The organism is Nostoc sp. CCY0012 (assembly GCF_963920855.1).
Lineage (GTDB): Bacteria > Cyanobacteriota > Cyanobacteriia > Cyanobacteriales > Nostocaceae > Cyanocohniella.
The window spans coordinates 1-57,671 of sequence record NZ_CAWUDM010000035.1 but is presented as its reverse complement, the minus strand read 5'-3'; the positions used below and the strand labels follow the sequence as shown (position 1 = coordinate 57,671).

The following is a 57,671-nucleotide window of genomic DNA, read 5'->3' as shown; positions in this document are numbered from 1 at the left end:
AGTGGAAGATACCCAGTTTACTAGAATACAAAAAAAGGCAGACATTTGGTCTGGCCTTAAGACTCTAGATACAACTTTTTGTTGCAAAGCTTAGTAGCGATTACGAGAACCGCCACCGCCGTATCCTCCACGGTTACCACCACCAGAGGAACCTCTGTCTTCTCTGGGTTTAGCTTTATTGACTTTTAAAGCGCGGCCCATCCACTCAGCACCATCAAGAGCTTCAATAGCTGCTGTTTCTTCAGCTTCTGCGCCCATTTCGACAAAGGCAAAGCCTCTCGGACGACCTGTTTCGCGGTCAGTAGGTAGCTGAACACGCTTTACAGAACCGTATTCTGCAAAAACGCCTCTAAGATCATCATCTGTAACTTCGTACGAGAGGTTACCTACATAAATTGACATCGAGTATCTCCAAAACCATCACTGTGTAGAGATTTAAATTTCGGAGAAAGTCTGTAAATACTAAAAGGGAAAAACCTGTCAATACTAAAAACAAACACTGTCACCGAATTAATTCTCAATCTCTAAGATGACATATAATTCAACGATTTGTACACAGTCAATAGTTAACAGATAGTTAACCCTTGCCAAAGCCTTATGGGACTAGGGGTTCAGCATCAGCACAATTTTGGCAAATTTAATGTTCATTGGTGCTTATTTGTGGTTCAATTCATAAAATTGACTTTTGCAAGGTGATGAAAAAACCCAGAGCATGGCTATTGACTGTGCTATTTACTGCTATGGTCTTGATCTCGCTGATTTTGGGTCATAGCCATCCCCTACAAGCTTCTTCGGTAGGCAAAGCATCGTTGACGATGATGACTTCGCCAGATTATCCCCCTTATGAGTTTTATGACACTCAGGGGGGTAAACGCGAGATTGTGGGCTTTGATATTGATATTGCTAATACTTTGGCTAGAGAACTGGGTTTCAGTCTCAAGATTATGGAGTCCGATTTTAATGGCTTAATTCCTGCACTCCAGTCAAATCGGGCGGATTTTGTCATGGCTGGGATGACTCCCACTCCAGAACGTAAAAAAAATATAGATTTCTCAATTATTTATTACGAAGCTAAAGACACAATCGTCGCTATCAAGGGTAGTAACCTCACACAGCCACAAGACCTTGCAGGTAAAAGGGTTGGGGTACAACTGGGAACTATCCAAGAGCAAAATGCTCAGAAAATTTCCGCTAAGGTGGCGGGTATTCAGCTCAAGCAACTCAATAGAGTACCGGAAGTAGTGCAGGAACTGAAAGCTGGGCGTATTGATGCGGCAATTGTTGAGGATACTGTAGCTCAAGGATTTGCCCAAGCTAATCCAGATTTAGAGTTTAATGTGATTCCTTCTGAAGAGGCAAGTGGCTCGGCGATCGCCTTTCCTCAAGGTTCTCCTTTGGTGGAACCTTTTAATCGCGTTTTACAACAAATGCAAGATAGTGGGGAACTAGAAAAGCTAGCAGCTAAGTGGTTTTCCCAAACTACTACTGATACTGCATCCTCGACTTCTCCCCCAGGTAGACTAAATCTAGATTTTCGGAGAATCCTCCCAGATATTCCTTTTATTCTTCAGGGTATCCCCCTAACTTTGTTATTCACCCTGTTGTCTGTATTTTTGGGGTTGATTTGGGGTACTGTACTGTCTTTATTAAAGATTACTGGTATCAAAGTACTTACCTGGATTGCTAATGCCTATACTTCGGTATTTCGTGGGACACCTCTGTTGTTACAGTTGGCATTGGTTTACTACGCCACACCCCAGCTCACAGGTTATGATATTTCGGCATTAGAAGCCGGAGTACTGACCTTTACCCTCAACTCTGGGGCTTATATGTCGGAAACTATCCGGGGGGGTATTCAAGCGGTAGATAAAGGTCAAACTGAAGCGGCTATGTCTATGGGTGTTTCCTACTGGTTGATGATGTGGGATGTCATTTTGCTTCAGGCTTTGAAAAATATTTTACCGGCATTGGTCAATGAAACCATTGGATTGCTCAAAGATTCGGCGTTGGTGTCAACCATTGGTGTTGTGGAAATATTACGCAGCGCCCAAATTGTCGGTGCTAATAGATATATTTACTTTGAACCTTTGCTGTTTGCTGGTTTGATTTATTACGTTCTGGTAATGGGAATGACCTTTGGTGCATCGAGTTTAGAAAGGAGATTGCGACGCAGTGAGTAATGCCATAATTCGCACGGAATCATTGTGTAAGTCGTTTGGACACCTTGATGTACTCAAAGATATTTCCACGGAGATTTACTCAGGGGAAGTAGTGGCTATTTTAGGGCCTTCTGGTTCTGGTAAGTCTACTTTTTTGCGCTGTATGAATTTGCTAGAACGCCCCACTAAAGGCAAAATTTACTTTCATACACAAGAAATTACTCATCCCAAAGTCAATATTGCTGATATCCGCCAGCGGCTGGGGATGGTATTTCAACACTTTAATTTGTTTCCCCACATGACGGTGCTGCAAAATGTCACCTATGCACCGATGAAGGTGAAAAAGGTAGATAAGCACCTAGCACAAACAAAAGGGTTGGAGTTATTAACGAAAGTGGGGCTACAAGAAAAAGCCCATGTTTACCCAGCCAAACTATCGGGAGGACAAAAACAGCGAGTAGCGATCGCCCGCGCGTTGGCCATGGAACCAGAGATGATATTATTTGATGAACCCACTTCGGCTTTAGATCCAGAAATGGTCAAGGATGTGCTGGACGTGATGAAAGCTTTAGCCCAAACGGGAATCACAATGGCAATTGTGACTCATGAAATGGGGTTTGCTAGAGAAGTTGCTAGTCGGATTATGTTCCTCGACCAAGGTAGGCTAGCTGAAGATAGTACTCCTGGTGAGTTTTTTACTCATCCTCGGTGCGATCGCGCCCAGCAATTCTTAGAAAAAATGTTGTAACTATGTTGACTTACAATGACGCACCATTTTCACACCATTGCAATTAAATTGTCACATTGACTAGATATGCTCTAATTATTAAGCAAACATTAGTTTGCTCCTCACATCATACCACTGCCCTGTTGCTGTTACACAGTAATGGGGCTTTTTCATTCTGAGTTAAAGATAAAAACTTAGGTTAGAGTTGAATCCATTGCGTAGTAATACTTTCAGAATTTTGTCAACATACCAAGTCACTATTTCTCTATCTTCAGGGGGAATTAATGTCCTGGTGATTAATACTAAATAAGTAGCTATTCCGATCACCTGACGAACTTAACATTAATCTCCTGTTGCGAAAAATGGCAGTAGGAGATTTTTTCCCTACAAAATTAACTCAAGTAATGTAATGTGGGCTTTTTTCACCAGAACCCGGATATTCTATGCAAAGCTCATTTTTTCTGTATTTTAAAAATCCAATTAGGATTGGCATCTCTGCCTGAGATATGAAATTTAATACAGACATATTGGTATTTGATACCCCAGGCAGTAAAATCTAAGTTTGTTCTTGGGCGACTTGTCCTATTTGCCCCATTAATTTCTCTTTATCACGTCTGCGTTTTTTGGCATAAAGCTGAATAGTCACTGCCATAAAAATAATTAAGGCAAAAATACCCCAGGCTGTAATATCTGTAGGTAAATTATTTTTAAATACAGCTAGTAAAACAATTACTACCAACATTACAGTTGGTGCTTCATTTAAGGCCCTTAGCTGTTGACCGCTCCAGCGACATTCATCCGCGGCTAATTGTTTCATCAGACGACTACAGTAATGATGATAACCAATTAATATCGCAACGAATAACAGTTTAACGTGTATCCAACTCTGTTTTAAGACTTCTGGTTCAGTACTTAATAAGCCTATAGCCATTGCCACCGTTACCAACATCCCTGGAGTAGTGATGATATTGTAGAGGCGCTTCTCCATAATTTGATACTGATTTTTTAGTATCGTTCTTGCTGGTTCTGGTTCTTGGTTAGCTTCCACATGATAAATAAACAAACGTACCAGGTAGAATAACCCCGCAAACCAAACTACAATTCCTACAATATGAAATGCTTTAAACCAGGAATAAGCCATGAACCCAAATCTCCATCAGTGTGGTTTTGATACCTTTTTAGTTGTAATAAAAAAGTTTACAAATGCCGTCTTAGATATGATTATAAACCCGGCACAAAACCATATTTTCTTAACCTTAACCATACTTAAAGTTAAAGAAATACAAATAATTTATCGGTGTTTCTCTGCTTTTATGTATGGCTTCTTGTTTATAATATCGATTTTTGCTAGATTTATATTCGCATTAGCTTGCTGTGCGGCGTACAAATGGCAACAGGTCTTCTAAAATCGTTTTGTGGTAGTGTTCTTGAGGATAATGCCCGACGTTATTAAGTTTTATTAATTCGGCATCAGGTACAGAATTGGCAAACTTTTCGGCTACATCTATGGGTAACCAAGGATCAATCATACCCCACTGAAGCAGAATTGGTTGTTGCCATTGTTGAAAGCCAGATTCAATTTCTGCCATTGCTGAGTCAAGTTGCAAATTGCGAATTGTTGCTAGAAGACTCCGCCCCGTAACTGAAGCTTTCAAAAACGGTTTGCGATAAACATCTAAATCTTTATCTTCAATGCGGTAGCGACTACCACCTTCGAGGGTTCGATCAACTAGTAAGGGGTCTTGAGTTATCATTTCACCTGCCAAGGGCAAACCCATTTGTTTAATTTTCCAAGGTAATTTGGCAGTGGTGGAAATCGGTGTATTTAAAATAGCGATGTTAGCAATTTGTTCGGGGTGACGCAAGGCATATTGTAAGCCTACAGAACCTAAAAATCCTTGGACAACTAAGGAAAAACGCTCTATTTCTAACGCGTTGATAAATTTTTCTAAGGCGGTAATAAATGTATCAGGTGTGTAGGCAAAATCGCGTTTTTCTGGTTTTCCCGAAAAGCCATAACCAATCCAATCAGGTGCGATCGCTCTTGTTCCTTGACTAGCTAATGCAGGCATAATATTACGCCAACTGTAACTCTGTGATACTAAACCGTGTAGTAATACTACAGGCAGTAAATCTGTTCTGCCAATAGGTTCAGACTCCCGATAAAACCATTCTAGAGAATCTACTGTGATTTTATGTTCTGTTAAAGACACGCTATTTTCCTATAAATTCTTCTTACCCAAGCTTTCAAAGCCAAAATTATCAAAAGCTATTTTTTATAATCATTAGAAATTATCATCTCACGAATTGCGTCTGCTGTTGCGGGTGCTAGTAAAACACCGTTGCGGTAGTGTCCGGTAGCTAACAGAACGTTACTAAAGCCTGGTAGTTTGTCAATGACTGGCGCCGGGCGATTTTCTGGACGGGGACGTAAACCCGACCAAGTGCGGATAATTGTAGCTGTGGCTAAATTTGGACAAAAGGCGATCGCTTGCTGCCAAACTTGATTTAATAATTCTTGGTTAGGTGGAATTTCATCGCTATTACCAGGGAACTCCACTGTTGCACCCACCCAGTAATTACCATTCCCCACAGGGACAATATGCACATCGTTACCAGTAAACACCGGCTGAAAGTCGGGATTGCCTAATGGTTGTTCTAAACGTACTTGTAAAGCTTGTCCCAGAACTGGACGAATATTAATTGTTTGATTTGTTAGTGATGTCGAACCCAATCCCGCAGACACAACAATCCAATCAGCAAAAATTTTGCCTGCTGTGGTTTCTATGTTATCTGGTTCAATTCCTAAAACATTCATCCCAAATTTAAACGTTACCCCGTTGTGTTGGGCTGCCTCAACTAAAGCCAACGTCAACGTAGTAGGATTCAGTTGTCGGTCTTGGGGAGAATAGACAGCACCCGTAATTTTGGTGTTATCGACTTGGGGACAAAAAGTTTTGAGTTTAGCTGTGTCCCAAATTTCTAATTTCCAGCCTTGGGAATGGCGAATAGCTGCCAAATTTTCCCACCCGTCCACATTTTCATCTTCCCCAAACAAACTGAGAATACCTTGACGGTTAAAAGGAATTTGACGATTGGTAATCGCCTCTAATTCGGGAATTAAGGTTTCGTAGCGTTGGATGCTGGTTTGTCGTCGTTGCCAAGCCCTGCCTTTGATTTTATGGCTAATGACACCCATTAAAACCCCCAGCGCTGCACCTGTAGAAGCTTGGGCGGGTGATTGACGGTCAATTACAGTAATTTTGAGGTTCTGGACTTGGCTAAGTTCATAGGCGATCGCAGCTCCTACGACACCACAACCGATAATGACTATATGCATTTGTTTTTAAGACTAGGGACTAGGGGTTATAGATTAGAGGCTAGGGAGAAATATGCTGTAAAACTCAGTTCCTATATCAAATACGATGATCAAGTTTATTCTCCCTCATTCCCCTCATCTATTTAAAATCCCCTGTCGCGGGGAAAAATTCCTGCTTCTCAAAGCCAAACATATTAGCTACCAATAAGTTGGGAAAAGTTTGAATTTTTTGGTTATGGGTTTGTACGGCTTGGTTGTAGCGCATCCGTTCCACAGCTAGGCGATTTTCTGTACCCGTTAACTCGTACTGAAGATTGGTAAATAATTGACTAGATTGCAATTGAGGATTAGCGGCTGCATATTTACTAAAACTATCAATTGCTTGATTGACTTGGGCTGTAGCCTCTGCTTTTTCTGTAGGAGTAGCGGCTTGTAAATAAGTTTGACGCGATCGCTCTAATAAAGCAACTAACTCTTGTTCTTGTGTGGCATATGCTTGGGTGACATTTACCAGATTGGGTATCAAGTTAGCACGTCGCTGGAGTTGGTTTTCTACTTGCGCCCAGGCTGCATCTACTCTGTTACCACTGCTTTGCATGGAGTTGTAAGTCCAGCCAGTCCAGACGGCGAATGCTGCAACTACACCTGCGCCAATCATCAAGACTTTTTGACGAAATTTGGCTGACTGTTGTTCAGCTGCTTGTTTTTCCTGTTCTCGTTGTTTAACATCTTGAATTGCTTGCTGAATAAACTCCACAGGGATATCAACTTCCTGCCCTGCGGCTATTAACTCAGCAGAGTAGTAACCTTGAGTCTGTTCGGTATAATAGCGGGAGGCTAACTCCAACACCTCTGGCGCTACTTCTTCGGGGATTCTTTCTTCTGGATTCTTCATCATCTTTACCAACTCCCTCCAGCACCACCGCCGCCACTACTACCACCACCATAATCACCACCACCACCATAACTACTACCACCATAACCACCACCACTGCTGGAAGAAGGAGGAGGTAAGCGGGGAATTATTTTCTCGGTTTCCTGGTAATAATTACAATGGTGGCATTTATGCTTCACCAGTTTTTTGCCCTCACGATATTGGGTGGCTCGTTTAATAATTTTATCAGTGCGAGTAACGGTATATTCTTTACAGTGAGGGCAGATGTCAAACTTATATAAAGTACTTTCCAGACCAATTAAATGAAATCCCCTACCAGTTGACTGCTTAGAACAAGTGAGACATTGCCACCCCTCAAATTTGACACTACCTAACTTTTGTGCTGTTTGTTCCTTGATTTTGAGATGTGGTGCAACGCTTTTGAAATTTATTTTTTTCATGCGTTTCTTACACTCAATACAGCAAAAAACATAATAACCTTGTTTTCTTCTTGTCCGATCTTCTGGATGTAACAGAATTTTCTGAAGTCGGGTAATCTTCGTGTTTAACCAGTACAACCACATCGCTAATACACATCCGAAGAATTGTATGCGACCATCAAGTTTGAATTCTGATAAATCCGATGATAGTAATCGATCAATATGAGATTGAATGATTCTAGTAAATAATCCTGGGGGCTGAGAATCAGAACCTAAAACCACTACTAATGCTTTGGTTCCCGCCAGTGTACCACCTGAAAAATCACCTTGTTTAAATCGCGGGATAATTTGGGTATCGATAATGTTACCGACTTTGGCATCAGGTAAAATCGCCTCAACACCGTAACCAGTTTCAATTTCAACCCGGCGATCGCCTACCGAAATTAAGAACAATACACCATTATCTTGTCCTTTTTTACCAATTCCCCAATAGTTAAATAATTCAGTAGCAAATTCCTTGGGAGAAGCGGCTGGGGCAGTTTGTGGTACTGTGACTACAGCAATTTCTGTGCCATTTTTTGCCTCTAAATCAGCAATCATCTGATTAATTTGGGCTTTGGTATCCGCGTTGAGAATATCTGCCATATCAGTTACCCAACCACCCGATGCTTGTCGAGTATTCGGCACTTCTTCCACTGTTAAGGCGAGGCTAGAAAACGGCGAAAGGACTATAGATGCTGAAAATATACCTAACAGAAAAATCCGTTTTGGTTTTAGGAAATTTAATTTCATATTTTCCTCTATCAGATATCAGTCGGAATTGACTCTTAATGAATTAATTCATGGGTTAGGAATTAAGGAAAATAGCATTTACCAACTCCCGCCGCTACCACCGCCGCCGCTACTACCACCGCCAAAACTGCCACCGCCACCACCGCTACTACCACCACCAAAGCTGCCACTACCACCACCAAAGCCGCCACTGGAAGGGGGTGGTGGCAAACGAGGAATGCTTTCTTTTCTTTCGTAATGATACGCACACAGATTGCATTGACTGATAATCAGTCGTTGTCCCTTACTATATCGCGTGGGTTGTTTGATAGTTTTTTTATTATGAGTAACAGTCAATTCTTGACAGTCAGGACAGTACCCAAATCGAGATGAATTGTTTGTTAAGGCAACCAGATGAAATCCCTTATCAGTTGGTTGCTGGTGGCAATGGAGACATTTCCAACCTTCAAAGTTGACACTACCTAAATTTTGTGCAGCATTTTCCGCTAAATTCAGATGCGGCCAAACCATGCTTGCATCTACTTTTTCCATTGGCTGTTGGCAATCAGCACACAAAAAACTGTAATTACCTTGTTTTATGCGTGTCTGTCCTTCTGGTTTCAGCCGAATTTTTCGAGGATGACTCAGAAAATAAACAGCCGTTCCAATTCCTATGGCAAATAATCCACCCCCAGCTACTATAGGTAATCCTCCCCATGAGTTCGGGTTATCCGCAGTGACTTCTGTTGTGGGTAGAGTACTAATCTGATCAGGATCAGCTGTTAAAACAACTACTAGCGCTTTCGTTCCCGCCAGTGTGCCACCTGCAAAATCCCCTTGTTTAAATCGCGGGATAATTTGGGTATCGATAATGTTACCGACTTTGGCATCAGGTAAAATCGCCTCAACACCGTAACCAGTTTCAATTTCAACCCGGCGATCGCCTACCGAAATTAAGAACAATACACCATTATCTTGTCCTTTTTTACCAATTCCCCAATAGTTAAATAATTCAGTAGCAAATTCCTTGGGAGAAGCGGCTGGGGCAGTTTGTGGTACTGTAACCACGGCCATTTCTGTCCCATTTTTCGCCTCTAAATCAGCAATCATCTGATTAATTTGGGCTTCTGCCTCATCGCTGAGAATACCTGCCATATCAGTCACCCAATCACCAGACCTCTGGCGGGGATTAGGCACTTCTTTAACCGTCAAAGCCAAGCTAGAAAGGGGCAAACTCAATATAGCTGAGGAAAATATACTGAGCCAAAAAATGCGTTTTGGTGGAAGTAAATTAAATTTCATTGCTTTTGCCTCTAACAGACAAACGTCTGTAAATCAAGCAGGAAATATTTTCTCTAGCTTCTAGTCCCTAGCCCCTAGCTTCTCTTTTCACAACTTATATAGAGGTAGAGAGAAAAACTACAAAAAAGCTTCCCTCTACCCATGTTAACCTGTGTCTAACTTGCCTCTGCTTCAGTACTTATACTTGGAAGCAGTTGGAAGAACTTGTTAATGTCTGTAACAGCAGCTTGGTAGTTACTCAAGGCAAGTTGAGTATTACCCTGACCAGCAGCTTGATCGATTTTAACCAGGTGATCCAGCAAATCTCGTGTAATTTGACGTGCTGTAGGTTGGTCTTTGGGCAGTAGGTTAGGAGCAACATAACTCATACTCAACCTAGCTTCTGCCATAGGCCCGTGGATAAAATTACTTACATCAATCCAATCCTTTTTGTAGATTAGGGTTTTCAGTTCGTCTGCGCGATCGCGCACAGTTTGAATTGCCGGAACGTATTCCTGAATTCTCTCCAGTTGAACTGCGGTGTAAGTTGGAGGTGCAACTGCGACGCTAGGGCCACCACAACTGATGAGGAATGTGGTTAATAATACTAGAATCAATGAAAAAATTGAGCGTTGACGCGCCATAAACTGAACTTAATGTGTTTTGAGTGTGCCAATGAATAGTGTCACTCTAGTAGTTTCAGTTTGGCGCTGTCAACTGCCTGAATAGCAATCTTACGGCATATGCAGCTGCTCTCATCCTGACTAATTTGATGGGACAAGCTGATGCTTTTTTATTGTCTAACTGTTTACCCAATATTTCCTTCTTACCGATTCGCCATATATCCTACTCGGGAGCAACGCGAAAAAGTGAGATCGGGGTTTGGTTCTCAATTACCCCCCTTATATTCTCAACAAATCTATGTTTTTTAGTTGCGATGCCTGCGGCGGGCGTAGCCATCGCATCCTGAAACAAGCTATATACGTCCCAGGTTTCAGTACCTCACAAAATCGCGTTGCTCCCTCCTACTCAGGATTCCTGCTTTTATGCCATAAATTCTCACGGGCCAACACAGTCTTCTGGAAGGTAAGGGTATTTACCACAGAAATACTAAATAAAGGCAATCTGATTTTAAGAGTAAGAATTGCTGCAACCCAAATTTGATGCTGCCAGTTATGCCTGTAGTCATATTCATATACAAAACGCTTTATCTGAACCGGATTGATATTTTTTGAACCTTTTAGGGAAAACTAAATCTGGAGACTATCAAGATTGAGTGGTAGTAACATGGCTCTAGCAAGTATTATCGACTATCAATTTAGTAAAAAAATTTGTAAGTGTTCAAAAACCATAATTGAGCAAATTTATTGAGAGACTGATTGGTTATCAGTGCTTATCAATCTACTGAAAAACCTTACTACATCTTATATAACTAAAAAAGTTAAAAATTGCATATTTGCTTAAACTTTATCATAAATAATTCTGGTCTAGAGAAATATAAAGAACAGAAAAAATATTTAATTTGACTATAGACAAAAAAGAATAAAAAAGCTTTTATATTTTATAAGTATCCCTAATTTATAATAATAGTTAAAAATTCCGTGTTAAAACTCTATAAAAAGTATATCTTTTCTACAAAATATTAATTTTTAAGAAACTATACCCAATATTTAACCATGATTCAATCTATCCATAACTGCACCATGAAAATGCATTTACCTAATAAATCAAAATTGGGAGCCTCTCAAGTAATAGCTATAACAGTTGTATTAACAATACTGTTGTTTATGCCTCAAATTTGGTTAAATTGGCAAGCTTATGGCAATTTCAATAATATTATCAACCATGAATTTCAGCTACAGATATTGAGTGATAAAATTACTTATTTTGATGAAGTCTTAACTATGTCTGCTCGCATGAATGCTGCCACAGGAAATTCAGATTGGGAAAAACGCTACCGTCAATTTGAACCTCAACTTGAGGCTGCTATTAAAGAATCTATTAAATTAGCTCCCGCAGCATATCAAAGCAAAGATACCAAAAAAATTGATGCAGCTAATCAAATACTAGTTGCATTAGAATACCAATCTTTTGATTTAGTTAAAAATAATCAAAGAGATGCAGCACAGATTTTATTATCTAGCCAAAATTATGAACTCCAAAAACAAATTTATGCTGATGGTGTTGCCAAAAGAAATCATAATATTTTACTTGCTTTACAAGATAAATTGAGTGAATACCGTCAAAGAGTGCTTTGGGCATTTTTAATATCTATCATAAGTTTAATCATTCTCATTCCCGCATGGTTTTTAGTATTAACTTTATTGCAAAAATATTTAACAGCGCAAAAAATATCTCAAATTGCTTTGGCAGAAGCTAATTCTACCTTGGAAAAACAAGTTGCCACAAGGACAGAAAGATTAAATCAAAAAAACATTCAATTACAACAAACCCTACAAGAATTGCAAAACGCTCAAGTCCAACTTATTCAAAGTGAAAAAATGTCTTCACTAGGGCAGTTAGTAGCTGGCATTGCTCATGAAATTAATAATCCAGTTAATTTTATTTATGGTAACTTAATGCATTTTAAAGAATATACTCAACAATTACTTAATTTAATTAATCTATATCAACAAGCAGGTTTTTATCATCCCAGAATAGCTAATTTTATGGATGAAATAGATTTTAACTTTGTTATAGATGATATCCCAAAACTTTTAGCTTCAATGGAAATTGGGGCTGAACGTATTCGTGAAATTGTGTTGACTTTACGCAATTTTTCACGTCTTGATGAGGCAGAAATGAAAGCTGTTAATATCCATGAAGGAATCAATAGCACATTATTAATTTTGCAGCATAACCTTAAAGGCAGTAATAATTATCAAGAAATACAAATTTTTAAAGATTATGGTAATTTGCCTTTAGTTGAATGTTATGCAGGCAAATTAAACCAAGTATTTATGAATATTTTAAGTAACGCTATAGATGCTTTACGTCAAAAAGAAATAGAATATTTAAAATCTGGAAATAAAAACTATAAAAACTTGATTACTATTCATACTAAAGTGAAAAATAAAGACTATGTAATTATTAGTATTAAAGATAATGCTTCAGGAATAACAGAAAAAGTAAAAAGTAGAATTTTTGACCCTTTTTTCACTACCAAACCAGTGGGCAAAGGTACTGGGCTAGGATTATCTATTAGTTACCAAATTATAGTAGATAAGCATAAAGGAATGATTCAGGTTAATTCAAATCTAGGTGAAGGTACTGAATTTGTAATTACTCTTCCCGTAAAAGCAAATCCTTTGAAGATTTAGAGATAGCCATATGAGATATATATGCACTAATTAGATACTTTATTATTTAGATTTGCCTAAAATTTGATAAAAAAAGATTACAATAATTTTTTAGTTAAAAGACAAAAATTATAAAAATTTCACGATAAACACTAGACAATATAGAAAACAAATAGTTATTACTAAATTAGTCATATTTTTAATAATCAAAAACATCCCCTGAAAATCAAAATGTATAAATAAATGACTTTTAATTTATCTGAAAGTTTTAAACCTCATATAGCTCATCTTCAGCTAAAAGATGTATATTCAGCAGTATTTGGTACACAAGAAACAAAAATACCTTTTTTTGTTTGGTTATTAGAAAATCCTGCAAGCCCTTTATCTTTACCTGGAAGAATTGGCCTTAGTCATCATGATTATATTCATATACTTTTGGGACGAGGAACTTCATTTCAAGATGAAGCTTTTGTAGTTGGATTTACTATGGGTAATGACTTAGAGATTAAAAAAATACATTTATGGACATACAAATTTTTTGCTAAATTTATTTATCCCCATCCTTATAAATTTAATGAAGTAGATTTACTTATTTTTGATTTAGGTTTTCAATATGGTAAAAAAATTAAATTTAAATGTATTAACAAGATTAATTTTGAACTTTACCAAAATGAATCTATAAATTATTTAAGAAACTTATTTGGTATCAATTTAGAAGAAATTCAGCTAATCCAACAATTTGAATCATGGTTATTGACTGAGTGTTCCCATAGCGATGTTTTTCGGGTAAATAAAAGTACATAACAAAGCACCATTTCATAATTTAGCGCAGTCACTGGATGTTTTCGGAAAAAATTAAGTATAATTACCCAAGATAATCCTACTCAATTCCAAAAGACTTAATCAGCAGTTGTGGGCAAGCATAATTGTGAGGAAAGCGTAATTTTAAATTTGCTAAATCTAAAAGGTCTTGATAAGCTGAAACACCAATAGGATAAGCTTTCTGGCGGTTTTTCTGTCGTCCAATGCCCCATAGATCGGCAAAATATAGGAGTGTTTTTCTGTGAATGCAGCTGAACAAGCAACAAACCTTGAACTCGCCAGCAAGATTGCTACGGTAGTGAATTTGTTTAAATTTGAGTTTCCCGATGCTAAATCGGATCTTAAACCCTGGAAGGATGACCCGGAAACCAGGGAGTTGGTAGATCCAGATTCTATAGATATCGGTTTTCACTTTCCTGGGATCAGCAAATCTTGGCGTAGTCGCAGTATTTTGATTCAAATCCGCTTTCATCAAGACCCCATCAGTCACTCACGTCGTGCTATTGGTTTAGAAGTCGCCGGATTTGACCATCGAGGTGAGGCGTGGCGACTATCTACAGTGGAAAACTGGAGTTTTGTAGGTATTTCTTCACCTGCGCCACAAGTGGGTGACAAACTCAAACAAGTTTGCCGACACATTTTAGAGGTGTTTAATCAACCAAATGATTAATCTTGGTTATCTACCTTAAGTTCATCAATGTTCCACAAAGTTCTACCTAAGACAGAAAACTTGACGGGAGTCATGCGATCGCGCACTGCCTGAAACGAGATAGGATTTACTAGGCAAAATATCGGCAACTGTTCGGTAACAATTTGCTGAAACCTGCTGTAAATTGCTTTGGGCTTGTTTTCATCGAGTTCTTTAATTTTCTGTCTTACAACTACCATCAACACAATAAGCTGATTGATATGTACTTGTACGCTTGCCGAACACATTATAGCGGTTGTCGCGGATTTGTTCATAAAAGCGATCGCCTACCCATTTCATCCCAGGTAATGCTCGATAGGCTTCTATGAATAGACCTCCCAATGGCAATAGCTGCCCAATTTCCTCAGCCGCATCACTTCCTTGCCAACGTCTTTGGGGTGCATCAGCATCAATTAAAATCATTCCTTGTTCGCAATCTTGAGATGTTATTCCCCACTGTGCCAGTGTTTGTTCATCTTGCATGGGGGCATAGCGAAAAATTTTTCCTTGATCTAAATTTTCTAGCAACTGGACTAAGGTGACGCAGAGATTACAATTCCCGTCATAGATAAAGTAGTAATTCATGTAAATAAGGGAGTAGGGAGTAGGGAGTAGGGAGTAGGGAGTAGGGAGTAGGGGGAAGAAGCAAGAGAGCAGGGTGACGTTCTTGCACTAGTATCAAAATCTTTTCCCCCATTACCCCTTATCCCCAGAGGGGGCCCCGAGTTCCCCACTCACCACTCCCCACTCCCTTCAATTTAACTGCGGGCAATACCTTCTTGACGGGCGGCTTGTTGTACAGCACCAGCGACGGCTGTGACAACGCGTTGATCAAAAACTGAAGGAATAATATGTTCTCGATTCAAGTCTGAAGGTTTGACTAAGGAAGCGATCGCATTGGCTGCTTCCAAATACATGGTAGTAGTAATTGTCTGGGCGCGACAATCTAATGCCCCACGAAACACCCCTGGAAAAGCCAGGACGTTATTAATTTGGTTGGGGTAGTCACTACGACCTGTGGCCATGACAGCGACAATCTTGCTGACTAATTCTGGCTGGATTTCGGGAATGGGATTAGCCATTGCGAACACAATGGGGTCTTTGGCCATTGACTGTACCATTTCTGGGGTTAAAACTCCCGGTGCGCTAACGCCGATAAACACATCTGCACCTTGCATTGCACCCCCCAAAGTCCCCTGGGCTTTTACGGCAAATTCCTGCTTTTCTGCGGTCAAATCGGTGCGACTGGTGGAGATAATGCCTTTGGAATCACACATCCAAATTTTTTCAGCCCCAGCCTTGCGAAGTAACCGGGCGATGGCCACTCCCGCAGCCCCTGCACCATTAATTACAATGCGGATTTCGGTGATGGATTTATGTACTAACTTTAAGGCGTTAAATAACGCTGCTAAGGTGACAATGGCTGTACCATGTTGGTCATCATGAAAAACTGGGATATCTAATTCCTGACGCAATCTTTTTTCAATTTCAAAGCAACGGGGAGCAGCAATATCCTCTAAATTTACACCACCAAACACCGGTGCGAGATTTTTGACTGTGCGGACAATTTCATCTGTATCTTGGGTATCCAGACAGATGGGAAAAGCATCTAAGCCGGCAAATTCTTTGAAGAGCATGGCTTTACCTTCCATCACTGGTAAAGCAGCAGACGGGCCGAGATTTCCCAAACCTAAAACGGCGCTACCATCAGTAACAATGGCTACAGTATTTTGTTTAATAGTTAAATTGTAAACTTCCTCTGGGTCTTGGGCGATGGCGGTACAAATGCGACCAACTCCCGGTGTGTAGGCCATTGCTAAATCAGATACACTCTTGAGGGGAATTCTGCTAGCAATGCTGATTTTGCCACCGCGATGCAAATTAAAAGTGCGATCGTAGACACTGAGGACTTTAATATCTGGTAATGCTTTGACTGCTTGGACAATTGTTTCTGCATGTTCAGTACTAGCAGCATCTACAGTGATATCGCGGGTAGATTCGTGGCGAGTTTGCTCGATTAAATCAATTTGACCGAGATTACCACCACTAGTTGCGATCGCCTGGGTAATTGATGCTAACATCCCCACACGATTGGGAATTTGTAAGCGCAGAGTCAAACTAAAACTAGAATTGGGAGTTAGCTGTGCCATTGTGATTTTTGATTTTAAGTTTTAGATTTTATATCGAATTTTTCTCAAATCGTGGCGATCGCCCAAGAAAAGTTGCAAAGGTTACCTCATTTCACCAAGAATCCCACAACTTAAAGCCGTGGGAATTACAAAATAGTTGCCAAATCAAGCATTATCTGACTTTAATAACTTAAATAAACTATAAAGTCTCCAAATAGCTTAACAGGTCTGCCATTTCTTGCTCACTGGGTTGAAATTTGGGCATTGGCGGGGTGTCGCCACTAATAACTTGACGAATCAGTTTGTATCGTGACTTGCGCTTAGATACATTTTGCAAACTGGGGCCTACAAGACCATCAGCTTCTAGTCCATGACAACCAGCACAGTTAATTTGAAAAATCGCATGTCCTTGAACTTGATCTCCTGTCAGGGTAAGAACACTTTTGACATAAGGATCAGATGCTCGAACCATTTGAACACCAAAAATGCCCAAAAGGACTGCTAGCAGTATCACCAGAGCCAACGAGGCGATCCACTGAATCAGGGTTTCTGGTTTGGTAATCTGGTTATCCAAAAGGTTTGCTGTCAATGTTGAGGTTTACTAAGAATTTTTTATTTCCTACACATAGCTTAAAAGTTCTTGATGGTGTCTGCAAGCACAATTTATAAATTTTTCCTAATCATTTGTTGCCTAAAAACACTGTAGGGCGAGGGATTCATCCGCAATTTGGTAAAATCAAAACTAGTAACGAATATTGAATAATTGCAAACAGGAGATTTAAAGTGGTTGAACCCCTGCTCTCAGGTATTGTTCTTGGTCTGATTGTTGTTACCCTTGCTGGGCTGTTTTACGCTGCTTATAAGCAATACAAGCGCCCTAACGAGTTGGGGGGTTAATAACTTAGTGGGGCGTCAAGCCCATGCTTAGGTAGAGGAAGATGAGGAGTTTCTGAAGAATTACTCGTCACTCATCTTCCTCATCCCCCAATTCCAGATGCCTTAGGGCTGTAATGCACTACCATTGCTTTTGACAGAGAATTAATATAAACTGGCGGCTATAGTTAAAGCAATGACATAAATTCTTCAATACTCAGTCCAACATCTCGAATAATAGCCCGTAGTGTACCTCTAGCTAATTCTGGGTGATCTGGAACAACAACTTGAGTAAACGGCTCATCTCTTCGCATAATAATGTGACTGCTTTCTCTACGTTTTTGATAGAAACCAATTTTTTCTAGCACCTTGATACAATCTTTTCCCGAAATACTGGGCAATTTACTCACACCACCACCAGGAATGTTTCAAACTTGTCTTCCGGCACAGATAAGCCATCTTCCTCTAAGGCAGTCACGTAGCCTACAATAGCCTCCTTAATGTTTGACAAAGCCTCTTCTTTCGTTTTTCCCTGGCTAATACATCCTTTCAAGCTTGGACACTCCACAACCCAATAATCATCTTCATCCCTATATAAAATTACTTGCCTTGTATACTGGCTCATATTTATGAAGCATATAGTTTTCTTTTATTATTATGCTGTACCTAGGATTCACTCGTCATAGTCACCATCACGATGATTAGCAACATCAAGCCAACCTTCAATAGCATCTTTTAAATTAGCTATGACCTCATCCATTGTTTCCCCTTCGGTAATACAACCAGGAAGTGCAGGTACTTCAGCCCAATAGCCACCTTCTTCAGCCGAATGAATGATTGCTTTGATTTTCACTTAATTATGCTCCTTTTTGGCATAGCAACTTCTTAGCTTGTTCTCATTTGTCGTACTTTCTGCATAATAGCCAAGCGAGATAGGGATATTGCTTCTGAAGTTCAATGTAATAATTGGCCAACTTCTTGGGGTCGTGTTCATACTCCTCAGAAATTGTGTGGCGAATTTTTCGTATTTGGCTAATTGCTTTATCTTTCTTCAGTTTTCTTCCCATCATCGATAATTCCATAGAAAGTCAGGGCGGTATTACCGTAAACCTTTTGACGGCAAATTGCCCAAGTGGGTATGACTGGCGGTGTCCAACCTTGGGGATTGTGTTCTACGGCTATTTCACCATGCACTGCTAACAAATTATGATGAGTGATCGCCTCTAACACTGGCTGATACAATTCACTAGCATAAGGTGGATCAAAGTAAATTCTGTCAAACTGCTGGCCTGATAGGTTTTTTAACTGCTGAATGACATCTCCCCGCCTGAGTTTCCATTGTTGTTCGTCATGCGCTACCTGCTGCCAGTTTTGTTGAATAATGGCACAGGCTCGACTAGATTTTTCTATTCCTACTACTAAGCTGGCTCCTCTACACAATGCTTCTGCACCCATTGAACCAGTACCAGTACACACATCTAGCCAGCGACAACCGACAATTCTTCCTTGCCAAATGTTGAACACTGCTTCTCTTACCCGCGCACTGGTGGGTCTAGTAGCTTGCCCTGGTAAAGTTTTTATCTGGCGATTCCCGTAAATTCTCAGTGTCATTGATTATTAGTCATTGGTCATTAGTCATTGGCCATTGGTCAACAGTCATTGGAAAAACCATGACAAAGGACAAATAACAAACGACAAAATTTCAAATTAAAAGTTGGATTATGCAGCGATTTTTTCGCGGACTTGGGCAACAAAATTAGACAGGATTTGCAATCCGATATTAGAGGATTTTTCCGGGTGGAATTGCACTGCTGTCAGGTTTTCTTTGGCTATGGCAGCTGTGATAGTTTGAGTACCGTGGGTAACAGTTGCTGCACGAACTTGAGGATCAGTTGGGTCAACATAATAAGAATGCACAAAATATACCCAAGGATTAGCTGGCAAATGCTCCCATAAAAGACTTTTTGGTTGCGTCATTTCTAGTTGATTCCATCCCATGTGGGGAATAGTAATGCCTGGTTCTGGACGAAAGCGGCGCACTTTTCCGGGGATAATTCCCAGTCCTGGTTGAGTTCCTTCGGCACTGGATTCAAATAAAATTTGCAATCCCAAACAGATACCTAAGAATGGTTTACCAGAGGCGATGATATCTTTAATGGGTTGTTCTAAATCACGCGATCGCAAATGTTGGACTGCGGGATCAAATGCCCCTACTCCTGGCAATACTACTGCATCTGCCAGCGCTAAATCTTTAGCAGCATGAGTAATCTTAGGAGTTGCTCCAGCTTTTTCTAAACCTTTGCAGACTGAGTGCAAATTTCCCATATCGTAATCTACGACTGCAATGACTGGCATTAACCGGCTCCTTGTAAATTTATTATGGAGGGTGTTTCTATTTTAAATAATATTTCTTATGGCGAAAAGAATACTATTAACTTCTTTTGAGATTTGGTTGAGTGATCAACAGTCAAATTCTTCGGATGATTTATTACTGGAAGTGCTAAAAGTTGACTCGCTCCCTCATGATTTGAAATTTTTGCGGCGCTTACCTGTGGATGTTGATCTGGCAAGTTTGCAGGTAATTCAAAAAATATCTGAACTTCAACCTCATTACATTATTTGTTGCGGTATGGCTGCTAGTAGGACAAAACTCAGTCTGGAAGCGGTTGCTAGCTGCAAAGAAAGTGTTTTGCATCCAGTTGTTGAGTTGGAAAAATTAGTAACAGGAGCAACAGCAATTGAGATTAGTTACGACTGCGGTAAATTTGTTTGTGAGGGTCTTTACTATTCCGTTTTGAACTACTTGTGTCAAAATCAACTGGCAACACCATGTATTTTTGTCCATGTTCCCGTGCTAAATTCAGAGAATTTGCCAGGCATTTTGGCAGACTTCTTATTAATTATTAACAATCTGGCACTTTCATAAAGTCGTCAGCGTCTCTATGGGGAAGCATTTTTCTAAGTATTATGTTGTCATTATTACTTGGTTTCACACTCGCTCAATCAACACCAGCTACGCCACCCCCCGAAGAAGTGGTACAAACTCAACAAGTCCGTCCTTTACCGGGACAACTGGATACTGTGCCTGTTTTTAACAGCAATAGTCCAGAATTGGTCTTAAAAGAAGGAATTTTACTTTCGACTTTTCCCGCAGATGGTAAAAAAGTACCAGAAGCCCATTTAAATTATCCGTTTCGGGGGCGATTTGATGTTTTTGCCCACCATGTGGCGAGGGCGGAACCACCGGAGGATTTAAGATCGCTGCATATAGGAATTATGCTGCATAACCCTGGGTCGGAAGCAGTGACGGTGGATATTTTGCAAGGGGCGAGTTATTTAAGTCAACCAGATGCACCATTTATTCAACTACCAGCTCAAAGTCGGAATATCTTAGGTAATATTTTTGCGGGGCCAGGCGATCGCGCTGTATCTGATGTATTGCGGGGACGACGACAAGCATCTTTCCCAGCCCAAATTGTCATTCCCCCAGGGGAAAGTCAGATGTTGCTAAATCTGCCTATTCCTGTGAGAGAACTCACACCGCCTTTAAATGGTCGCTCTACATTGATGCGGTTGCGGAGTAGTGGCACAGTTTATGCGGCTAGTATGGCTTTATTTGCCCGTCAAAATGCTGATGGGAGTGAACGCGCACCGACTTTAGAAGAATGGCAAAATTTACTGCAAACTGGTGAATTATCAACTCCACGAGATCGAGTTCCTACACCCTTGGACTCTAATCAACCGAGAATTTATGGACGTGTAGCCGGTGTTGCTCAAGGTTCTCAGTGGAGATCCTTTGTGGTGGATGGTCCCCAGGCTAGGTATTTAACCATTCCCCAAGCCGGACAAGCGTTTTCCTACCCTCTAAGTAGCTTGCATGGTGGTACTTTAGGAACTAATCAAATCCAAAGTGCTAATATGCTGGTACGTTATCCCGATACCGCCTATCGCGCTCATGGCAACTATGGCATTCAATATAGTATTAAGTTGCCTTTGCACAACACGACACAAAATGCTCAAAAAGTGAGTGTATCTGTGCAAACACCAATCAAAGAAGATAATTTGACGAAACAGGGATTACGCTTTTTTACCACAACAGCACCTCAAGTATTTTTCCGGGGTTCGGTGCGGGTACGTTACCGAGATGATCAAGGTCGTCCTCAAACTCAATTGACTCATTTAGTTCAAAGAAGAGGTCAACCAGGAGAACCCTTGGTTTTACTGAATATGAAACCAGGCGATCGCAGATTAGTAGAGGTAGACTTTATCTATCCCCCAGATGCAACACCACCGCAGGTTTTAACTGTATCTACTCAATAGTAAGTCAACCCCTGTGATAAAAATGCCCACAGGCTAACAAACTGTGGGTTTAAGTACATCTATAAAAAAGAGCGATAATTAGTTTTGTCGGCCTTAGTTAAAAAAGATCGGTTCCGTCTCCCACCATTTTTGAACAAAAGGTTGTCGGCTGGTATTAGTACCACAATGAATTTCCCCGCCACCTCGAAAATAAGGTTCCCAATCATCGATAAAGTGACAAACTAAACTCAAATGTTCTAAAACCTCTTTCACGTAGGCTTCAAATTGACATTGATCATTTACTTTCGGCCCAAATGGTTTAGGAATAGCAAGATGCTGTTTGAGAGCAATCATATTAACCATATTGGGGAAAAAAGTTTCGGCTCGTCCATCGCCATTATCTTGAAACAAAGCAGGTAAATCGATAATATCTTCTTCCTCTAAACCTAGTTCTTGTTTCAAAACACCTCGATTCCAGTTAATATATTCCTGAAACTGTTGGTTATCACGAGTTAATTTTTCATTCTCAAGAATATCATTCACACTAATATCGGCAGGTTTGTGATAAAGCCGTTTTCCTTGCCGCAATAATACCTGAGAATGTCCGTCATTGCGTAAGCGGTTGAGCAGTTCATAACACTTACCAGTACTAGCTAAAAGTAGTTTAAAACCTTTAGGGTTAGGAGCAGGAACAAAGGTCATAAATTCATCAATGTGACCTACACTCAGCCAGTCGGAAAATATTTCCAAAGGGGCTTGAATTTTTTGGGCGTAAAAAAAGTCTCGCAATACTTTTAACATCCGACGTGGCTGAGGAATAATTTCTTTACGTGTTCCCCCAAATATCAAACGTCCGAAGGGATAATTCACACCATTTACTGTGACTGGTGGAGAAACTTCTAAATTTCCAAAAGAGTCTAATTTTGTAGGTTCATGGCGGCTTTTACGGGTCACATAACCAAAGTCAATTCCTAGTAATTTGCGTTGGGCGAAGTGAATTAATCCGCGATCGCGTGGCGAATCAAGTACTACGTGCATCATCTGTCCCGGTGCTTGAGTATAACCAACTTCAATTTCGTCTCGCATCCAAGGATCATCTTGATGAAACTCAAAAGGCACAGGATCTAGTTGCGCGTCGGCTTTACCTACAACTTTTCTCAGTTCCTCAATAAATTCTGCATTAACTCCTGTAGATAAACGAGAAACAAAGACAGTAATTGGCGGTAAAGTATTAGGAGTCATCATCCAAGGCGCAACTCGAAAAACCACGCGATCGCTGTAAATAATTTTTCCCTCTTTCATGAGATTTAAACTAATCTCAACTATGCCATCAAAGTCAAAATCTGGATAAGTTAGCCCCTCAATGGCCAGGATAATATCTCGGTCGGTATTTCTAATTTTTGCTTTGTTTCTGCGAGGGCCTATTAACTCATAGCCACTTCTATCTACTTCGTCATAAATACGAATACGTTTGGCGGTATCTTGATTAACTGATAAGTAAAGTTCGCATCCAGAAGGTAAAGTTCTTAAACCAACTTTGCGAACCATCATAAAACTAAAATCTTTGAGATCCAGCAGTCCTTTAATATAATTATCTTCACCATCATGCCGACCATCAGCATGAATAAGGTCACGATCGCTATTGACTAATAAAATGGCACCATGATTATTAATTCCCCATTGCCAATCCCCTTTATGAGGATTATTTTCTTCTATAACTCCATCTCGATCTGCATCCACATCTAGACAAATCCGCAGACAAGTTAGTTTGATTTGCACTTGACTGAGTTGATTACCAGCATCATTTTGAAAAGTTATTTGTAAACAGCGGTCTTTTGGCTGATCACTAAAGGTTCTCGCTAAAAGGGTAATCTCTGGAATTTCCTGGAGAGGAACCGGAGTTTGTCTATTCAGGAGTTGATTGGAGCTAGAGTAAACTTCGATTTCTCCTTGTATTTTGAAAGTCACAATTGCGTCCTCAGCAGGCGCCAGATTTTTTAAAGAAATTTGCAATGGCTGACCGACAACTAAAACATCTTCATAGTTCTTACCTTTTGCTGAAGAACGTGAGTTAAGGTCATTAGATCTTTCAAGTTGTAATAAACTTCTCATAACTTGTGATCATCAAGATATTGTGACTGTTTTAGTTTCCCATAACTAATTTTGCAGGTATATCATCCCTGATGCAGAGAATTTTGACCCCATCAAACAGTTTTTATCGCCTCCAGGCAATGGCGGGAATTTAAGTGATAACACGGTACAATCCAAAGGGAATTTTATTGTGACAAATGCGGGTTAAGGATGGAATCCAACTTTCTGACGGCTGTTTTTCTGCCCCTAGCTTTATTTATCATCATGCTAGGTATGGGGTTAACCTTGACTTTAGATGACTTCAAGCGAGTTGTGATCTATCCCAAAGCTGTGGTGATTGGCTTGGTGGCGCAGTTAATTATGTTGCCGATTATGGGTTTTGGCATTGCTTCTGTGTTTCCCCTGGAGCCACAATTAGCTGTAGGTGTGATGATTTTAGCAGCCTGTCCCGGTGGCCCTACTTCTAATATGATTACGTTTTTGGCTGGTGGAGATGTTGCTCTGTCTGTGACTTTGACAGCCATTAGTAGTTTAATTACAGTTTTTACCATTCCTTTGGTAATCAATTTATCAATGCAGACATTTTTAGGGGAAGGGACAACCCTACAGTTACCTTTCTTAAGTACAGTTTTGCAGATAGCAGTAATTACACTTATACCTGTAGCAATTGGCATGATAGCCAAGCGGTATGCACCGGGAATAGCAGACAAAGCAGATAAACCTGTAAAATGGCTGTCTTTATTTTTCTTGGCGGTGGTAATTACTGGGGTGCTGTTGCGAGAACGAGATAATGTTATTTCTTACATCATAGATGTAGGCTGGGTGACTTTGGCTTTGAATGTGGTGACAATGGCTTTAGGTTTAGCCATCGCCACTTTAAGCCGATTGGGAGAAAAAGCGGCTACAGCAATTACAGTAGAAGTGGGCATTCAAAATGGGACTTTAGCCATTGCGATCGCCTCTACGCCGACACTACTCAATACCCCCACAATGGCTATTCCTGCGGCAATTTACAGTCTGTTAATGTTTGTGACTGGTGCTGGATTTGCTTGGTGGGCTAGTCGTCGCCAAGGCTTGTTGAAAGCATATAAGTAGGAAAATCATATGTCTTGGATGGAATTAAGTCTCGATACAACTCATGAAGCGGTTGATTGGGTTTGTACGCTGCTGGCTGAGACTATTGATATTAACGATGTTTATATTACAGAATATGCTGAATCGGACTCGGCTCATTCTGATTGGTCATTTACGATTCGCTTATATTTACCCTACGATGTCAGTTCCCGGACGCGTGTAGAAAAAATTGAGAATTTGCTTTCATCTTTACAGCGTACTGGTTTGACAACAGCTATTCAGACTTCTATAGTGGCAGAAAAAAATACGGATGTACTGAAACCACTGGTACATGAAATTGGGCAACGATTTGTTGTCGTAAATTCGGATACACCCAATCAATCTGAGACAGCAGATAAAATCACTTTAAAACTCAAGAAAACTCTCGCCTTTGGCAGTGGGTTACATCCAGCAACCATTGTTAGTCTGCAATTACTAGAACGGTACATTGTCCCTGATATGGATGTGCTAGACTTTGGCTCAGGTTCAGGTATTTTGAGTGTAGCAATGGCAAAACTTGGTGCTAATGTCTTAGCTCTTGATAATGACAGTGTTGCAGTACAAGCAACTCAGGAAGTTGTACGTCTTAATGGTGTAGGGGCGCAAGTACAGGTGATGCAAGGTAGCCTGGGATGTGGTAGCGAAATGGGGCATTGGATGGGTGGGAACACAGTGAATAATGTGGCAAAGATTGCAGCAAAAGACACATTTGATTTGATTGCTGCGAATGTTTTAGCACGGGTACATATTGCCCTTGCTGATGACTTTCGGCAAGCGCTACGTCAAACTGAAGCACAACCAGGATGGCTAATTACTGCCGGCTTTACTACAGATAATGAAGAAAATGTCACCTCAGCCTTAACTGAAGCAGGATTCGAGGTGAGTGATTGTGAACGCTTAAACGAATGGGTTGCACTTGCTTATCGTCTCAAAAGTTAAAAGGAACGTGAGTTCGACGGATTTTAAAAACCCGCTTCCATTCCTCTCCTTAACGGGTGACAAGCTTAAAATGATGCAAAAAATTGTAGGTTGGGTTGACGTGAAGAAACCCAACATTATTGGCAGCATTGGGTTGCGTTGCGCTTGACCCAACCTACGTTTAATGCACTATTTTCGGCTTGTCAGTCCAGTAGCTATTTCCTTACTCCCCCTCCACCTGGGCGCGATACTCATCCGCCGTCAAAGCATCCAGCACTTCATCGGGATCATTGACACGCACTTTTAAGAACCAGCCTTCACCGTAGGGATCGTCTGCTACTTCTTCGGGAGATTCAATTAAAGCTTCATTGCGTTCTATGACTGTGCCGGTCACTGGTGCATTCAGGTCTTCTACAGCTTTGACAGATTCAATTGAACCAAAAGTGTCTCCTTTAGTAAGAAGGTCACCAATGTCTGGAAGTTCCAAAAATACGACATCGCCCATTTGGTCTACTGCAAACTCAGTAATGCCGATGGTAGCAATTTCACCATCTAGTCTTACGTATTCATGAGTATCCAGGTATCTAAAATCCTGAGGATATTCAAACGACATATCACTTACCTTTCCAAATCAAAATAATTAACGCCCCAAAAGTCATTCAAGTGATGGTTGGTAATTAACCATACTGTAGATTGAGTAACTCAAATCACATTATTCCTTAAAAACATCAAAGGATATCAATTGGTGACACGATTTTTTGAACGATAAAAGGGGCGTTTCACCACAACACCGGGATAAGCTTTACCACGGATTTCTACTTCTAGCGGCTGTCCCACTTTTGTTAGCTGGGTAGGAACATAAGCTAAGGCAATGGGATAACCCAGTGTAGGCGATAAAGTTCCACTAGTCACCTCTCCCACCACTTGCCCTGCTGATAAAACTGGGTAGCCATGACGGGCAATATTCCGGCTTGGCATTTGTAAGCCGATGAGTCGGCGTTGCACCCCATCGGCTTTTTGCTGTGCTAAAACTTCCCGACCGATAAAATCACCTTTGGTATCAAGGTGAACTAGCCAGCCCAAACCAGCCTCTAAAGGGGTTGTGTTGTCGTCAATGTCTTGCCCGTAGAGTGCCATTGCGGCTTCTAATCTGAGGGTGTCTCTGGCACCCAATCCGCAAGGAGTGACACCAGCTTGATGAAGCTTTTGCCATAATTGCTTGCCCTCATTGGGGTCTAGCATCACTTCAAAGCCATCTTCTCCTGTGTACCCTGTACGAGCGACAAAGGCAGGTTGACCCAGAATGGTGGCTTGTAAATGTCCAAAAGCGGGAATTGGTTGTAAGTCTTCTTGTACCCAAGGTTGGAGATATTTAAGTGCTGTTGGCCCTTGGACAGCAATTAATACTTTTTCTGGTGAAAGGTCTTGGAACTGTACCTGATTTAAATCAAGGTTTTGTAATAGCCATGTTTTGTCTTTATCAGTGGTTGCCGCGTTAACAACGATCGCAGCTCTTTGTGTACCAGTATGATCTTCTCCCTGATAATAAACAATAATGTCGTCAATAATACCGCCCTGGGGATTTAACAACACGGTGTATTGTGCTTGACCTGGTTGTAACCGCTGTAAGTCCGAAGGTACTAAACGCTGAAGTTGGTCAATTAAATGTTGACCTTCTAGGGTAAATTTACCCATGTGGGAAATATCAAACATACCAGCGTCATTTCTCACCGCCGCGTGTTCGTGACTAATACCAGAAAATTGTACAGGCATTTCCCAACCGCCAAAGCTGGTAAAGCGGGCTTTGAGTTCTACACCCAGTTGATATAAAACAGTTCGTGCCAAGGATTGAGTAATATCTTCTTGATGAGCCACAGGTATTTGTGCGATCGCATATCAATATCTATATATCCTACGGCACGATTATTGGGCTTCTAAAGCTTGTTGATCGGGAAGAGTTTGCTGAGTTCCATCAGGTAACGTCATGACTTCGTTTCCTTGCAGCAATTCCCGCACATCTACACCCGTATGAGTAAAATAAGCAGCTGAATTTGATGCCATGGCCAAGATTAACCCAGCATTCAAATTTTGATTTGTGACTCCATCTATAACGCGTCCCGAGTCAGGATCAAAAGCTGAGTGGCAAACAGCACAAGTCAGACCTAAGCGAATCTGTCCTCGGTCGTAGCTAATTTTGGCACCAATAGGCACAAATGCCCCACGTGCAACATCAATCCCTGTATCCAGAACTGTACCGCGCTCAAAGTTTTGTCCACCAACTGTGACATCACGACTGAGGCGAACTTGTAAGTTATCAGTACCACGACCGCCTAGCCCGATAATTGCTTGTACATAGTCCCCAAAACCAATTCCCCCATCTAGCCAGCCGACTACATCGGTAAAAAAGCGCTCACTATTGAAGGTTTCCTGGTAGAAGGTTTCTCTTCCTAACTGCACCAGTTCATCAGTCACCTCAACTGCACCATTGGCTGAGGAAAGCGTTTGTTGTCCTTGTTCTGTTGCTAATAAATTCTCAGCTTGGGCTGTTGTAATGCTTTGTCCCCAGACATCATAAGCTTCATCTATTACAGCCATTTCTGGGTTTCTGGGTTGAGTACGGCTGTTTGTGGGGGAAGATAAGCAAGGCTAAAACGTCCTAATGCTAGTACTGATACTAATGCTGCTACCAACACCAATAGAATAAATGAGACAATCCGCCATCGTCGCCTAGATGATCGCCGGGGAGATGGTGAGTGCTGGGAAGCAGTGGAATCAGAAGATATGGAAGATGAATGACGATTTGACATTCTCACTCCTCGCTATACTAACTGATACCAATTTTATATGCGGTTGTATTTAAAATAACTGATTTATTCAAGTTACTGAAAAAGATAGAGATTATTTTGATTAATGTAAATATAGGTAATCGCTGCACATAATTAAATGAGAAAACTTCCTATCTGATATTGTCGTAAATCGCTCAAGATTCTTAATTTACTTACGTTCTAGACGATGAAATATAAAAATTAGATTCATATTTAATTTAGACAATATAGATTTTGTCAATCTATAAAAGGGCATATCTAAATGATTTATATTGTTAATTAGTTAAAATACAGGACTTACGTAACCAACTACGTCTTTTCGTCATTGCGACCCTAGGGAAGCAATCTCAAAGCCTTGATTTTCGTAGCGAGTGCGTAAGTCCTGAAATACTGTGATTAATTACTAGTTGTGCCAAATTAACAAACAAGCTATTTTCTCCTTCTACTGCTTGGTTAAAGGATTATTTATTTCTGCTACTTATCTAATCAGGAGCATCCAATATTTTTTTATTAATACTTTTGAATTTTACAGTTATGATATTGTGTATTTAATAGTATATGTCAAACTATTTTTGAAGTGAAAATATAATTTCATATCTATTAATTAAATATATAAAAAAATAAAAATTGGCTGTTTATAAACAACAATATAAAAATAGATATATGATTCTAGCTTTAAAATTTTTACTTTTGATTTTTATGTCACTTGAATATTCGGCAACTAAAAACTATATATGTTAGAATTGTAGCAAAATATAGCAATTATTCGATACTAATTGAGAATAATTTTGCGTCTGGACAACTGTAAGGGTTAAAATCTACGTTTTTGGAGTTTTTTAGGTTATGACAACCTCACAGGAGAGGATTATCCCGACGGATCTGCGGAACGAAATGTCCCAGTCTTATCTGGAATACGCCATGAGTGTTATTGTGGGTCGGGCGCTGCCAGATGCCAGGGATGGTCTGAAACCTGTGCATCGTCGCATCCTCTACGCCATGCACGAGTTGGGTCTGCTTCACGATCGCCCGTTTCGGAAATGCGCCCGTGTGGTGGGGGAAGTATTGGGTAAGTATCACCCCCACGGCGATACAGCAGTGTATGATGCCCTGGTGCGGATGGCACAGGATTTTTCCATGCGATCGCCTCTGATTAACGGGCATGGTAACTTCGGTTCAGTGGACAATGACCCGCCAGCGGCAATGCGATACACAGAATGTCGCTTGCAAGCTTTAACCAGTCTGTCCCTACTGCAAGACATCGAATCAGAAACCGTAGACTTTATCGATAACTTTGACGGTTCCCAACAAGAACCGACAGTTTTGCCATCACGCATCCCCCAATTGCTGCTGAATGGTTCTTCGGGGATTGCCGTGGGTATGGCGACAAATATTCCGCCCCACAACTTAGGTGAATTGATCGATGGCTTGGTGGCACTAATTCACAACCCAGAAATCACCGATCTGGAGTTAATGGAGTATATCCAAGGGCCAGACTTTCCCACCGGGGCGCAAATTTTGGGAACATCTGCCATTCGGGAAGCTTACACCACAGGACGTGGTTCCATTACCATGCGGGGCGTCGCCACCATTGAAACCGTAGAACAACGGGGACGACCGGATAGAGACGCAATTATTATTACCGAATTGCCCTACCAAACCAACAAAGCGGCGTTGATTGAAAAAATCGCCGACATGGTGAACGAAAAGCGGCTAGAAGGAATTGCAGATATCCGGGACGAAAGCGATCGTGACGGCATGAGAATCGTCATCGAACTCAAGCGCGATGCCTATCCCCGTGTAGTCCTCAACAACCTCTACAAACAAACCCCACTACAAGCCAACTTTGGGGCCAATATGTTGGCGTTGGTGAATGGTAAACCCGAAATCCTCAACCTCAAGAAATTCTTAGAGGTTTTCCTAGATTTCCGCATCGAAGCCATTACCAGACGTACCCTCTACGAACTCCGTAAAGCCGAGGCCCGCGACCATATTTTACAGGGTTTATTGATTGCCCTGTCCCAATTAGATGCAATTATTGCCCTAATTCGCCATGCACCCGATGCACCCACAGCTAAAGGTGAATTAATTACCACCTACGGGCTTTCGGAAGTACAAGCTGATGCCATTTTGCAGATGCAACTGCGGCGTTTGACTGCCCTAGAAGCAGATAAAATTCGTCACGAACACGAAGACTTACAAACCCAGATTGCCGACTTGCAAGATATCTTGGCTCGGCGAGAACGGATACTCGAAATTATTGAAACCGAGATTGGCGAACTCAAAACTAGTTTCGCTACACCCCGACGCACAGTAATTTTACCAGGAGAAGGGGAAATAGATGAGCGTGACTTAATTGCCAATGAAAAAGCCATTATTCTCCTGACAGAGCAAGGTTACATTAAACGGATGCCTGTCAACACCTTTGAAGCCCAAAGCCGCGCTACCAGAGGCAAAGCCGCAGCCAAGGTCAAAGATGATGATACTATCGAGCATTTTTTAACTTGCTGCGATCATGACAGCGTTTTATTCTTTAGCGATCGCGGCGTCGTTTACTGCTTAAAAGCTTATCAAATTCCCGTGAGTTCCCGTACCAGTCGCGGTACACCCATTGTGCAAATGCTGCCAATTCCTAAAGAAGAAAAAATCACCTCCATTGTCCCCGTAGACGAGTTTTCCAAAGAAGAATATTTGGTCATGCTCACCAAAGGTGGCAATATTAAGAAAACCGAATTAGCCGCATTTAGTAATATTCGTGCCAATGGCTTAATTGCTATTTCCTTAGAAGAAGGCGATCAACTGCGATGGGTGCGACGCGCTAGAGTCGAGGACAGCATACTTATTGGTTCTCGGTTAGGGATGGCGATTCACTTTAGATGTACCCATGAGCAGTTGCGTCCTTTAAGTAGAGCAACTCGCGGAGTGAGAGCCATGAAACTGAAGAATGGAGATGAACTCGTAGGCATGGACATTCTCCCCGCAGCCATTCTTGATACCTTAAACACAGAAGAAGCAGACATCGATAGCGTCAGCGCGGAGCCAGCCATAGAAATCGCCACCGATAGCGTTAGCGCAGAGCAAACCGAAGACAGCGAAAATCTAGAAGAAACCACAGAAGTACCAGGACACGGCAGTATAGGCCCCTGGGTATTAGTAATTACAATGGGTGGCTACGGCAAACGCGTACCAGTTGCCCAATTCCGACTACAAAACCGTGCCGGTCAAGGTCTAATGGCCACCAAATTCAAAAACCGTAAAACTAAAGATAAATTAGCTACCCTCCGCATCGTCAACAACGATGATGATGAAATCATGATGGTAACCAATCGCGGTATTATCATCCGTCAGGCAGTGAATGCGATTTCCATCCAATCGCGCTCGGCAACTGGCGTCAGAGTGCAGCGCCTCGATGAAGATGACGCTATTAACGGTGTAGCCATAGTTCCTCCCGATACAGTTGATGTGGAAGAAGCTGAGTAAAAATCAGAGGGAGAAGTTAACAAACTTACTCCCTTACTTAATTTCTTTAGGTAGTGGCATTCTCATGGGGCTAACCGTAGCCCCTACTGGTGCATGGTTTTTGGCATGGATAGCCCTAGCCCCCCTGTGGGTATTAGTTGTTACTGCCAAATCCCAAAAATTATCTCCCCATCTCTTTGCCCTGACTTGGGGTGTCGGCTATCACGGCGTCGCCCTCTCCTGGATTACCGGCATATATCCAATGGATTGGTTAGGCGTTCCTTGGCTACCAGCTTTAGCAATCACTTTATTTTGTTGGTCATTTGTCAGCCTATATGGAGGATTACTCGTTGCATTGTGGGCAACTTGCATGACTCGTCTGTCTAACCAAAAATCCTGGCTACGTATTCTCATGGGTACAGCCATTTGGTGCGGCTTAGAAAGCCTGTGGAGTGCAGGCCCCTTGTGGTGGAGTTCACTGGCTTACACCCAAAGCCCACACAACCTAGTAATTTTACACCTCGGTCAACTCTCCGGCCCCAACACCATTACAGCCGCCATCGTTGCCATCAACGGCTTAATAGCCGAAGGCTGCATCAACAGCAAAAACTCCTCCGCGTCCTCTGCGCCTACAGCCCTTACGGGCATCGCTGCGCGCGGGCGGTTAGTTAATAAAAACCTAGCCATCGCCATAGGACTACTAATTACCTTACACCTAACAGGATTTTACTTATACACACGTCCCCTAGACCAACCAGCAGCAACAGCCTTAAAAGTCGGCATCATCCAAGGTAATATCCCCAACAAAATCAAACTCATACCCGAAGGTTTGCGACGAGCGATCGCAGGCTACACCGATGGGTATTACACTTTAGTAGACCAAGGCGTAGAAGCAGTCCTCACCCCAGAAGGCGCCCTACCTTTTTTCCAGCGCGACTTACCAAACACCAACTTAGTAAAAGCAATAAAAGAAAAAAACATAGTTGCGTGGATTGGAGCATTTGGAGAACGGGGACGCAGCTACACTAATAGCTTATTTACCTTCACAGGGAAAGGTGAAGTTTTCAGTCGTTACGACAAAAGCAAATTAGTACCCTTAGGTGAATATATTCCCTTTGAAAACATTTTAGGCGGGATAATTCAGCGCTTATCACCACTGAACGAACACCAAGTTCCCGGTTCCACAAATCAGATATTTGACACGCCATTCGGTCAGGCGATCGCAGGCATATGCTACGATTCAGCTTTCCCAGAAATCTTTCGTCGTCAAGCTGCTGCGGGTGGGCAATTTATCCTCAGTTCTTCTAACGATGCCCATTACAGCCCCTCCATGCCATTCCAGCATCACGCCTTAGATATGATGCGGGCAATTGAAACCGATAGATGGTCAGTCCGGGCGACTAATACAGGATATTCAGCCTTTGTAGATCCTCACGGTAGAACTCTATGGATGTCTGGATATAATACCTACGAAACCCACGCCGAAACTATATACAGACGACAAACCCAGACTTTGTATGTCCGTTGGGGTGATTGGTTGACAGTTGGATTATTGGGGTTGAGTGTCTTAGGTTACTTGATGGGATTGCAACCAGTTAAGTAAATCTTCCATAGAAGTAAAATCTAACAAAGCTTCACTAAGAGTTTCTAATTGATTAGAAGAAAGAGATTGGATACGCTCTTTTAGTTCTGGCGATAATTCTCCTACTCGCCGTTTAAGTATTTTCAAAATAATAACTTGTTCACCTTCTTGTCTTCCTTCTTGTCTTCCTTCTTCTTTTCCAAGCTCGTAGCCGATGCGCTCACCTGTAGTGACATATCTCATAGTCCGCTCCTGCTCAAATTGTTTAAATTCTTCCCACAATTGACTTTCCAATGCTTTTGGTAAAATCATAACCCAGTCGATGAATCGATAGAGGTTGCGAATATCCTGCTCTTGTAACCCTAAATCGTATAACCTGCGAATCAAGCTGAATTTCCAAATTTTACGTTCTGCGGGTGATGAGCGTGTTTGCTGGGTTTTCAAATGCGCCATAACAACTGTAGCAAAAGGATTATTGCTATTTTCTAAATCCTGCCAACTGTTTCCGTAATCTAAAAGCTTACTGATACCAAATTCAAAATTTAAGCGAGTGTGGGGATAGTGGTAACTGTAATTGTTGGGTCGCCATTCACGGTTAGTATCACATAGAATTGCTAAACTAATTGCGGGTTGGTCAAAGCGGTCAAAGATGCGAAAGTTGTAGGTGAACATTCGCTTACTAAAGTCATCTTCTTTTTGTGCCTGAATTTCTACATGAACCAATAACCATAGCTCTTGACCTTGGATTTGCCAAACTTTAACTAATTGATCAGCATATCGTTTACCTTGTTCAGCTTCACGGGCAATTTGTTGAAATTCTTTATTGAGAAATTCATAAGGGCGTTCCCAGTTAATTAATGCCGCAGTTTCCGGGAAAAAGAATTGCATGGCTTGAGGGAAATAAGCCTCTAAAATTTCTTTCCACGGACTATCAAAATCACTACGTTCACTCACATTAGTCATAAATCGATATGAATAAAGATCGCATCCTCCATGATAGATATTACACCGCGATCGCCTATCCTTATCTGGCTAAACAATAGTAAAAATTTATACTTATTTTTTTGATCAAGCTTGATTCTTATCTGGTTTAATCAAACATCAAAAACAGTTTAATGAAAAAGATTCCTATTGAATTATCAGCCACATTAGAGTAAATTAAACTTTATTAGGCTTCTCAAATAATAATAATTATAGTTTATTTACCGCCAATTGTTATTAAAAGATGACAAAAGTGATTACAGGTGAGCAATTTGAAGAAATTGAGCAAGAAACTTCAGTTTATTTAGAGGTTTCACATCACACCAAAGGATTTGACACAATTAAGAAATCGGAAAGCATCTTTAGTCGTAACTGTTATTGGATAGTTCAACTGCGTCCAGGACTATCTTTAGAAATTTTTGATGAGACTTCTTATCAGCAAGTCAATTGTAAAATTAATCACTATGGATTTTACGATTTAACATCCAAATTTTATCTTTCAGGCAATCATGGAGTGATTTGTCCTGGTATTCCTGGAGTTAAGGATAATTATCGAGAAATAGGCGGAAAAAACTACTTATTTTATTTACCCGACATTGAAGAAATCGAGCAAAGCTTTGCAGGCGATCGCTACCATTTAATTAGAATTTGCTTAGATTTAAATTTTTTAAAGGAATTTTGTATAGGCTTAGAAATTTTACCTCAAAAATTAAATTCTTTAATTGAAAATGATGCACCACCACGCTTTCATCTGCCAGTTGGAGATATTACACCTATGATGCAAACTGCATTATGGCAATTAGTCAACTCTCCCTATCAGGGAATAGCGCAGAAAATGTATTTAGAAAGTAAAGTACTAGAATTATTAGCTTTGCAATTTACACAATTATTAGAAGCAGAAACAACTCCAAAAACAATTGTTAATCTCAAAAACAAAGATATCGAAAGTATTTATCATGCCAAAGAAATTTTAATCCGTAACCAAGCACATCCTCCGACCTTACTTGATTTAGCCCAACAAGTGGGAATACACCACATGAAGCTAAAAAAAGGTTTTCGCCAAATCTTCGGTACAACTCCCTTTGGTTACTTGCATGAGTATCGTATGGAACAAGCACGGCAATTACTCCAAGCAGGTAATATGAATGTTACAGCAGTCGCCAACGCGGTTGGGTATGATCATCTCGGTCATTTCTCTACAGCTTTCAAACGGAAATTTGGTATCAATCCTAACAGTTGCCGTTCAGGTAATAAAATTCTGGCAAAGTAAAAACTTTGTCCTCTAGGGCGCAAAAATTGTCCTATATGGATAGACTTATGCTTCTGAAAATCAGTAAAGTGTCTTTCAAAGCTAATTAGTAATTCTTTTTAATAAGCTTTGTGACTTTCAGAGGTGTGAGGGATATGAAATCTAGTCTATTGAGTGGCATAGGTTCAGTAGGATTAGGATTTGCTGTCATTAACTTATTGCTACAACCTGCTGTCAGGGCAGAAATAGAAATGCCCAAAGCAGAAACTAATGCAGGACAATTATTAGTACAGGAAGCTAATACATCAGTAGTGGAAATTACAGATGTACAAGTCAATCCTACAGATAAAGGTATTGACGTAATTCTAGAAAGTGCAAACACAGAAGCACTTCAGCCTCTAAATAGAAGTACAGAAAATAATTACATTGCAGATATTCCCAACGCTGTTTTAGCATTACCTGAAGCTCAAGATTTTAATATTACTAATCCAGTCGGTGGGATTGTCTCTGTGAGTGTGACTCAAGCTGATGCTAATACTGTGCGGGTGACAGTGACAGGTGAGGAAGGTTTACCCACAGCACAGTTATTTGATAGTAATGAAGGTCTGATTTTTGAGTTTGCACCTGTAGCTGAAGCAGCAGAGCCATCACAGCAGCCAGAACAGCCGACAAGTGAAACACCATCAGAACAACCAACAGCCCAGAATGATGAAGCTATTGAACTGGTGGTGACGGCTACACGTACAGGAGAAGAACTACAAAACATACCTCGTTCTGTAACAGTAATTACCCGTGAGCAACTTGAGCAGCAAACTAAAGTTAATCGAGATTTGCAAAGTATTTTGAGTAACACAGTTCCTGGTTTAGGAGCTAGTTCAGACTCACAGCAAAGTTTCGCTCAGACTTTGCGGGGAAGACCACCTTTAGTATTGGTGGATGGAGTCCCAATTAGCTCTAATATTGATAATGATACATCCGTTGCTAATTTACGTCGGATTGATGTTGAGGCTATTGAACGGATAGAAGTAGTACGCGGTCCAAGTGCTGTTTATGGTGATGGTGCTGCGGGTGGGGTGATTAATATTATTACCCGACGACCTAGTGAAGAAAAGGTAGTTTCCAACGCAGAAATTGGAGTACGATCTGTTGGTAATTTCAAATCTGGTAGTTTTGGTAACTTCCTAAGCTACGGTATTTCCGGTAAGCAAGGAGGGGTAGATTTTATTGCTTCTTTCACCCGTGATAGCTTTGGAAAACCGTTTGATGCAGAAGGTGATCCCATACCATTATTTGGTGATGCAGAAGCCGAAAGTGCTTCGATTAACTTTTTAGGTAAGCTGGGGTTTGAATTAGGTTCGCAACAGCGATTGCAAATTACAGCTAATTACTTTAATGATGATCAAAATCAGTATGGAGATTATGATTTAACTGTAGGAGAAATACCAGGAATTCAAAAAGCGCGCCTCTTAGATCGACCAGTTGAGTTTGTTGATTCCTCAGATCCTTTTAACCGAGGAACTGTAATTCAACTTGATTACACTCACAATAATATCCTGAATAGTCAACTGCAAGCACAGGCATATTATCGTCAAACTAAAACAGCTGCAACCCTGTTTGATAACCGCATATTTTCTCCAAATAGCATTTTAGACGTTGGCCGTTCGGTAGTGACCGCAGAACGATTTGGAGGACGTTTGCAGTTAGATACAGCTTTATCAAATAACTTAAATTTACTGTGGGGTACAGATTATTCCAGTGAAGATAGTAAAGGAGATTACGATTTATTTGATGTTGAAGAGTTTGACAACAGTGATGGCAGAATAGCAAGAAAAATCGGGTCATCAATTCGGATCGCTCCTTTTAGTATCAAAAATTTGGGTTTATTTTCTCAATTAAAATGGGAAGCAAGTGACAAAGTATTCCTGAGTGGTGGGGTACGCTATGAAAATATTAATGTGTCAGTTGTTGATAATTGGGTGGATGGACAAACTGGACTATCTTATCGAGGTGGGGAGAAAACTTTAGATGATGTCGTATTTAATGCGGGTGTAGTTTACAAAGCCACCCCAACAATTAGTCTGTTTGCTAACTTTGCTCAAGGATTTTCACTGCCTAATATTTCACGCATAGTACAGCGTCCCCAAGCGGGGTTCAATTTTGCTGAAGATGTGGAACTATCAGCACCACAAAAAGTTGATAGCTACGAATTAGGAATTCGTGGACAGTGGAATAATTTCCAAGCTTCCCTAGCTGGATTTTATAGTTATTCCAGTTTAGGAACCAGAGTACAATTTGAGGACTTTGGCAGCGATTTTAGAATTTTACGCGCTCCCCAACGCAATTATGGTATTGAATTAGCAGCAGATTGGCAACCGAGCGATCAATGGAAATTGGGAAGTACATTGACTTGGAGTGAAGGAGAAAGAGAAAATTCAGACACAGGTGAATTTGTATCAATTACTAGTTTTGAAATTTCACCTTTAAAACTGACAGCATACATCGAGAATGAAACCTTACCAGGATGGAACAATCGCCTTCAAGGATTATATATTGGCAACAGAAACAGTGCTTTTGATGCGGGAGAAGACCCGATTGGTATAGATAGTTATTTTGTCATGGATTTAATCAGCAGTCTCCAGTTGGGTGATGGTACTTTGAGTTTAGGCGTTAGGAATTTACTTAATAATCAATACTTAAATGTTACCAACCAACTTAATGCAGGTTTTGACGATTCCTATGCATTAGCGGCTAGAGGTAGAACCTTTACCTTAAATTATCGTTGGAGTTGGTAATTTACATGGCGGTTACAACCGCCATTTACCTGGAAAATTTATCTTGGATCAATCAAAATATAAAGGTTATTAAGTACCTATTATGAAGCTAGTGAAACTATTTGTATTAATTAGTTTAACATTTATCATAATTACAGGTTACCATAACTATTTACACCAAAAAAATCAAACAGTAAAGTCTAATTTAGCCACATCTAAATGCAAAGTCATTAAGCATGAATTAGGAAAAAGCTGTATTCCTTTACAACCTCAACGCATTATCGCATTAGATGAAACCTCTATGGAAGCATTGTTGGCGCTTGACTTAAAACCAATAGCAGCAACACAGCCAAATATTACGGGTAGTATTATACCAAAGTTAGGGAAAAAAGCTGAGGGAATAGTTTCTTTAGGAAAAGATAGTCAACCAAATATAGAAAAAATGGTGCAGTTAAATCCAGATTTAATTTTGGGTTTTTTCATTAGTGCAGAACAATATAAAATATTTTCACAAATAGCACCTACATTTACACTTGATTATGTGCAATTTGGTTGGAAAGATGCTTTCTTACGTATTGCAGAAACAACAGGTAAAACTGAAAAAGCACAAAAATTACTTGAAGAATATCAACAACGAGTTGAAAAAATCCGCACAGTTGTAAATGATAACCTCACAGAAAAAACTGTTTCCATTAGTCGTTTTTATGCTAGTAACAATTTTACAGAATTTCGTACTAGATATTCATTTCCTGGCAGCATAATTACAGAGGTGGGAATCCCTCTACCAGAAATTCAAAATCAACTTACTACTAATGAAAATCAGCCTCTTGTTTCAGTGAGTTTAGAACGTATAGATTTAATAAATGCTGATATTTTGTTTATAGTTTTAGATCCAGGTGCGGAAGAAAACTTTCAAAAATTTGAGAATAGTCCACTATGGCAAAATCTGAAAGCAGTTAAAAGTCAAAAAATCTACACTGTTGATTCAAGTTATTGGATTTTCGGAAATATTCTTTCAGCTAATGCTATTTTAGATGATTTGTTTACATATTTAGTGAAAGCACCATGATATTTGATTCTAAGAATCGAGAAATACTGCAAATATCTCCAGAATTAGCTAATAATAATATACTGGGATTTTTCATAGAAATATTTAATATTGCTCAAAGAAATTTAGATATTTATTATACTGATGGCATTATTTTAACTCAACCTGCTGATGATGTTGAGGTGATTTCACTTAATGATTATCTACAACCAGATAGACTTTTATCTGATTGGCAAACCAGCGAGATATATCAAAAAATTCCAGACATTCGCATTGCTGCATCTATTTGGAATAAAATTTATAGCTGGACAACATTACCAGGTGTTTTAGCTTTAATGACTTGGGCGGGAGTAGGGCTAGATGCTTCTATTGATAATGTGAGTTTTGTGTTGAAAGATGGTAAACCCAAGGCGCTATGGTTTCATGACCTGAGTGGTACTGTAATTTATCCTCAAAGATTACCTGTATCAATTCCTGAAAACTATCCAGGAAAAATCGTTAATAGTGTTGCAGAACTACACCAAATTGTTTTTACCAAATTATTCCAACGCAACTTTGCACCGATGATAGACCGTGTTCATAGTTTAACTAAACTCTCCAAAAAGACTATGTGGGGAAATGCAGTGAACGCTTCTGAAGGTCAATTTGCTGAACTGAGTAAATGTACAGATTTAGAAGCAATAAAAATAGATTATTCAGCCTTGTATGAACAACCATACAGTTGTTTTATGCCAGGCCGCAATCCTCTTTACAACTTAGTACATAGTGAACAAATCAACGAACCCGGTTTACCAACAACAACCACAGTGAGACGCACCTGTTGCTTATATGCGTTTATTCCTCCAGGTGATGAAAAATGCACTAACTGTCCTCTTTTCACACCCCGAGAACGTATCGCTCAAATGAAGCAATACATGACAGAAGCTGATTAAAATGTCACAACAACCAAACTCCGTTAATATGCGTAATTTTCTTATAGTTTGGCTGGGTCAGCTAGTTTCTACTATGGGTAGCCGCATGACCGGCTTTGCTATTGAAATCTGGGCTTGGGAAATTACAGGTAAAGCCACTACTCTGACTCTGGTGGGTTTTTTTAGTTTACTTCCCAGTATTATTATTACCCCGATTAGTGGTGTAATTGTAGACCGTTTTAACCGCAAACTGTTAATGATGATGGGTGATACAGTTGCTGTTCTCAGCACAATTGTGATTTTGTTGTTGTATCTCACCAATAATTTACAAATTTGGCATTTTTACCTGACCGCGGCGATTGTCGGGACTTTTAATCAATTTCAATCTTTAGCTTATTCTGCTTCAGTCGCCTTAATGATTCCCAAAAAACATTACACACGTGCTAGTAGTATGGAATTTGTATCTAGTTACGGTAGTCAAATTATTGCTCCGGCTTTAGCGGGATTTCTATATACAGTTATTGGTTTTATGGGAATTTGGTTAATTGATATTTTTACTTTTTCTATCGCTATTAGTACATTATTTTTTATCAACATTCCTCAACCACCACCTATCAAAGAAACTGAGAAAATCACTAATATTTGGCAAGATTTGGGATTTGGTTGGCGCTATATTACTACTCAAAAAAGTTTACTGGCGCTGTTGATAGTGAATATACTTTTTTGGCTACCCCATGATATTGGTGATTCTTTATATGCACCGATGATTTTATCCAGAACTAATAATAATACTTTAGTTTTAGGCAGTTTAGCTTCGGCGGCTGGTTTTGGTGGTGTCACAGGGGCGATAATTGTTAGCACTTGGGGAGGATTTAGACGCCAAATTAAAGGTGTTTTATTAGGAATGATGGGTGCAGGTATCAGTAAAATTATCTTTGGTTTAGGGAGAACACCTTGGGTATGGATTCCCGCACAGTTTTGTTCTTCTTTTAATTTCCCTTTGAATGGGAGTTCAGATAATGCGATTTGGTTAGCTAAAGTTGCGCCAAATGTTCAAGGAAGGGTTTTTGGCACGCGATCGCTTCTTTTACAAATAGCTTCTGCTGTAGCCTATTTAATAGCCGGGCCTTTGGCAGATAATGTGTTTACACCTGCTTTGAGTGAAGGTGGTAGTCTTTTTGCTGTCTTTGGGGGATTATTTGGGACTGGTACAGGTGCAGGAATCGCACTGTTATATGTGATGTGTGCAATATGTATGTTGTTGGTGGGGTTAAGTGGCTTTTCTGTTCCCCGATTGCTGGATGTGGAAAAAATTGTACCTGACCATGATGCCGAATGTGGAGAATCCTTGCATAGTAAATAATGATAGTATTTCTCAATAAATACTTATGTAATCAAGGACAATAAATGTCAGATAATGAAGCGAATAGTCTATTTTATGCCCTAATATCAGCATTTTTTGCAGCCTTGACGACTATTTTTGCTAAGATTGGAGTCGAAGCAATTAACCCCAATTTAGCCACCGCAATCCGCACCGTCGTAATTTTGGTCATGGTTTGGGGTTGGGTCTTTGCAAAAGGACAACTAGATACACTGCTGACAATTAACCCAAAAACGATGTTATTTCTCATCTTCTCTGGGTTGTCAACGGGTTTATCTTGGTTATTTTACTTTCGTGCTTTACAAATCGGCAAAGCTTCTTTAGTAGCACCTTTGGATAAATCTAGTTTGCTTTTAGTTCTGATTTTTTCGGTACTTTTTCTCAAGGAACCGCTAACGCTGCAAGTAATATTGGGAACAGGCTTGATTTTAACTGGTACATTGGTTTTGATTCGTTAGATATGACATTTGCATTGAAATTGCCATCGTCAACATCAAAAGTCAGAAAAGTTTGACAATTAAGTGAAAATACTTAATTTTTACTATTAGTGATGTTTTAAAAGTCCTCTTGGTTATAAAACATTTTAGATCCCCCTAAATCCCCCTTCAAAAGGGGGACTTTGCCCCCTGCTCCCTGCGCCCCTGCCTACCCCAGTGATAGGATATTTTTTTAGTTGGAAGTCCCTTAGGACTGCAAGCGGACAGCCACGCTACCGCCATGTGCGGGTAAACCTTCCGCTTTTGCGAGGATGACAGCTGCTTCACCTATGGTTTGCAATGCTTGTTGATCGCATTCCAAGTAGGTAATCCGTTTGAGAAAGTCGTAAACACTCAAACCAGAAGCAAAGCGGGCTGAACGGGCTGTGGGTAACACATGATTTGGCCCGCCTAAATAATCGCCGATGGCTTCTGGGGTATAACGTCCTAAAAACATACTCCCCGCACATTTAATTTGACTAGCAAATTCTTGTGGGTTGTCTACACACAATTCTACGTGTTCGGGAGCTAGCCGATTGAGTAGGGGGATGCTTGCAGCTAAATCATCAACTAAGATTATTGCTCCATGTTGTTGCCAACTGGCACTAGCTACTGCTTTGGTAGATAAATTGGTGAGAATTTGCTCGATAGCTGCTATGACTTGCTGGGCAAAGGTTTCAGAATCGGTAATTAAAATAGATTGGGCGCTGGGGTCGTGTTCTGCTTGCGATAGTAAATCCCAGGCTATCCACTCTGGGTTGTTTTTGTCGTCGGCTACTACCAAAATTTCGGAAGGCCCAGCGACGCTATCAATGCCTACAGTTCCAAATACCTGACGTTTGGCTTCAGCAACATAGGCGTTACCAGGGCCAACAATTTTATCTACAGGTATGAGGCTTTCTGTACCATAAGCTAAAGCAGCGATCGCCTGCGCTCCACCTATGCAATAAATCTCTGTCACCCCGGCAATTTGGGCTGCGGCTAGAACTGCGGGATTAATCTCACCGCGAGGCATGGGTACTGACATGACTATTCTTTCCACCCCGGCAATTTTGGCTGGTAAAGCATTCATCAACACAGAACTAGGATAGCTGGCGCGTCCTCCAGGTACATAAATTCCCACTTGGGATAAAGCCACCCAATTTAATCCCAGTTTCACCCCGGCTGTGTCGGTGTAGCCAATATCTTGGGGTAATTGTTTTTCGTGAAAAGATCCAATTCTAGCCGCAGCTAATTTAAGAGATGCCTTGACATCTGCCGGACATTGTGCAGCGCATTCGGCAATAAAGTCTGCACTCAAATGCAGAGATGGGGGACTGTAATGATCAAAACGGCTAGTATATTCTTTAACTGCGGCATCACCACGCACTTTTACATCAGCAAGAATACTCCTGACTGTACCACTAACATCAACCGTTGCTTCCCGGCGATCGCTCACCAGTGTTTGAAATTTAATAGAAAAATCTTTGTCGGTTGTTTTAAGTAGCTGCATGGACTGTATCTCTAGAGTAATGCGGGTTTTGCCGTAATAATAGTTTAGTGTAGAGCTGTTTAAAACTGCTAGCATTGTGTCATTGTGTTTGCTGCTGCAAAAGCATCGTTTGCAGACCACACAGTATCAGAGTTATAGTCCATCGTAGAAATGTACCACTAACATCAACCGTTGTTTCGTAGCGATCGCCTTTCAATGACTAAAATTCATACTACATATCTGCTTTATCTTATCAATCCGTGAAATAAACATTAATATAGGTGACAACGAATACTTTTTAGCAAGGATATATTAGTTTATTTAACTATCTAAAAAAGCTGTTACTTGAATACAACCTTACCTAAACATTGGGTTTTTCCAACTAAAGATAGATATATTTATCAAGGACAACATTATGTTTATATATATATATAAATATTTAGTGTTTGAATTATATATTTCATCTAAATGGTAGGCTCATTTTTAGCTTAGAGTGAAATTATAAGCATCAATCTTTGATGTATTAAAAGCAAGTCCTAAAAATCTCAGGGGCTATATATAATGACTTCTCGGCGTTCTACCAAAAAATCTCAATCCGATCCCCCTGAAAAGCAGGAGAATAAGCAAAATCAACTATTTCCCATTGTGGGCATGGGTGCTTCTGCGGGAGGATTAGAGGCATTCACCGAATTACTTAGGTATTTGCCTACTGATACAGGCATGGCCTTTGTTTTAATTCAGCATTTAAGCCCCCATCAAAAAAGTCTGTTGACAGAAATTCTATCTCGGACAACCTCAATGCCTGTGGTGGAAGCTCAGGATGACTTGGTGGTAAAACCCAATCATGTATATGTGATTCCGCCCAATGCTGTGATGACTATCACTGAAGGGCGGCTGAAACTGTCACCACGTCAGCAGGTTCGTGGTCAAGTGATGACTGTGGATAGTTTCTTTCGTTCCTTAGCGGAGGAACGGGGAAACAAAGCTATTGGGGTTGTATTATCAGGGGGTGATGCCGATGGTTCACGGGGACTAGAAACCATTAAAGGGGCTGGCGGAATTACTTTTGCTCAGTGTGATTCATCAGCAAAGGTTCCCAGTATGCCAAATACAGCGATCGCTTCCGGTAATGTCGATTTTGTCTTGACACCGCAACAAATTGCCGAAGAACTTGCCAAAATTAGTACTCATCCCTATATTATTCATCCCACTCCAGTGAAAGCAGTGGATACACTAATTGAGGGCGGAGATGCCCTCACAAATATCTTCAGTTTGTTACGAACTGCTACAGGAGTTGATTTTAACCACTATAAGCAAACAACCCTGAAGCGGCGTATCCTGCGGCGGATGATTTTGTATAAGTTAGAAAGGCTAGAAGATTATGTGCCTTATCTTCAAGATAACCCCGCAGAAGTTAAAGCACTATATCAAGATGTCTTGATTACTGTTACCAGTTTTTTCCGCGATCCTGAAGCCTTTGAAGCTTTAAAAACTAAAGTATTTCCCCTAATTACTAAAGATAGAAGCCCCGATTCACCTATTCGTATCTGGGTTGCTGGTTGTTCCACAGGTGAGGAAGCTTACTCCATTGCTATTTGCTTATTAGAGTTTTTAAACAATCAGGTAATTAATACTACCATCCAGATTTTTGCTACCGATGTCAATGAGAGAGCAATTGAAACAGCCCGTAACGGCATCTACAAGGCTAACCAAGTAATGGATGTTTCTTCTGAACGATTACAGCGTTTCTTTGTACCAGTAGAGAGTGGTTATCAAATTAGTAAGCCAGTGCGTGAACTGTGCGTTTTTGCCAGACAAAATTTAATTAACGATCCTCCATTTTCGCGGTTGGATTTGATTACATGTCGGAATGTGTTAATTTATTTGAGCAGCGCTGTGCAGAAAAAGCTGCTGCCAATTTTTCACTATGGTCTCAAATCTCATGGCTTTCTGATGTTAGGCACATCAGAAACAGTGGGTGAATTTACAGACTTGTTTGCTTTAGTTGATAGAAAATATAAAATTTATTCCCGCAAAATAGCTCCGACTCAATTGGGAATGGATTTGATTGCTAGCAACTACCCCGTAGAAACTTTCAACCCCCAGTTGCCAGCACACACGGATACGTGGAATGATTTAGAAATGCAAAAGGAAGCTGACCGGATTGTCTTGAAGCAATACGCTCCGGTTGGTGTAATTATTAACGAAGATTTGGAAATTTTGCAATTTCGGGGACAGACCAGTTCTTATCTGCAACCTGCACCAGGTAGACCCAGCTTTAATCTGCTGAGAATGGCCAAAGAAGAATTACAGCTAGAGTTACGCACCGCCATTCACCAAGCAAAAAAAGGAGAAGAAGCGGTAACTAAATCAGGTATTGAAATACAAGAAAACGAACAAGTCAAGCACGTGAAAATTGATGTTGTGCCATTTAAACCTGTTGCGGCTACAGAACGCTACTTTTTAGTGATGTTTAGCACTACTATACCTGAGTCAACAGCGATACAAACAGGCGATAGTAGTGCGCGTCTGGGGCAACGCAAATTAACTAATGAAGAGAGAGAGAATAAACGACTCAGACAGCAATTAGCCACCAATCAAGAACATCTACAATCGATTATTGAAGAACATTTTAGAAGTAATTAGCACTCTCAATTTTAAAGCCCAAGAAGTTCAAGACCAAGAAGGGCATTGGTACGACCTGCGGATTCGACCCTATCGGACAATTGATAACAAAATTGATGGTGCTGTAGTCGTGTTAGTGGAAATTGATGACCTCAAACGCAGCGCCGAAAAACTCCGAGCATCTCGTGATTACGCAGAAGCTATTGTAGATACTGTCCGGGAATCCTTGGTGGTGCTGAATGTAGACTTACAAGTGGTGAGAGCCAATCGCTCTTTTTACGAAACATTCCAATTATTACCTAGTGAAATAGAACAACGCCCCATCTTTGAGATTAGCAATGGACAATGGAATATTCACCAATTGCGATCGCTCTTAACAGAAGTTCTCCCCCACAATGCCCCATTTCAAGACATAGAAGTTGAGCTTGATTTCGAGCAAATTGGTCATAAAGTTTTGTTATTCAATGCCCGGAAAATGATCCAATCGGACGATGAGCAACTAATTCTGCTGCTGATTGAAGAAATCACTCAGAGGAAGCAATGGGAAGTAGAACGTACCCAGTTGCTAATACAAGAACAGTCAGCGCGAACTGCGGCGGAAACTGCTAACCGTGCTAAAGATGAGTTCTTATCAGTTCTTTCCCATGAACTGCGGAATCCACTCAATGCTATGTTGGGGTGGGCTAATTTACTCCGGACACGGCAGTTAGACGAAAGTACTGTGAATCGGGGACTGCAAGCCATTGAACATAGCGCTCAGGCACAATCCCAGCTAATTGGCGACTTATTAGATATTTCGCGCATTAGCTCCGGTAGATTGCGTTTAGAAGCCGAGCAGCTTGAGTTAGTACCGATAATTGAAGAAGCAATCAATATTGTCAGGCTGTCAGCCGAAGCCAAAAATCTGCAAATAGAACTGAGATTAGATCCCACACCCAAAAACATAATTGGCGATCCAACTCGCTTACAGCAGGTGTTTTGGAATTTACTATCTAACGCCATTAAATTCACTCCAACCGGCGGTAGAATTACAGTTACACTAGCTTACACCGACTCTCAAGCACAAATTCAATTCAGCGATACAGGACAAGGTATTAGCGCTGAAATGCTCAATCGCATATTTGATCGCTTTTGCCAAGCCGATGTTAGTAGAACACGAACCAATACCGGCTTAGGATTAGGGCTAGCGATCGTGCGGCATCTCATAGAACTCCACGGTGGTACAGTGGAGGCACAAAGCCAAGGTGTAGGTCAAGGCGCAACTTTTACAGTCAAGCTGCCTTTAAATACTCAGCCACCAGAAATTACTATACCAAGTGATGCCCAGCCAGTCGTCTCCACAGATCAGACACCTGAAACAACACCATCAATCGGTGAAATTCCATCCCTAGTGGGCATACGGGTATTACTTGTAGAGGATCAAGGAGATATCCAACAGTTATTTCAAATAGCACTGGAAGATTACGGTGTGGAAGTCACAGGAGTAGGTTCAGCAAGTGAAGCCTTATCAGCACTAACGGCAAATCCTGGTGGGTACGACGTACTTTTATCTGACATCGGTTTACCAGAAGAAGACGGTTATGCATTGATTCGTCAGGTGAGAGAGTTGAGTCCGGAAGCTGGCGGACAAATTCCCGCCGCCGCCCTCACCGCTTATGCTGGACATGCAGACGAAACAGAAGCTTTAGCCGCAGGATTTCAAATGCACGTTGCTAAACCCATCCAACCCGCTCAATTATTATCTGTAGTTGCGACCTTGGCAGGTAGATTAGGGGTTGACTATTGACCAAAACAATTTTCAATTCGCAATAGAGCCTACGGATGCCGCCAGGCTGTACGCAATTCGCAATTCGCAATTAAAATATGCCAGTTTCCAATTAGATAATTGTAACAAGTGGCGTTAGAGGTTTTGAAATGCCTATTTTGTCGGTAATGCTTCTGGTCGAACTGTTAATATCTGTTGGCTACCGTTGCGACTGACAGTAATTTGTATGGGATTACCAATATTGGTATTTTCTACTTGTTGTTGTACTTGCTTGACATCTTGAATAGCTACATTATTCATGGTTTCAATAATGTCACCTGGACGTAATCCTCCACGAAAAGCAGGTGAGTTGCGGGCGACGCCTAAAACAATGACACCAGTATCTTGAGTAATTTCAATATCAATATCACTTTGATTAATTTTCTCGCGCAATTCTGGACTCAATTGAGCCATTTGCAGCCCGATATATGGATGATCTACGCGTCCTTTTTCTATTAATTGTTGGGCAATTCGTTGAGCCGTATTGATGGGAATGGCAAAGCCTAATCCTTGCGCTCCTTGGATGATGGCGGTATTCATCCCAATTACTTCTCCTTGAGCATTCAGCAAAGGGCCGCCAGAGTTACCCGGATTAATGGCTGCATCGGTTTGGATAAAGTCAACTCGCTCGGCTGGTACACCCAAAGCCGCCACAGAACGCTGTGTAGCACTGATAATTCCTTGGGTAACAGTGTTATCTAATCCGAGGGGATTACCAATTGCGATCGCCCACTCTCCTGGGTTTAAATTATCTGAGTTACCTAGCTTCACTGTCGGTAATTCGGTCGCCGGAATTTTCACCACAGCTACATCTGTGACAGAATCAGTACCCACCACTTCACCTTGCAAACGGCGACCATCCTTTAACAGTACAGTCACAGTATCTGCATTTGCCACTACATGGGCATTTGTAAAAATTAGTCCATCGGCAGTAGTAATAAATCCTGAACCAAGACCCCGTTGCACTTCTTCTCTAGTGGGTAACTCTCCCTGGAAAAACCTTTCAAATACAGGGTCTGGGGATACTGCTACAGTCCGAGTCGAATCAATTCGCACCACGGCTGGCCCCACTTCTTGGACAACTTGAGTTATATAATTGACATCTGTATTTGTAGCTGATTGCGGCACTATATTTGGTAATACAGGCTGTTGAGTATTCCTGATACCCGTGTTAGCAGCACAACCAGTTACAAGTAATACCAAATAAAATGCTGGTTGTTGGAGAAAATTTTTCATACAAAATTGCGAAATTAGCCATTAGTAATTAGTTATTGCTTACTTCCTCTTGTCCCCTTATCCTCCCATTCCTCCTACTCTCATTCTAGTAATTCCAATCATTTCATCTTGATTTCATTTTTGTCTGCAAAGCTAGATATTGCGGCGTTGCATAGTTGCGGGATGAATTGGGATTTTTAACCAAGGTGAAAAGTCGGTTTTTTGCGCCTTTGCGCCTTTGCGCCTTTGCGTGAGACAAAAATCATCCCATTATTCAGCAAAGCTAGATATTGCATATCAAACCGATGCTTGCACAACTAGTTCTGGGAAACAATCAATGCCAAGCTTGACTCTCTAGTGAACTGGAGAGTACAAAATATAATGCAGAACTATAGCTGGAAAAATAACTTATGCGAAATCAATTTTTGAGAAATAATTTTTTGGCGTTGAGTTTTGTAGCATTGACATCTGTGTCTGGTGGAGTTTTGACGGCTTGTTCTCCCAATACAGCCGAAAACCCTACCCCCAATACTACTGCAACTGAAACCACTGACCACCAGCATATGCATCATGGTGGGATGAATCATGCAATGGATTTAGGGCCAGCCGATGCTAGCTATGATTTGCGGTTCATTGATGGGATGATTATGCACCATGAAGGTGCTGTAGTCATGGCTAAGGAAGTTCAGGAAAAGTCACAACGTCCAGAAATGAAGCAACTAGCCGAGGAAATCATTACAGCCCAAAACCAAGAAATTGCTCAAATGCGCGAATGGCGGACAGCTTGGTATCCTAACGCTGGAGATAAACCCTTGGCTTATCATGCCGAAATGGGTCACATGATGGAAATGACCCCAGAACAAATGCAAGCCATGATGATGAGCATGGATTTGGGTGCAGCCGATGAGGAATTTGATTTGCGGTTTATTAATGCCATGATTCCTCACCATGAAGGTGCTGTAGTCATGGCTCAAGATGTTTTAGAAAAGTCTCAGCGCCCGGAAATTAAGAATTTAGCCCAAGAAATTATCAAGGCGCAAGAAACCGAAATTAATCAAATGAAAGAATGGCGACAAGCTTGGTATAACAAGTAAGGATTTTTGATAGCGATGCCTAACTCTCTACCTTCCCCAGCACTGGGAACTGTGCTGAGTTTTCTGTTATTTGCTAGTTCTGGTGTTGTGATTGCTCATCCTGGACATGGTGACGAATTTCATAGTGGAAGTGATGCTACACCTTCTGTCACCCCTGTTCAAGTTGATGCCCAAACTTCTCAACGGCTAGGAATTAAAGTTGAGCCAGTGAAACGCCAGCCATTAGCGGTGAGTATCAAAACCACTGGGCAAATAGAAACTTTACCGAGTCAACAAGCCCAAGTAACTACTCCCATTCCTGGGGCAAAAGTGGTAGAGCTATTGGTAGAACCGGGTGCAGTGGTTAAACGAGGTCAACCTGTAGCTGTGGTATCTAGCCCGGAGTTGGTATCGCTACGTGTAGAATCTGAGGAAAAATTGGCACAAGGTCGGGCGGAATTACAACAAGCCGAAGCTGATTTAAAGTTAGCTCAACAAAATTACCATCGCTTTCAAGAAATCGCCGCCGCCGAAATAACTCAAGCCCAAACTCAAGTAGCATTTGCTCAAGAAACATACAACAAAGACCAAGAACTAGCTGATGCGGGTGCTTTACCACGGCGTAATGTTTTAGAATCTCAAACCCAACTCACCCAAGCCCAAGCACAATTAACCACAGCTAACAGCCGTCGTGATGTGATTGCGGCGCAAAATCAACTGCAACGCGCCCAAGCTGCGGTAGATGTAGCCAAATCACGCATTTCTCTAAGTAATACTACATATGAAACCCGACTGCAACAACTAGGAATCCGTAGCAATCCTAGAGGATTAGTCACCATCACCGCCCCGATTTCTGGTACAGTCGCCGACAGAGAAGTCACCCTGGGGCAATCATTTCAAGATGCAGGCGATAAACTCATGACCATTGTCAACGATAGTCGAGTATTCGCCACCGCCAATATATATGAAAAAGATTTAGAGCGAGTCAGAAACGGACAACAAATACGCGTCAGAATTGCATCTGTCCCTGATCGCATATTTACCGGACGCATTACCGTAATTGATTCTGTAGTCGGACAAACAAGAGTCGTACCTGTAAAAGCAGAAATAAGTAACCCAGGCGGAATCCTCAAGCCAGGAATGTTTGCCGAGTTAGAAGTCCTCACAGACCAAGCATCGTCACCCATCTTAGCTATACCAAGTTCCGCCGTCATCGAAGCCAACAACATCAAACAGGTATACATCCAAAACGGTAACGCCTATCAACCAGTAGAAGTCACCTTGGGGCAAACCTCCGGGGACATGGTAGAAGTCAAAACCGGCTTATTCGAGGGAGACTTAGTAGTTACCCAACGCGCCAACCAACTTTACGCTCAATCCTTACGTAGCCCAACCTCAACCCCAATCACCGACCATCAACACACCCCAGAACCCACAACATCCAACTTCCCATTGTGGCTAATAGCAATAGGAGGAAGTGCGATCGCCTGTTTAGCCTTCATCACAGGTATCCTCTGGTCAAACCGCCGCCAACCAAACCTACTCCCCACCACCACCCTAGACAAAGAAACCTCTCCCCACGCCAAATAAACCTCCTTTGCGTACCTCTGCGCCCCTTTGCGTTGAAAAAAAGAAACTCTCCCCCCTGCACCCTGCCCCCCCTGCCTCCTCATATGCTCAACACCATCCTTAAATGGTCAATCATCCAACGCTGGATAGTTGTACTCGGCGCAGTCATTATCACCTGCTTGGGTGTATATAATCTTACCCAGATGCCATTAGATGTCCTTCCCGACTTTGCCCCACCCCAAGTAGAAATTCAAACAGAAGCCCCCGGATTAGCACCAGAAGAAGTAGAATCCCTGATCACCCTCCCCATCGAAAGCGCCATGAACGGCACACCAGGAGTAGAAACCGTCCGTTCCTCCTCAGCCGTGGGTATTTCCGTCGTCAAAGTCATCTTCAACTGGAACACAGACGTTTATCAAGCCAGACAACTAGTAACAGAAAGGTTACAACAAGCACAACAAAAATTACCCGAAGGTGTAGAAAGCCCGCAAATATCACCGATTACATCCCCCATCGCCACAGTCTTACAATATGCCTTCACCTCCGACACCCTCCCACTCATGGAAATCCGGCGGTTAGTAGATTCAGATGTCACCAATCGCTTACTAGCTGTACCCGGTGTTTCCCAAGTGATTGCTTATGGTGGTGATGTGCGTCAGTATCAAGTTTTAGTAGATCCCGCCAAACTGCAAGCCTTTAATGTCACCTTAGATCAAGTGACAACCGCCGCCAGAAACGCCAACGTCAACGCTGCGGGCGGATTTTTAATTAATCCCGACCAAGAACTAATTATTCGGGGTTTAGGGCGTATCGAGTCTATTGAAGAACTAGGAAAATCTGCGATCGCCTCATTCAATAATACACCAGTACTACTGCAAGATGTGGCAGATGTGCGTATAGGTGCAGGATTAAAACGCGGCGATGGTAGCTTAGATGGTCAGCCAGCTGTTGTGGTGATGGTCAACAAACAACCACACAACGACACACCCACAGTCACCAAAGCCATCGAACAAGCCATGACAGAAGTGAAAGCTGGCTTACCCGCAGATGTCGTAGTTACAGAAACTTTCCGCCAAGAAAACTTTATTGCTGCTGCTATTCATAACGTTACCAGTTCCCTCAGAGATGGCATCATTATTGTTTGCATTATCTTGTTGATGTTCTTGATGAACTGGCGCACTGCAATTATTACTTTAAGTGCTATTCCTTTGTCAGTGCTGATTGGGATGATGATTCTCGGCTGGTTTGGTCAAGGTATTAACACCATGACACTAGGAGGTCTAGCTGTAGCCATTGGTTCAGTAGTAGATGACTCGATTGTCGATATGGAAAACTGTTACCGGGGTTTACGTCAAAACCAAGTAGCTAAAAATCCGGTGCATCCCTTTAAAGTTGTTTATGATACCTCTGTGGCGGTGAGAGTCAGTGTAATTTTCTCCACAGTAATTATCGCTGTTGTCTTTGCCCCTATTTTCACCCTTACAGGTGTAGAAGGTCGGATATTTGCGCCGATGGGTGTCGCCTATTTGGTATCAATTTTTGCCTCAACTTTTGTGGCGATGACTTTATCACCGGCACTTTGCGCGATTTTATTAGCGAATCGACAACTACCTACAGATGATACTTGGGTGAGTGCCTGGAGTCAGCGAGTTTACAGACCTATCTTGGCTTTTACTACCAGATTCCCCAAAATAATTTTACTGATTGCTACAGCTTCTTTAGTAGCATCATTAGTAGTTTTAACGACATTGGGGCGAGTATTTTTACCAGAATTTCAGGAATCATCTTTAGTGAATGCAATGGTGCTGTATCCGGGAAGTTCCTTAGAAGCGACTAATCAAGTAGGATTTGCTTTACAAGATGCACTTCAAGACGATCCCAGATTTACAACTGTACAGTTAAGGTCAGGACGCGCCCCCGGTGATGCAGATGCGGGTGGTGTGAACTTGGGTCATTTAGATGTGGAATTGAGTGCAGAAGGATTGCAGGATCGGGAAGGGAGTATAGAAAAGCTACGTGCAGAATTTGCCAAAATTCCCGGAGTTGCGCCTAGTATTGGCGGTTTTATTTCCCATCGCATGGATGAGGTATTATCAGGAGTTAGAAGTGCGATCGCAGTGAAAATATTTGGCCCTGATTTATCAGAATTGCGGCGTTTGGGGTCAGCAGTAGAAGATGTCATGGGTGATATTCCCGGACTGGTAGATTTACAACTAGAACCCCAAGTCCCCATTAGACAGGTGCAAATTAAATTTAACCGAGATGCAGCCGCTCGTTATGGTTTAACTGTGGGTGAATTGAGTCATACGTTAGAAACAGCACTGAATGGGCGAGTTGTATCTCAAGTATTGGAAGGACAACAATTATTTGATTTGGTGGTTTGGTTGCAGCCTGAATCACGCAATAATTTAGATGTAATTCGTAATTTATTAGTAGATACTCCGACAGGTCAAAAAATTCCTTTAACGCAACTTGCCAATATTGATTACGGAACAGGGCCGAATACAATTAATCGGGAGAATGTTTCCCGTTTGATAGTTGTATCTGCTAACGTTTCTGGTAGAGATTTAGGTTCGGTTGTAGATGAAATTCAAAGTCAAGTTAGTCAATTGATTCAGTTACCCACAGGTTATTTTATTCAGTACGGTGGACAGTTTGAATCAGAACAACGTGCTACGCAAAATTTACTTTTGTTTGGGGGAATAGCGTTTGTAGTAATTGCAGTTTTAATGTACTTTGCTGTTAAGTCTGTGGCTGCGATGTTGATGATTATGGTTAATTTACCTCTCGCACTGGTGGGGGGTATTATTTCTATTACTTTGGGTGGTGGGGTGATTTCTGTTGCTTCGTTGGTGGGGTTTATTACTTTATTTGGTGTAGCAACTCGTAATGGATTGTTGTTAGTAGATAATTATAATCACAAGTTGTCCCAGGGGATAACTTTAAAGGAAGTAATTTATCAAGGTTCAATGGAACGTTTAGTAGCGATTTTAATGACCGCTTTAACTTCGGCTTTGGGGATGATTCCTTTGGTGATTGGTACAGGTGCGGGTAAGGAAATTTTGCAACCTCTAGCTGTGGTGGTTTTGGGTGGTTTGTTTACTTCTACGGCTTTGACTTTAATTGTATTACCTGCGTTGTATGCTCAATTCGGTAAATTTTTGATGCCGAAGGAAATACAAGCTTCTATGAATGTGCAGAATGGTAAGGCGGTGAAGGCTATTTGGGATTGGTAATTTATTGTTGATAATAGTGCTTGAAAAGGAGTAAATCTATGAAGTTGATAAGATTTAATTTAGTTGTTTTGTCTAGTGTTGGACTGCTGTTTTTAGGTGCTTGTGGTAATGGTAATGAAATAGCGAATACAGAAAATACGGCTACGGCTAATACTGAAACTCCTACAACCGAAGTGAAACCTATAGCGAAATCAAGTCATCAACATGGCCCTACTAAGGGTGGTCAAGTGGTGGAAACTGGTAATTATCATTTGGAATTTTTAGCTGAACCAGAAGCTGGGGGAAGTCATTTAGATTTGTATTTACTAACTGGTGATACTCACGCAACTGTACCTAATGCTAATGTTACAGCCTTAGTGCAAATGCCTGATGGTCAAGAAAAAACTGTTCTTTTTACTTATAGCGACAAAGATAAACACTATATAGGTATGTTAAATGTAACAGCATCGGGTCAGTATCAGGTGAGAATTACTGCTAATGTTAATGGTGAAAGGGTCAACGGACGTTTTAGCTTTAATAGATAATAATATATAGCGTTTCCTATACATTACTCATAAAATTAGACAATCTTAGCGTCCCTCTGCGTTGAAAAATTTCTGAATTTGGAGCGAAGCAACATGACTAATTTAACTTTACAATTACCTGCCAATCTGCAATTTACTGATGATGAATTTGCCCAAGTTGTTGCTGCTAACAAAGATTTGCGTTTAGAATTATCTGCTGAAGGAGAATTAGTTATCATGTCACCCACAGGGGGAGAAACAGGAAACCGTAATTTTGATTTATTAGGTCAAATCTGGTTGTGGAATGGTCAATATAAATTGGGTAAGGCTTTTGATTCTTCCACTGGCTTTAAACTTCCCAATGGTGCAACTCGCTCTCCTGATGCTTCTTGGATAAAAATAGAAAGATGGGAAAGTCTCACACCACAGCAAAGAAAGAAATTTTTGCCTTTGTGTCCTGATTTTGCGGTGGAGTTGGTTTCTGAAACTGATGATTTAGCGGATACTCAAGCCAAGATGCGCGAATATTTAGCTAATGGCTTACAACTGGGTTGGTTAATTAATCCCCGTGAACAACAAGTAGAAATTTATCGTCCTGGTCAACCAGTGGAAGTTTTGCAATCTCCGACAAGTTTGTCTGGTGAAGATGTACTTCCGGGTTTTATTTTAAATTTACAGGCTATTTTTGCATAACAGGATTATGTTTTTTTTAACGCAGAGGTACGCGAAGGTTAGCGCAGAGGTACGCAGAGTTTTTCTGTGCTTAAATTATATAGCTCAAATTCAAACTTACCGTTAAACAATGAGAGTCTTACTGGTTGAAGATGAACCAGATTTAGGGGCGGCGATTAAACGAACTCTTACCCAACATAAGTATTTAGTTGATTGGGTAATGGACGGAGATGAGGCTTGGGCTTATTTAGAAAATAGCTGGACAGAATATACATTAGCTATTTTTGATTGGATGTTACCTAAAATTTCTGGTTTAGAATTATGTAAAAGATTGCGTAACCGTAATCATCCTTTACCTGTGTTGATGTTGACAGCAAAAGATAGTATGGAAGATAAAGTTGCTGGCTTAGATGCAGGTGCAGATGATTATTTAGTTAAGCCTTTTGGTATGGCAGAATTATTGGCAAGATTACGCGCTTTGCAAAGGCGATCGCCTCAATTTTTGCCCCAAAAATTAACTGTGGGTAATTTAACTTTAGATTATGGTAATAATTTAGTTTTCAGTCAAGATTTACAAGAAGTTATTCTGACTAATAAGGAGTTTCAGTTACTGGAATATTTTATGAAGCATCCAAATCAAATTATTACGACTGAACAAATTCGCAATCAGCTTTGGGAAGTGAATGCGGAACCTGTTAGTAATGTGGTGGCGGCGCAAATTCGGTTGTTACGTCGTAAGTTGGCTCATGTTGGATGTGATAATGTAATTGAAACTTTACATGGATTGGGCTATCGGTTTAATGTTAATTGATTTATGTCTCACGCTAAGGCGCAATCGCGCTTCGTGATCTCGAAGAGTAGACGCAAAGTTTTATGAATCACAATAAGTTGTTTCAGCAGACGCGGCTACGTTTGACTTTGTGGTACGCACTGGTGATGGCTGTAATTTTGAGTTTGTGTGGATATGCTTAACGGGTGACAAGAAGGCTAAACAGCTTGTTTAATAAGGGATAGAGCCTG

At 41.0% G+C, this 57,671-nt stretch carries 51 protein-coding genes; 26 read left to right on the top strand and 25 right to left on the bottom strand.

From position 1 onward, the window contains the following. Positions 1-90: 90 nt before the first annotated feature. Positions 91-402 (bottom strand): RNA recognition motif domain-containing protein, encoded by a 312-nt coding sequence (locus tag ACM0OS_RS12340; RefSeq protein WP_414543478.1) that lies wholly within the window; start codon positions 400-402, stop codon positions 91-93. A 293-nt stretch (positions 403-695) separates the two neighbouring features. Between ACM0OS_RS12340 and ACM0OS_RS12335 the strand changes: the two genes are divergently transcribed. Together ACM0OS_RS12335 and ACM0OS_RS12330 are read left to right on the top strand one after the other, a co-directional pair. Continuing rightward, the gene (locus ACM0OS_RS12335; protein WP_414543477.1) at positions 696-2,180 is read left to right on the top strand and encodes an ABC transporter permease subunit; all 1,485 of its coding nucleotides are present in this window, start codon (positions 696-698) and stop codon (positions 2,178-2,180) included. A 4-nt stretch (positions 2,181-2,184) separates the two neighbouring features. Then, on the top strand, positions 2,185-2,907 hold the full coding sequence (locus tag ACM0OS_RS12330; RefSeq protein WP_414543483.1) for an amino acid ABC transporter ATP-binding protein: 723 nt from the start codon (positions 2,185-2,187) through the stop codon (positions 2,905-2,907). A 535-nt stretch (positions 2,908-3,442) separates the two neighbouring features. On the opposite strand, the gene hemJ is transcribed toward ACM0OS_RS12330, so the two are convergent. From hemJ to psbQ, 7 genes are all read right to left on the bottom strand, one after another. Next, positions 3,443-4,027 (bottom strand): protoporphyrinogen oxidase HemJ, encoded by a 585-nt coding sequence (gene hemJ, locus ACM0OS_RS12325; RefSeq protein ID WP_414543476.1) that lies wholly within the window; start codon positions 4,025-4,027, stop codon positions 3,443-3,445. Between the two features lie 223 nt (positions 4,028-4,250). After that, on the bottom strand, positions 4,251-5,099 hold the full coding sequence (locus tag ACM0OS_RS12320; RefSeq protein WP_414543475.1) for an alpha/beta fold hydrolase: 849 nt from the start codon (positions 5,097-5,099) through the stop codon (positions 4,251-4,253). 56 nt (positions 5,100-5,155) lie between these two features. After that, on the bottom strand, positions 5,156-6,226 hold the full coding sequence (locus ACM0OS_RS12315) for an NAD(P)/FAD-dependent oxidoreductase (protein ID WP_414543474.1): 1,071 nt from the start codon (positions 6,224-6,226) through the stop codon (positions 5,156-5,158). 118 nt (positions 6,227-6,344) lie between these two features. Next, complete coding sequence (locus ACM0OS_RS12310; protein WP_414543473.1) at positions 6,345-7,103, bottom strand: LemA family protein; 759 nt, start codon at positions 7,101-7,103, stop codon at positions 6,345-6,347. A 2-nt stretch (positions 7,104-7,105) separates the two neighbouring features. Continuing rightward, on the bottom strand, positions 7,106-8,311 hold the full coding sequence (locus ACM0OS_RS12305; RefSeq protein ID WP_414543472.1) for a TPM domain-containing protein: 1,206 nt from the start codon (positions 8,309-8,311) through the stop codon (positions 7,106-7,108). 78 nt (positions 8,312-8,389) lie between these two features. Beyond that, positions 8,390-9,592, bottom strand: coding sequence for a TPM domain-containing protein (locus tag ACM0OS_RS12300; RefSeq protein ID WP_414543471.1), 1,203 nt, complete (start codon positions 9,590-9,592; stop codon positions 8,390-8,392). Positions 9,593-9,747: 155 nt separating this feature from the next. Then, the gene (gene psbQ / locus ACM0OS_RS12295; RefSeq protein WP_414543470.1) at positions 9,748-10,215 is read right to left on the bottom strand and encodes a photosystem II protein PsbQ; all 468 of its coding nucleotides are present in this window, start codon (positions 10,213-10,215) and stop codon (positions 9,748-9,750) included. A gap of 1,065 nt (positions 10,216-11,280) precedes the next feature. Between psbQ and ACM0OS_RS12290 the strand changes: the two genes are divergently transcribed. The 3 genes from ACM0OS_RS12290 to ACM0OS_RS12280 all read left to right on the top strand — a co-directional run bounded on the left by ACM0OS_RS12290 (position 11,281) and on the right by ACM0OS_RS12280 (position 14,362). Next, positions 11,281-12,891 (top strand): sensor histidine kinase, encoded by a 1,611-nt coding sequence (locus ACM0OS_RS12290; protein WP_414543482.1) that lies wholly within the window; start codon positions 11,281-11,283, stop codon positions 12,889-12,891. Between the two features lie 222 nt (positions 12,892-13,113). Further along, positions 13,114-13,674 (top strand): hypothetical protein, encoded by a 561-nt coding sequence (locus tag ACM0OS_RS12285; protein WP_414543469.1) that lies wholly within the window; start codon positions 13,114-13,116, stop codon positions 13,672-13,674. Between the two features lie 259 nt (positions 13,675-13,933). After that, entirely contained in the window at positions 13,934-14,362 is a 429-nt protein-coding gene (locus tag ACM0OS_RS12280) for a hypothetical protein (RefSeq protein ID WP_414543468.1), read from the top strand. Here the strand turns inward: ACM0OS_RS12280 and ACM0OS_RS12275 are convergent. The 4 genes from ACM0OS_RS12275 to ACM0OS_RS12260 form a co-directional block, all read right to left on the bottom strand. Then, entirely contained in the window at positions 14,359-14,580 is a 222-nt protein-coding gene (locus ACM0OS_RS12275) for a hypothetical protein (protein WP_414543467.1), read from the bottom strand. The two genes, ACM0OS_RS12280 and ACM0OS_RS12275, sit on opposite strands and share 4 nt — an antisense overlap. Beyond that, complete coding sequence (locus ACM0OS_RS12270; protein WP_414543466.1) at positions 14,555-14,965, bottom strand: thiol-disulfide oxidoreductase DCC family protein; 411 nt, start codon at positions 14,963-14,965, stop codon at positions 14,555-14,557. Before ACM0OS_RS12270 ends, ACM0OS_RS12275 begins: the two co-directional genes overlap by 26 nt. Before the next feature lie 173 nt (positions 14,966-15,138). Then, positions 15,139-16,530: a malic enzyme-like NAD(P)-binding protein gene (locus ACM0OS_RS12265; RefSeq protein WP_414543465.1), complete on the bottom strand. Its 1,392-nt coding sequence runs from the start codon at positions 16,528-16,530 to the stop codon at positions 15,139-15,141. Between the two features lie 178 nt (positions 16,531-16,708). Continuing rightward, entirely contained in the window at positions 16,709-17,083 is a 375-nt protein-coding gene (locus ACM0OS_RS12260; protein ID WP_414543464.1) for a c-type cytochrome, read from the bottom strand. Between the two features lie 209 nt (positions 17,084-17,292). Between ACM0OS_RS12260 and petG the strand changes: the two genes are divergently transcribed. Further along, complete coding sequence (gene petG, locus ACM0OS_RS12255; protein WP_010995538.1) at positions 17,293-17,406, top strand: cytochrome b6-f complex subunit V; 114 nt, start codon at positions 17,293-17,295, stop codon at positions 17,404-17,406. Between the two features lie 164 nt (positions 17,407-17,570). On the opposite strand, the gene ACM0OS_RS12250 is transcribed toward petG, so the two are convergent. From ACM0OS_RS12250 to hisH, 5 genes are all read right to left on the bottom strand, one after another. Beyond that, positions 17,571-17,792: a type II toxin-antitoxin system HicA family toxin gene (locus ACM0OS_RS12250; RefSeq protein WP_414543463.1), complete on the bottom strand. Its 222-nt coding sequence runs from the start codon at positions 17,790-17,792 to the stop codon at positions 17,571-17,573. Beyond that, positions 17,789-18,007 (bottom strand): type II toxin-antitoxin system HicB family antitoxin, encoded by a 219-nt coding sequence (locus ACM0OS_RS12245; protein WP_414543462.1) that lies wholly within the window; start codon positions 18,005-18,007, stop codon positions 17,789-17,791. Before ACM0OS_RS12245 ends, ACM0OS_RS12250 begins: the two co-directional genes overlap by 4 nt. 48 nt (positions 18,008-18,055) lie before the next feature. Further along, positions 18,056-18,235, bottom strand: a complete 180-nt coding sequence (locus ACM0OS_RS12240; protein WP_414543461.1) for a type II toxin-antitoxin system HicB family antitoxin — start codon at positions 18,233-18,235, stop codon at positions 18,056-18,058. A 188-nt stretch (positions 18,236-18,423) separates the two neighbouring features. Further along, a complete protein-coding gene (gene rsmD / locus ACM0OS_RS12235) occupies positions 18,424-18,993 on the bottom strand; it encodes a 16S rRNA (guanine(966)-N(2))-methyltransferase RsmD (protein ID WP_414543460.1) in 570 nt (189 codons plus the stop codon). A gap of 108 nt (positions 18,994-19,101) precedes the next feature. Then, a complete protein-coding gene (gene hisH, locus ACM0OS_RS12230; RefSeq protein ID WP_414543459.1) occupies positions 19,102-19,737 on the bottom strand; it encodes an imidazole glycerol phosphate synthase subunit HisH in 636 nt (211 codons plus the stop codon). A gap of 58 nt (positions 19,738-19,795) precedes the next feature. Between hisH and ACM0OS_RS12225 the strand changes: the two genes are divergently transcribed. Together ACM0OS_RS12225 and ACM0OS_RS12220 are read left to right on the top strand one after the other, a co-directional pair. Next, positions 19,796-20,308 carry a peptidase C15 gene (locus ACM0OS_RS12225; protein ID WP_414543458.1) on the top strand — a complete coding sequence of 171 codons (513 nt, stop codon included), beginning with the start codon at positions 19,796-19,798 and terminating at the stop codon, positions 20,306-20,308. A gap of 41 nt (positions 20,309-20,349) precedes the next feature. Beyond that, on the top strand, positions 20,350-21,702 hold the full coding sequence (locus tag ACM0OS_RS12220; protein ID WP_414543457.1) for a DUF3370 domain-containing protein: 1,353 nt from the start codon (positions 20,350-20,352) through the stop codon (positions 21,700-21,702). A gap of 93 nt (positions 21,703-21,795) precedes the next feature. On the opposite strand, the gene ACM0OS_RS12215 is transcribed toward ACM0OS_RS12220, so the two are convergent. Continuing rightward, positions 21,796-23,793 (bottom strand): protein-arginine deiminase family protein, encoded by a 1,998-nt coding sequence (locus ACM0OS_RS12215; protein WP_414543456.1) that lies wholly within the window; start codon positions 23,791-23,793, stop codon positions 21,796-21,798. A gap of 189 nt (positions 23,794-23,982) precedes the next feature. Here ACM0OS_RS12215 and ACM0OS_RS12210 point away from each other — a divergent pair, with 189 nt between their 5' ends. Together ACM0OS_RS12210 and ACM0OS_RS12205 are read left to right on the top strand one after the other, a co-directional pair. After that, the gene (locus ACM0OS_RS12210) at positions 23,983-24,867 is read left to right on the top strand and encodes a bile acid:sodium symporter family protein (protein WP_414543455.1); all 885 of its coding nucleotides are present in this window, start codon (positions 23,983-23,985) and stop codon (positions 24,865-24,867) included. A 9-nt stretch (positions 24,868-24,876) separates the two neighbouring features. Next, complete coding sequence (locus ACM0OS_RS12205; protein WP_414543454.1) at positions 24,877-25,824, top strand: 50S ribosomal protein L11 methyltransferase; 948 nt, start codon at positions 24,877-24,879, stop codon at positions 25,822-25,824. A gap of 202 nt (positions 25,825-26,026) precedes the next feature. Here the strand turns inward: ACM0OS_RS12205 and gcvH are convergent, their stop codons facing one another. From gcvH to ACM0OS_RS12185, 4 genes are all read right to left on the bottom strand, one after another. Further along, positions 26,027-26,416, bottom strand: coding sequence for a glycine cleavage system protein GcvH (gene gcvH / locus ACM0OS_RS12200; protein WP_414543453.1), 390 nt, complete (start codon positions 26,414-26,416; stop codon positions 26,027-26,029). Positions 26,417-26,541: 125 nt separating this feature from the next. Continuing rightward, complete coding sequence (gene gcvT / locus ACM0OS_RS12195; RefSeq protein ID WP_414543452.1) at positions 26,542-27,678, bottom strand: glycine cleavage system aminomethyltransferase GcvT; 1,137 nt, start codon at positions 27,676-27,678, stop codon at positions 26,542-26,544. A gap of 48 nt (positions 27,679-27,726) precedes the next feature. Next, complete coding sequence (locus tag ACM0OS_RS12190; RefSeq protein WP_414543451.1) at positions 27,727-28,398, bottom strand: hypothetical protein; 672 nt, start codon at positions 28,396-28,398, stop codon at positions 27,727-27,729. Continuing rightward, the gene (locus ACM0OS_RS12185; RefSeq protein WP_414543450.1) at positions 28,389-28,610 is read right to left on the bottom strand and encodes a hypothetical protein; all 222 of its coding nucleotides are present in this window, start codon (positions 28,608-28,610) and stop codon (positions 28,389-28,391) included. Before ACM0OS_RS12185 ends, ACM0OS_RS12190 begins: the two co-directional genes overlap by 10 nt. Before the next feature lie 861 nt (positions 28,611-29,471). Here ACM0OS_RS12185 and gyrA point away from each other — a divergent pair. Next, positions 29,472-32,105, top strand: a complete 2,634-nt coding sequence (gene gyrA, locus ACM0OS_RS12180) for a DNA topoisomerase (ATP-hydrolyzing) subunit A (protein ID WP_414543449.1) — start codon at positions 29,472-29,474, stop codon at positions 32,103-32,105. Beyond that, on the top strand, positions 32,086-33,687 hold the full coding sequence (gene lnt, locus ACM0OS_RS12175; RefSeq protein WP_414543448.1) for an apolipoprotein N-acyltransferase: 1,602 nt from the start codon (positions 32,086-32,088) through the stop codon (positions 33,685-33,687). The genes gyrA and lnt overlap by 20 nt, the downstream gene beginning before the upstream one ends. Here lnt and ACM0OS_RS12170 read toward each other — a convergent pair. Further along, a complete protein-coding gene (locus tag ACM0OS_RS12170; RefSeq protein ID WP_414543447.1) occupies positions 33,652-34,629 on the bottom strand; it encodes a DUF4351 domain-containing protein in 978 nt (325 codons plus the stop codon). The two genes, lnt and ACM0OS_RS12170, sit on opposite strands and share 36 nt — an antisense overlap. 262 nt (positions 34,630-34,891) lie before the next feature. Between ACM0OS_RS12170 and ACM0OS_RS12165 the strand changes: the two genes are divergently transcribed. From ACM0OS_RS12165 to ACM0OS_RS12140, 6 genes are all read left to right on the top strand, one after another. Then, on the top strand, positions 34,892-35,917 hold the full coding sequence (locus ACM0OS_RS12165; RefSeq protein ID WP_414543446.1) for a helix-turn-helix domain-containing protein: 1,026 nt from the start codon (positions 34,892-34,894) through the stop codon (positions 35,915-35,917). 134 nt (positions 35,918-36,051) lie between these two features. Beyond that, complete coding sequence (locus tag ACM0OS_RS12160) at positions 36,052-38,688, top strand: TonB-dependent receptor domain-containing protein (protein WP_414543445.1); 2,637 nt, start codon at positions 36,052-36,054, stop codon at positions 38,686-38,688. Positions 38,689-38,770: 82 nt separating this feature from the next. Then, positions 38,771-39,736, top strand: coding sequence for an iron-siderophore ABC transporter substrate-binding protein (locus ACM0OS_RS12155; protein WP_414543444.1), 966 nt, complete (start codon positions 38,771-38,773; stop codon positions 39,734-39,736). Continuing rightward, positions 39,733-40,647: an IucA/IucC family C-terminal-domain containing protein gene (locus ACM0OS_RS12150; RefSeq protein WP_414543443.1), complete on the top strand. Its 915-nt coding sequence runs from the start codon at positions 39,733-39,735 to the stop codon at positions 40,645-40,647. The genes ACM0OS_RS12155 and ACM0OS_RS12150 overlap by 4 nt, the downstream gene beginning before the upstream one ends. A gap of 1 nt (position 40,648) precedes the next feature. Further along, complete coding sequence (locus ACM0OS_RS12145) at positions 40,649-41,989, top strand: MFS transporter (protein ID WP_414543442.1); 1,341 nt, start codon at positions 40,649-40,651, stop codon at positions 41,987-41,989. A gap of 44 nt (positions 41,990-42,033) precedes the next feature. Next, complete coding sequence (locus ACM0OS_RS12140) at positions 42,034-42,465, top strand: EamA family transporter (RefSeq protein ID WP_414543441.1); 432 nt, start codon at positions 42,034-42,036, stop codon at positions 42,463-42,465. Positions 42,466-42,691: 226 nt separating this feature from the next. Here the strand turns inward: ACM0OS_RS12140 and hisD are convergent, their stop codons facing one another. Beyond that, positions 42,692-43,975: a histidinol dehydrogenase gene (hisD, locus tag ACM0OS_RS12135; RefSeq protein WP_414543440.1), complete on the bottom strand. Its 1,284-nt coding sequence runs from the start codon at positions 43,973-43,975 to the stop codon at positions 42,692-42,694. Between the two features lie 540 nt (positions 43,976-44,515). Between hisD and ACM0OS_RS12130 the strand changes: the two genes are divergently transcribed. Next, positions 44,516-46,600 carry a chemotaxis protein CheB gene (locus tag ACM0OS_RS12130; protein ID WP_414543439.1) on the top strand — a complete coding sequence of 695 codons (2,085 nt, stop codon included), beginning with the start codon at positions 44,516-44,518 and terminating at the stop codon, positions 46,598-46,600. Further along, positions 46,575-48,365 carry an ATP-binding protein gene (locus tag ACM0OS_RS12125; RefSeq protein WP_414543438.1) on the top strand — a complete coding sequence of 597 codons (1,791 nt, stop codon included), beginning with the start codon at positions 46,575-46,577 and terminating at the stop codon, positions 48,363-48,365. The genes ACM0OS_RS12130 and ACM0OS_RS12125 overlap by 26 nt, the downstream gene beginning before the upstream one ends. A gap of 132 nt (positions 48,366-48,497) precedes the next feature. Here ACM0OS_RS12125 and ACM0OS_RS12120 read toward each other — a convergent pair whose 3' ends face one another. Next, positions 48,498-49,619: an HhoA/HhoB/HtrA family serine endopeptidase gene (locus ACM0OS_RS12120; RefSeq protein ID WP_414543437.1), complete on the bottom strand. Its 1,122-nt coding sequence runs from the start codon at positions 49,617-49,619 to the stop codon at positions 48,498-48,500. Between the two features lie 389 nt (positions 49,620-50,008). On the opposite strand from ACM0OS_RS12120, the gene ACM0OS_RS12115 reads away from it, so the two are divergent. From ACM0OS_RS12115 to rppA, 6 genes are all read left to right on the top strand, one after another. Beyond that, on the top strand, positions 50,009-50,692 hold the full coding sequence (locus ACM0OS_RS12115) for a DUF305 domain-containing protein (RefSeq protein WP_414543436.1): 684 nt from the start codon (positions 50,009-50,011) through the stop codon (positions 50,690-50,692). 15 nt (positions 50,693-50,707) lie between these two features. Beyond that, positions 50,708-52,261 (top strand): efflux RND transporter periplasmic adaptor subunit, encoded by a 1,554-nt coding sequence (locus tag ACM0OS_RS12110; protein WP_414543435.1) that lies wholly within the window; start codon positions 50,708-50,710, stop codon positions 52,259-52,261. 83 nt (positions 52,262-52,344) lie between these two features. Then, complete coding sequence (locus tag ACM0OS_RS12105; RefSeq protein WP_414543434.1) at positions 52,345-55,476, top strand: efflux RND transporter permease subunit; 3,132 nt, start codon at positions 52,345-52,347, stop codon at positions 55,474-55,476. 38 nt (positions 55,477-55,514) lie between these two features. Next, on the top strand, positions 55,515-56,000 hold the full coding sequence (locus ACM0OS_RS12100; protein WP_414543433.1) for a hypothetical protein: 486 nt from the start codon (positions 55,515-55,517) through the stop codon (positions 55,998-56,000). Positions 56,001-56,093: 93 nt separating this feature from the next. Then, positions 56,094-56,672, top strand: coding sequence for a Uma2 family endonuclease (locus tag ACM0OS_RS12095; RefSeq protein ID WP_414543432.1), 579 nt, complete (start codon positions 56,094-56,096; stop codon positions 56,670-56,672). Between the two features lie 109 nt (positions 56,673-56,781). Continuing rightward, complete coding sequence (rppA, locus tag ACM0OS_RS12090) at positions 56,782-57,462, top strand: two-component system response regulator RppA (RefSeq protein ID WP_414543431.1); 681 nt, start codon at positions 56,782-56,784, stop codon at positions 57,460-57,462. Positions 57,463-57,671 lie beyond the last annotated feature (209 nt).

Coding starts and splice junctions, on each gene's coding strand:
- ACM0OS_RS12340 (WP_414543478.1), bottom strand. CDS start 402: ATGTCAATTTATGTAGGTAACCTCTCGTACGAAGTTACAGATGATGAT.
- ACM0OS_RS12335 (WP_414543477.1), top strand. CDS start 696: ATGAAAAAACCCAGAGCATGGCTATTGACTGTGCTATTTACTGCTATG.
- hemJ (WP_414543476.1), bottom strand. CDS start 4,027: ATGGCTTATTCCTGGTTTAAAGCATTTCATATTGTAGGAATTGTAGTT.
- ACM0OS_RS12315 (WP_414543474.1), bottom strand. CDS start 6,226: ATGCATATAGTCATTATCGGTTGTGGTGTCGTAGGAGCTGCGATCGCC.
- ACM0OS_RS12310 (WP_414543473.1), bottom strand. CDS start 7,103: ATGATGAAGAATCCAGAAGAAAGAATCCCCGAAGAAGTAGCGCCAGAG.
- ACM0OS_RS12305 (WP_414543472.1), bottom strand. CDS start 8,311: ATGAAATTAAATTTCCTAAAACCAAAACGGATTTTTCTGTTAGGTATA.
- ACM0OS_RS12300 (WP_414543471.1), bottom strand. CDS start 9,592: ATGAAATTTAATTTACTTCCACCAAAACGCATTTTTTGGCTCAGTATA.
- psbQ (WP_414543470.1), bottom strand. CDS start 10,215: ATGGCGCGTCAACGCTCAATTTTTTCATTGATTCTAGTATTATTAACC.
- ACM0OS_RS12290 (WP_414543482.1), top strand. CDS start 11,281: ATGCATTTACCTAATAAATCAAAATTGGGAGCCTCTCAAGTAATAGCT.
- ACM0OS_RS12285 (WP_414543469.1), top strand. CDS start 13,114: ATGACTTTTAATTTATCTGAAAGTTTTAAACCTCATATAGCTCATCTT.
- ACM0OS_RS12275 (WP_414543467.1), bottom strand. CDS start 14,580: ATGGTAGTTGTAAGACAGAAAATTAAAGAACTCGATGAAAACAAGCCC.
- ACM0OS_RS12270 (WP_414543466.1), bottom strand. CDS start 14,965: ATGAATTACTACTTTATCTATGACGGGAATTGTAATCTCTGCGTCACC.
- ACM0OS_RS12265 (WP_414543465.1), bottom strand. CDS start 16,530: ATGGCACAGCTAACTCCCAATTCTAGTTTTAGTTTGACTCTGCGCTTA.
- ACM0OS_RS12245 (WP_414543462.1), bottom strand. CDS start 18,007: ATGAGCCAGTATACAAGGCAAGTAATTTTATATAGGGATGAAGATGAT.
- rsmD (WP_414543460.1), bottom strand. CDS start 18,993: ATGACACTGAGAATTTACGGGAATCGCCAGATAAAAACTTTACCAGGG.
- hisH (WP_414543459.1), bottom strand. CDS start 19,737: ATGCCAGTCATTGCAGTCGTAGATTACGATATGGGAAATTTGCACTCA.
- ACM0OS_RS12225 (WP_414543458.1), top strand. CDS start 19,796: ATGGCGAAAAGAATACTATTAACTTCTTTTGAGATTTGGTTGAGTGAT.
- ACM0OS_RS12220 (WP_414543457.1), top strand. CDS start 20,350: ATGTTGTCATTATTACTTGGTTTCACACTCGCTCAATCAACACCAGCT.
- ACM0OS_RS12215 (WP_414543456.1), bottom strand. CDS start 23,793: ATGAGAAGTTTATTACAACTTGAAAGATCTAATGACCTTAACTCACGT.
- ACM0OS_RS12210 (WP_414543455.1), top strand. CDS start 23,983: ATGGAATCCAACTTTCTGACGGCTGTTTTTCTGCCCCTAGCTTTATTT.
- ACM0OS_RS12205 (WP_414543454.1), top strand. CDS start 24,877: ATGTCTTGGATGGAATTAAGTCTCGATACAACTCATGAAGCGGTTGAT.
- gcvH (WP_414543453.1), bottom strand. CDS start 26,416: ATGTCGTTTGAATATCCTCAGGATTTTAGATACCTGGATACTCATGAA.
- ACM0OS_RS12190 (WP_414543451.1), bottom strand. CDS start 28,398: ATGGCTGTAATAGATGAAGCTTATGATGTCTGGGGACAAAGCATTACA.
- ACM0OS_RS12185 (WP_414543450.1), bottom strand. CDS start 28,610: ATGTCAAATCGTCATTCATCTTCCATATCTTCTGATTCCACTGCTTCC.
- gyrA (WP_414543449.1), top strand. CDS start 29,472: ATGACAACCTCACAGGAGAGGATTATCCCGACGGATCTGCGGAACGAA.
- lnt (WP_414543448.1), top strand. CDS start 32,086: ATGTGGAAGAAGCTGAGTAAAAATCAGAGGGAGAAGTTAACAAACTTA.
- ACM0OS_RS12170 (WP_414543447.1), bottom strand. CDS start 34,629: ATGACTAATGTGAGTGAACGTAGTGATTTTGATAGTCCGTGGAAAGAA.
- ACM0OS_RS12165 (WP_414543446.1), top strand. CDS start 34,892: ATGACAAAAGTGATTACAGGTGAGCAATTTGAAGAAATTGAGCAAGAA.
- ACM0OS_RS12160 (WP_414543445.1), top strand. CDS start 36,052: ATGAAATCTAGTCTATTGAGTGGCATAGGTTCAGTAGGATTAGGATTT.
- ACM0OS_RS12155 (WP_414543444.1), top strand. CDS start 38,771: ATGAAGCTAGTGAAACTATTTGTATTAATTAGTTTAACATTTATCATA.
- ACM0OS_RS12150 (WP_414543443.1), top strand. CDS start 39,733: ATGATATTTGATTCTAAGAATCGAGAAATACTGCAAATATCTCCAGAA.
- ACM0OS_RS12145 (WP_414543442.1), top strand. CDS start 40,649: ATGTCACAACAACCAAACTCCGTTAATATGCGTAATTTTCTTATAGTT.
- ACM0OS_RS12140 (WP_414543441.1), top strand. CDS start 42,034: ATGTCAGATAATGAAGCGAATAGTCTATTTTATGCCCTAATATCAGCA.
- hisD (WP_414543440.1), bottom strand. CDS start 43,975: ATGCAGCTACTTAAAACAACCGACAAAGATTTTTCTATTAAATTTCAA.
- ACM0OS_RS12130 (WP_414543439.1), top strand. CDS start 44,516: ATGACTTCTCGGCGTTCTACCAAAAAATCTCAATCCGATCCCCCTGAA.
- ACM0OS_RS12120 (WP_414543437.1), bottom strand. CDS start 49,619: ATGAAAAATTTTCTCCAACAACCAGCATTTTATTTGGTATTACTTGTA.
- ACM0OS_RS12115 (WP_414543436.1), top strand. CDS start 50,009: ATGCGAAATCAATTTTTGAGAAATAATTTTTTGGCGTTGAGTTTTGTA.
- ACM0OS_RS12110 (WP_414543435.1), top strand. CDS start 50,708: ATGCCTAACTCTCTACCTTCCCCAGCACTGGGAACTGTGCTGAGTTTT.
- ACM0OS_RS12105 (WP_414543434.1), top strand. CDS start 52,345: ATGCTCAACACCATCCTTAAATGGTCAATCATCCAACGCTGGATAGTT.
- ACM0OS_RS12100 (WP_414543433.1), top strand. CDS start 55,515: ATGAAGTTGATAAGATTTAATTTAGTTGTTTTGTCTAGTGTTGGACTG.
- ACM0OS_RS12095 (WP_414543432.1), top strand. CDS start 56,094: ATGACTAATTTAACTTTACAATTACCTGCCAATCTGCAATTTACTGAT.
- rppA (WP_414543431.1), top strand. CDS start 56,782: ATGAGAGTCTTACTGGTTGAAGATGAACCAGATTTAGGGGCGGCGATT.